56 protein-coding genes (2 of these 56 running past the window's edge) are annotated in these 55,312 nt (G+C 70.8%); 41 read left to right on the top strand and 15 right to left on the bottom strand.

The genetic code is table 11. The features are described 5' to 3' along the window. The 6 genes from WBG79_RS20185 to WBG79_RS20160 all read left to right on the top strand — a co-directional run. Positions 1-1,099, top strand: partial view of an ABC transporter substrate-binding protein gene (locus tag WBG79_RS20185; RefSeq protein ID WP_337359022.1) — the 3' portion only. 854 nt of this gene lie to the left of the window's left edge; the window shows 1,099 of its 1,953 coding nt (coding positions 855-1,953); its start codon lies off the left edge, out of view; it ends in the stop codon at positions 1,097-1,099. Between the two features lie 199 nt (positions 1,100-1,298). Then, positions 1,299-2,285: an ABC transporter permease gene (locus tag WBG79_RS20180; protein ID WP_337359021.1), complete on the top strand. Its 987-nt coding sequence runs from the start codon at positions 1,299-1,301 to the stop codon at positions 2,283-2,285. Then, positions 2,282-3,433, top strand: coding sequence for an ABC transporter permease (locus tag WBG79_RS20175; protein ID WP_337359020.1), 1,152 nt, complete (start codon positions 2,282-2,284; stop codon positions 3,431-3,433). The genes WBG79_RS20180 and WBG79_RS20175 overlap by 4 nt, the downstream gene beginning before the upstream one ends. A gap of 7 nt (positions 3,434-3,440) precedes the next feature. Then, positions 3,441-4,475, top strand: coding sequence for an ABC transporter ATP-binding protein (locus tag WBG79_RS20170; RefSeq protein ID WP_337359019.1), 1,035 nt, complete (start codon positions 3,441-3,443; stop codon positions 4,473-4,475). Next, complete coding sequence (locus tag WBG79_RS20165) at positions 4,465-5,499, top strand: ABC transporter ATP-binding protein (RefSeq protein WP_337359018.1); 1,035 nt, start codon at positions 4,465-4,467, stop codon at positions 5,497-5,499. The genes WBG79_RS20170 and WBG79_RS20165 overlap by 11 nt, the downstream gene beginning before the upstream one ends. Positions 5,500-5,598: 99 nt before the next feature. After that, the gene (locus WBG79_RS20160; RefSeq protein WP_337359017.1) at positions 5,599-6,753 is read left to right on the top strand and encodes a mandelate racemase/muconate lactonizing enzyme family protein; all 1,155 of its coding nucleotides are present in this window, start codon (positions 5,599-5,601) and stop codon (positions 6,751-6,753) included. A gap of 12 nt (positions 6,754-6,765) precedes the next feature. On the opposite strand, the gene WBG79_RS20155 is transcribed toward WBG79_RS20160, so the two are convergent. After that, the gene (locus tag WBG79_RS20155; protein WP_337359016.1) at positions 6,766-8,217 is read right to left on the bottom strand and encodes an MFS transporter; all 1,452 of its coding nucleotides are present in this window, start codon (positions 8,215-8,217) and stop codon (positions 6,766-6,768) included. Positions 8,218-8,497: 280 nt separating this feature from the next. Here WBG79_RS20155 and WBG79_RS20150 point away from each other — a divergent pair, with 280 nt between their 5' ends. Beyond that, entirely contained in the window at positions 8,498-9,412 is a 915-nt protein-coding gene (locus tag WBG79_RS20150; protein ID WP_337359015.1) for an NAD-dependent epimerase/dehydratase family protein, read from the top strand. A 99-nt stretch (positions 9,413-9,511) separates the two neighbouring features. Here the strand turns inward: WBG79_RS20150 and WBG79_RS20145 are convergent, their stop codons facing one another. Both WBG79_RS20145 and WBG79_RS20140 read right to left on the bottom strand, forming a co-directional pair. Beyond that, the gene (locus tag WBG79_RS20145; protein ID WP_337359014.1) at positions 9,512-10,126 is read right to left on the bottom strand and encodes a calcium-binding protein; all 615 of its coding nucleotides are present in this window, start codon (positions 10,124-10,126) and stop codon (positions 9,512-9,514) included. A gap of 698 nt (positions 10,127-10,824) precedes the next feature. Continuing rightward, positions 10,825-11,505, bottom strand: a complete 681-nt coding sequence (locus WBG79_RS20140) for a TetR/AcrR family transcriptional regulator (RefSeq protein WP_337359013.1) — start codon at positions 11,503-11,505, stop codon at positions 10,825-10,827. A 66-nt stretch (positions 11,506-11,571) separates the two neighbouring features. Between WBG79_RS20140 and WBG79_RS20135 the strand changes: the two genes are divergently transcribed. The 5 genes from WBG79_RS20135 (at position 11,572) to WBG79_RS20115 (ending at position 17,324) form a co-directional block, all read left to right on the top strand. After that, positions 11,572-12,756, top strand: coding sequence for an MFS transporter (locus WBG79_RS20135; RefSeq protein ID WP_337359012.1), 1,185 nt, complete (start codon positions 11,572-11,574; stop codon positions 12,754-12,756). A 96-nt stretch (positions 12,757-12,852) separates the two neighbouring features. Then, a complete protein-coding gene (locus tag WBG79_RS20130) occupies positions 12,853-13,665 on the top strand; it encodes a class I SAM-dependent methyltransferase (protein WP_337359011.1) in 813 nt (270 codons plus the stop codon). Positions 13,666-13,840: 175 nt separating this feature from the next. Next, positions 13,841-15,514, top strand: a complete 1,674-nt coding sequence (kaiC, locus tag WBG79_RS20125) for a circadian clock protein KaiC (RefSeq protein ID WP_337359010.1) — start codon at positions 13,841-13,843, stop codon at positions 15,512-15,514. 2 nt (positions 15,515-15,516) lie between these two features. Next, a complete protein-coding gene (locus WBG79_RS20120; protein WP_337359009.1) occupies positions 15,517-15,831 on the top strand; it encodes a circadian clock KaiB family protein in 315 nt (104 codons plus the stop codon). Next, positions 15,828-17,324, top strand: a complete 1,497-nt coding sequence (locus WBG79_RS20115; protein ID WP_337359008.1) for an HWE histidine kinase domain-containing protein — start codon at positions 15,828-15,830, stop codon at positions 17,322-17,324. The genes WBG79_RS20120 and WBG79_RS20115 overlap by 4 nt, the downstream gene beginning before the upstream one ends. 22 nt (positions 17,325-17,346) lie before the next feature. Here WBG79_RS20115 and WBG79_RS20110 read toward each other — a convergent pair whose 3' ends face one another. Both WBG79_RS20110 and WBG79_RS20105 read right to left on the bottom strand, forming a co-directional pair. Further along, positions 17,347-18,819, bottom strand: coding sequence for an ATP-binding protein (locus WBG79_RS20110; RefSeq protein ID WP_337359007.1), 1,473 nt, complete (start codon positions 18,817-18,819; stop codon positions 17,347-17,349). Then, positions 18,816-19,538, bottom strand: a complete 723-nt coding sequence (locus tag WBG79_RS20105) for a response regulator (RefSeq protein WP_337359006.1) — start codon at positions 19,536-19,538, stop codon at positions 18,816-18,818. The genes WBG79_RS20110 and WBG79_RS20105 overlap by 4 nt, the downstream gene beginning before the upstream one ends. 302 nt (positions 19,539-19,840) lie before the next feature. Here WBG79_RS20105 and WBG79_RS20100 point away from each other — a divergent pair, with 302 nt between their 5' ends. Continuing rightward, positions 19,841-20,758 (top strand): PepSY-associated TM helix domain-containing protein, encoded by a 918-nt coding sequence (locus tag WBG79_RS20100; RefSeq protein ID WP_337359005.1) that lies wholly within the window; start codon positions 19,841-19,843, stop codon positions 20,756-20,758. A 138-nt stretch (positions 20,759-20,896) separates the two neighbouring features. Here the strand turns inward: WBG79_RS20100 and WBG79_RS20095 are convergent, their stop codons facing one another. From WBG79_RS20095 to WBG79_RS20065, 7 genes are read right to left on the bottom strand one after another with little or no spacing between them, the layout of a single operon-like run. After that, positions 20,897-21,838: a metal ABC transporter solute-binding protein, Zn/Mn family gene (locus tag WBG79_RS20095; protein WP_337359004.1), complete on the bottom strand. Its 942-nt coding sequence runs from the start codon at positions 21,836-21,838 to the stop codon at positions 20,897-20,899. Continuing rightward, positions 21,835-22,746 carry a metal ABC transporter permease gene (locus WBG79_RS20090; RefSeq protein WP_337359003.1) on the bottom strand — a complete coding sequence of 304 codons (912 nt, stop codon included), beginning with the start codon at positions 22,744-22,746 and terminating at the stop codon, positions 21,835-21,837. The genes WBG79_RS20095 and WBG79_RS20090 overlap by 4 nt, the downstream gene beginning before the upstream one ends. Then, positions 22,743-23,429 carry a metal ABC transporter ATP-binding protein gene (locus WBG79_RS20085; RefSeq protein ID WP_337359002.1) on the bottom strand — a complete coding sequence of 229 codons (687 nt, stop codon included), beginning with the start codon at positions 23,427-23,429 and terminating at the stop codon, positions 22,743-22,745. The genes WBG79_RS20090 and WBG79_RS20085 overlap by 4 nt, the downstream gene beginning before the upstream one ends. Next, on the bottom strand, positions 23,426-24,343 hold the full coding sequence (locus WBG79_RS20080) for a metal ABC transporter solute-binding protein, Zn/Mn family (RefSeq protein ID WP_337359001.1): 918 nt from the start codon (positions 24,341-24,343) through the stop codon (positions 23,426-23,428). The genes WBG79_RS20085 and WBG79_RS20080 overlap by 4 nt, the downstream gene beginning before the upstream one ends. A gap of 3 nt (positions 24,344-24,346) precedes the next feature. Beyond that, positions 24,347-24,964, bottom strand: a complete 618-nt coding sequence (locus WBG79_RS20075; RefSeq protein ID WP_337359000.1) for a DUF6162 family protein — start codon at positions 24,962-24,964, stop codon at positions 24,347-24,349. Position 24,965: 1 nt separating this feature from the next. Beyond that, positions 24,966-25,799: a DUF4198 domain-containing protein gene (locus tag WBG79_RS20070; protein ID WP_337358999.1), complete on the bottom strand. Its 834-nt coding sequence runs from the start codon at positions 25,797-25,799 to the stop codon at positions 24,966-24,968. 53 nt (positions 25,800-25,852) lie between these two features. After that, entirely contained in the window at positions 25,853-26,164 is a 312-nt protein-coding gene (locus tag WBG79_RS20065) for a hypothetical protein (protein ID WP_337358998.1), read from the bottom strand. Positions 26,165-26,451: 287 nt separating this feature from the next. Between WBG79_RS20065 and WBG79_RS20060 the strand changes: the two genes are divergently transcribed. The 19 genes from WBG79_RS20060 to WBG79_RS19970 all read left to right on the top strand — a co-directional run bounded on the left by WBG79_RS20060 (position 26,452) and on the right by WBG79_RS19970 (position 42,108). Next, positions 26,452-27,030, top strand: a complete 579-nt coding sequence (locus tag WBG79_RS20060) for a hypothetical protein (protein ID WP_337358997.1) — start codon at positions 26,452-26,454, stop codon at positions 27,028-27,030. 41 nt (positions 27,031-27,071) lie between these two features. Next, entirely contained in the window at positions 27,072-27,917 is an 846-nt protein-coding gene (locus WBG79_RS20055) for a ferric reductase-like transmembrane domain-containing protein (protein WP_337358996.1), read from the top strand. 189 nt (positions 27,918-28,106) lie between these two features. Further along, positions 28,107-28,682, top strand: coding sequence for a DUF6305 family protein (locus WBG79_RS20050; RefSeq protein WP_337358995.1), 576 nt, complete (start codon positions 28,107-28,109; stop codon positions 28,680-28,682). A gap of 79 nt (positions 28,683-28,761) precedes the next feature. Beyond that, positions 28,762-29,937 carry a poly-gamma-glutamate synthase PgsB gene (pgsB, locus tag WBG79_RS20045; protein ID WP_337358994.1) on the top strand — a complete coding sequence of 392 codons (1,176 nt, stop codon included), beginning with the start codon at positions 28,762-28,764 and terminating at the stop codon, positions 29,935-29,937. Further along, complete coding sequence (gene pgsC, locus WBG79_RS20040; protein WP_337358993.1) at positions 29,931-30,365, top strand: poly-gamma-glutamate biosynthesis protein PgsC; 435 nt, start codon at positions 29,931-29,933, stop codon at positions 30,363-30,365. Before pgsB ends, pgsC begins: the two co-directional genes overlap by 7 nt. Then, the gene (pgsW, locus tag WBG79_RS20035; RefSeq protein WP_337358992.1) at positions 30,362-31,399 is read left to right on the top strand and encodes a poly-gamma-glutamate system protein; all 1,038 of its coding nucleotides are present in this window, start codon (positions 30,362-30,364) and stop codon (positions 31,397-31,399) included. The genes pgsC and pgsW overlap by 4 nt, the downstream gene beginning before the upstream one ends. 250 nt (positions 31,400-31,649) lie before the next feature. Continuing rightward, entirely contained in the window at positions 31,650-32,897 is a 1,248-nt protein-coding gene (locus WBG79_RS20030) for a hypothetical protein (protein ID WP_337358991.1), read from the top strand. Between the two features lie 67 nt (positions 32,898-32,964). Continuing rightward, entirely contained in the window at positions 32,965-35,175 is a 2,211-nt protein-coding gene (locus WBG79_RS20025; protein ID WP_337358990.1) for a DUF6351 family protein, read from the top strand. 59 nt (positions 35,176-35,234) lie between these two features. Next, positions 35,235-35,762 (top strand): cytochrome c, encoded by a 528-nt coding sequence (locus WBG79_RS20020; protein WP_337358989.1) that lies wholly within the window; start codon positions 35,235-35,237, stop codon positions 35,760-35,762. Between the two features lie 174 nt (positions 35,763-35,936). Continuing rightward, complete coding sequence (locus WBG79_RS20015) at positions 35,937-36,869, top strand: hypothetical protein (protein ID WP_337358988.1); 933 nt, start codon at positions 35,937-35,939, stop codon at positions 36,867-36,869. 63 nt (positions 36,870-36,932) lie between these two features. Next, positions 36,933-37,367, top strand: coding sequence for a DUF6152 family protein (locus tag WBG79_RS20010; protein WP_337358987.1), 435 nt, complete (start codon positions 36,933-36,935; stop codon positions 37,365-37,367). A gap of 40 nt (positions 37,368-37,407) precedes the next feature. Continuing rightward, positions 37,408-38,274 carry a hypothetical protein gene (locus tag WBG79_RS20005; protein WP_337358986.1) on the top strand — a complete coding sequence of 289 codons (867 nt, stop codon included), beginning with the start codon at positions 37,408-37,410 and terminating at the stop codon, positions 38,272-38,274. An 88-nt stretch (positions 38,275-38,362) separates the two neighbouring features. Then, entirely contained in the window at positions 38,363-38,518 is a 156-nt protein-coding gene (locus tag WBG79_RS20000) for a hypothetical protein (RefSeq protein ID WP_337358985.1), read from the top strand. After that, positions 38,518-39,696: a hypothetical protein gene (locus WBG79_RS19995; RefSeq protein ID WP_337358984.1), complete on the top strand. Its 1,179-nt coding sequence runs from the start codon at positions 38,518-38,520 to the stop codon at positions 39,694-39,696. Before WBG79_RS20000 ends, WBG79_RS19995 begins: the two co-directional genes overlap by 1 nt. A 3-nt stretch (positions 39,697-39,699) precedes the next feature. Then, a complete protein-coding gene (locus tag WBG79_RS19990; RefSeq protein WP_337358983.1) occupies positions 39,700-40,224 on the top strand; it encodes a hypothetical protein in 525 nt (174 codons plus the stop codon). A gap of 43 nt (positions 40,225-40,267) precedes the next feature. Continuing rightward, complete coding sequence (locus tag WBG79_RS19985) at positions 40,268-40,768, top strand: DUF6644 family protein (RefSeq protein WP_337358982.1); 501 nt, start codon at positions 40,268-40,270, stop codon at positions 40,766-40,768. Between the two features lies 1 nt (position 40,769). After that, positions 40,770-41,210 carry a c-type cytochrome gene (locus tag WBG79_RS19980; RefSeq protein WP_337358981.1) on the top strand — a complete coding sequence of 147 codons (441 nt, stop codon included), beginning with the start codon at positions 40,770-40,772 and terminating at the stop codon, positions 41,208-41,210. Between the two features lie 23 nt (positions 41,211-41,233). Next, on the top strand, positions 41,234-41,488 hold the full coding sequence (locus WBG79_RS19975) for a hypothetical protein (protein ID WP_337358980.1): 255 nt from the start codon (positions 41,234-41,236) through the stop codon (positions 41,486-41,488). A 41-nt stretch (positions 41,489-41,529) separates the two neighbouring features. Next, on the top strand, positions 41,530-42,108 hold the full coding sequence (locus WBG79_RS19970; protein ID WP_337358979.1) for a YbhB/YbcL family Raf kinase inhibitor-like protein: 579 nt from the start codon (positions 41,530-41,532) through the stop codon (positions 42,106-42,108). Positions 42,109-42,118: 10 nt separating this feature from the next. Here the strand turns inward: WBG79_RS19970 and WBG79_RS19965 are convergent, their stop codons facing one another. Together WBG79_RS19965 and WBG79_RS19960 are read right to left on the bottom strand one after the other, a co-directional pair. After that, positions 42,119-42,757 carry a response regulator transcription factor gene (locus WBG79_RS19965; RefSeq protein ID WP_337358978.1) on the bottom strand — a complete coding sequence of 213 codons (639 nt, stop codon included), beginning with the start codon at positions 42,755-42,757 and terminating at the stop codon, positions 42,119-42,121. Further along, positions 42,754-43,998, bottom strand: coding sequence for a sensor histidine kinase (locus tag WBG79_RS19960; protein WP_337358977.1), 1,245 nt, complete (start codon positions 43,996-43,998; stop codon positions 42,754-42,756). The genes WBG79_RS19965 and WBG79_RS19960 overlap by 4 nt, the downstream gene beginning before the upstream one ends. Before the next feature lie 304 nt (positions 43,999-44,302). Between WBG79_RS19960 and WBG79_RS19955 the strand changes: the two genes are divergently transcribed. From WBG79_RS19955 to WBG79_RS19945, 3 genes are read left to right on the top strand one after another with little or no spacing between them, the layout of a single operon-like run. Next, the gene (locus WBG79_RS19955) at positions 44,303-45,544 is read left to right on the top strand and encodes an ABC transporter substrate-binding protein (RefSeq protein ID WP_337358976.1); all 1,242 of its coding nucleotides are present in this window, start codon (positions 44,303-44,305) and stop codon (positions 45,542-45,544) included. A gap of 23 nt (positions 45,545-45,567) precedes the next feature. Beyond that, positions 45,568-46,476, top strand: a complete 909-nt coding sequence (locus tag WBG79_RS19950; RefSeq protein WP_337358975.1) for a carbohydrate ABC transporter permease — start codon at positions 45,568-45,570, stop codon at positions 46,474-46,476. Further along, positions 46,473-47,393 carry a carbohydrate ABC transporter permease gene (locus WBG79_RS19945; RefSeq protein ID WP_337358974.1) on the top strand — a complete coding sequence of 307 codons (921 nt, stop codon included), beginning with the start codon at positions 46,473-46,475 and terminating at the stop codon, positions 47,391-47,393. The genes WBG79_RS19950 and WBG79_RS19945 overlap by 4 nt, the downstream gene beginning before the upstream one ends. 33 nt (positions 47,394-47,426) lie before the next feature. Here the strand turns inward: WBG79_RS19945 and WBG79_RS19940 are convergent, their stop codons facing one another. After that, positions 47,427-48,611 (bottom strand): mandelate racemase/muconate lactonizing enzyme family protein, encoded by a 1,185-nt coding sequence (locus WBG79_RS19940; protein WP_337358973.1) that lies wholly within the window; start codon positions 48,609-48,611, stop codon positions 47,427-47,429. Positions 48,612-48,904: 293 nt separating this feature from the next. On the opposite strand from WBG79_RS19940, the gene WBG79_RS19935 reads away from it, so the two are divergent. The 6 genes from WBG79_RS19935 to WBG79_RS19910 all read left to right on the top strand — a co-directional run. Further along, positions 48,905-50,623: an SMP-30/gluconolactonase/LRE family protein gene (locus tag WBG79_RS19935; RefSeq protein ID WP_337358972.1), complete on the top strand. Its 1,719-nt coding sequence runs from the start codon at positions 48,905-48,907 to the stop codon at positions 50,621-50,623. Positions 50,624-50,632: 9 nt separating this feature from the next. Further along, positions 50,633-51,724 carry an ABC transporter ATP-binding protein gene (locus WBG79_RS19930; protein ID WP_337358971.1) on the top strand — a complete coding sequence of 364 codons (1,092 nt, stop codon included), beginning with the start codon at positions 50,633-50,635 and terminating at the stop codon, positions 51,722-51,724. Continuing rightward, positions 51,721-52,494: an SDR family NAD(P)-dependent oxidoreductase gene (locus tag WBG79_RS19925; protein ID WP_337358970.1), complete on the top strand. Its 774-nt coding sequence runs from the start codon at positions 51,721-51,723 to the stop codon at positions 52,492-52,494. The genes WBG79_RS19930 and WBG79_RS19925 overlap by 4 nt, the downstream gene beginning before the upstream one ends. A gap of 81 nt (positions 52,495-52,575) precedes the next feature. Further along, positions 52,576-53,859: an ABC transporter substrate-binding protein gene (locus WBG79_RS19920; RefSeq protein WP_337358969.1), complete on the top strand. Its 1,284-nt coding sequence runs from the start codon at positions 52,576-52,578 to the stop codon at positions 53,857-53,859. Positions 53,860-54,046: 187 nt separating this feature from the next. After that, the gene (locus WBG79_RS19915; RefSeq protein WP_337358968.1) at positions 54,047-54,973 is read left to right on the top strand and encodes a carbohydrate ABC transporter permease; all 927 of its coding nucleotides are present in this window, start codon (positions 54,047-54,049) and stop codon (positions 54,971-54,973) included. Further along, on the top strand, positions 54,973-55,312 hold the 5' end (the start) of the coding sequence (locus tag WBG79_RS19910) for a carbohydrate ABC transporter permease (protein ID WP_337358967.1). 497 nt of this gene lie beyond the right edge of the window; only the first 340 of its 837 coding nucleotides appear in the window; its start codon is at positions 54,973-54,975; its stop codon lies off the right edge, out of view. Before WBG79_RS19915 ends, WBG79_RS19910 begins: the two co-directional genes overlap by 1 nt.

The raw sequence follows: 55,312 nt of genomic DNA, 5'->3' as shown, positions 1-55,312 counted from the left end.
GGCCGTGGTGCGCAACCCCTACTACTGGAAGGTCGACACGGCCGGCAACCAGCTCCCCTACATCGACCGGATTACCTGGCAGAAGATCGACGACGTGCAGCTGATGCTGCTCAAGGCGACCACCGGCGAGTTCGACTTCTCGTTCCGGCACATCAACAACTCTACCTTCAAGTCGGTGCTCTATGACAACCAGAAGCAGGGCAAATACCGCTTCTTCGACGTCAAGGACCTGCCGGCGAACGACGCGGTCATCCTCCTGAACCTGAACGTCAACGACCCGGTGAAGCGCAAGGTCTTCCAGAACAAGGACTTCCGGATCGCGCTCAGCCACGCGATCAACCGGCAGGAGATCATCGACCTCATCTATGTGGGCCGGGGCACGCCCTCGCAGGTGGCGGTCCACAAGGGGCACGAGCTCTACAACGAGCGGCTCTCCAAGCAGTATGTCGAGTACGATCCCAAGAAATCGAACGAGATCCTGGACAAGATCGGGCTCGACAAGAAGGATTCAGAGGGCTACCGGCTCGGGCCGGACGGCAAGCGCTTCTCGATCGTCTTCATGGTGGCCGACGTGTTCGGATCGAGCTACCCGGACGTGATGCTGCAGGTCCAGAAATACGCCAAGGCGGTCGGGATCGACATCCAGCTCCGCAACGTCGACCGGGCGCGCCTCAACACCATGTGGTACGCCAACGAGCACGAGGCCTACATCTGGAACTGCGTCGGCGGGCTCTCCGAGGCCTACACGGACGTGCGCTGCTACATGCCGTTCCAGAAGGCGGACATCTTCTTCGCCATGAAGTGGTCGGAATGGTACTCCGACCCGAAGACCGGCGAGGAGCCGCCCCCCGAGGTCAAGGCCTCCATGGCGCTCTACGACAAGGTCAAGAGCGCCTCAACCAAGGAGGCTCAGCTCACGGCCATGAAGGCCTTCCTGGAGACCGCGGCCGACAACTTCTACACGATCGGGATCACACATCCGGACCCGAAATACGGCATCGTCGGCACCTCCGTGAAGAACGTCTTCGAGCCCCTGCCGATCACCGGCAACCTCTGGCACCCGGCACCGACGCTCACTCAGTTCTACTTCGATCGGTGAGCGCGGCGGGCGCCGTCTTCCTGCTCCGACCGTGGATGGCGAGGAGGCGGAGGGTGAAGGGCGCTCGACCCCGCCTCTCCGCTTCGCTTCGACCGGGGATGCGGGGGAGGGGGGACGGGCCTGATGGTCGGGGGTAGCGGTCCTCGCGGATGCAGGGGGCCCGAAGTTCCCTTCCGGCTTCTCCAGTGACGAGACGCGCGTGACCAGCTTCATCCTCCGCCGCCTGCTCTACATGATCCCGACGCTCTTCGCGGTGTCGGTGGTGGCGTTCTTCATCATCCAGCTGCCGCCGGGGGACTATCTCTCGACGCTGATGGCGGACTGGGCGGCACAGGGCGGGGCGGTGGAGTCCGGGACGCTCGATGCCCTGCGGCGACGGTTCGGGCTCGACCAGCCCTTCTATGTGCAATACTGGCTGTGGATCTCCGGCATCCTGACGCGCGGGGACTTCGGCATCTCGTTCGAGCTGGGCAAGCCGGTCACCGAGGTCATCTGGGGGCGGCTCGGCTACACCTTCCTGATCTCGGGGTTGACGCTGATCGCGATCTGGTCCGTGGCGATCCCGATCGGCATCTACTCGGCGGTCCGGCAGTATTCGGTCGGCGACTACGTGGCGACCTTCATCGGCTTCGCCGGCCTGGCGATCCCGAACTTCCTGTTGGCGCTGGTGCTGATGTACCTGCTCGTCGCGGTGTTCGGGCAGAGCGTCGGCGGGCTCTTCTCGCCCGACATGGTGGACGAGCCCTGGGGCTGGGCGAAGGTCGTCGACCTCCTGGGCCACGTCTGGCTGCCGGTCCTGGTGGTGGGCGCCTCCGGGCTCGCCTCGCTGATCCGGATCCTCCGGGCGAACCTGCTCGACGAACTCTACAAGCCCTATGTGGTCACCGCGCGGGCGAAGGGGATGAGCGAGTTCCGGCTGCTCCTCAAATACCCGGTCCGGGTCGCCCTCAATCCGCTCATCTCGACGCTCGGCTGGATCCTGCCGACGCTGGTCTCCGGCGAGATCATCGTGTCGGTGGTGCTCAGCCTGCCGACCTCCGGGCCGATGCTGCTCAGGGCGCTGATGAGCCAGGACATGTACCTCGCCGGCTCGCTGATCCTCATGGTCTCGACCCTGACCATGATCGGCACCCTGCTCTCCGACATCCTCCTCGCCGTCGTCGACCCGCGGATCCGCTACCAATGACTGCGCTCGACGCCCCCGAACCTGCGAACCCAACGGAGCTGCCGGCCGAGAAGACCGTGCTGGTCGCCGGCCAGTGGCGGCTCTTCTGGTGGAAGTTCAAGCGGCACCGGCTGGCGCTGGCGAGCCTCGTCGTGGTCGTCTGCCTCTACCTGGTGGCGCTGACGGCCGAGTTCCTGGCGCCCTTCGCGCCGGACCAGTCGAATGCGCGCTACACCTATGCGCCGCGCCAGCCGATCCACCTGTTCCAGGCGACCGAGAGCGGGGGCTGGCGCTTCGCCCCCCACGTGGAGGGCTTCACGGTGAAGCTCGATCCGGTCGCGGTCCGACGCACCTTCGTGCCGGATCCGACGAAGCCGATCCAGATCGGCTTCCTGGTCCCTTCCGAGCCCTACCGCCTCGCTGGCCTCGTCCCGCTCTCGACCAAGCTCGTGGGGCCGCTCGACACGAGCCAGCCGATGTATCTCCTGGGCGCCGACCGGCTCGGCCGCGACATCCTCAGCCGTGTGATCCACGGCGCGCGGATCTCGCTGTCGATCGGGCTCGTCGGGGTCGGGATCAGCCTCTTCCTCGGCATCCTGCTCGGCGGCATCTCGGGGCATTTCGGCGGTCTCACCGACACGCTGATCCAGCGGCTGATCGAATTCCTGCGCTCGATCCCCACGATCCCGCTCTGGATGGGGCTCGCGGCCGCGGTGCCGCTGACCTGGCCGCCGCTGCGGACCTACTTCGTCATCACCCTGATCGTCTCGCTGATCGGCTGGACGAGCCTCGCCCGCGAGGTGCGCGGCAAGTTCCTGTCGCTGCGAAACGAGGATTTCGTCACGGCCGCGCGGCTCGACGGCATGAGCGAGATCGGCATCATCTTCCATCACCTGGTGCCCTCGTTCCTGTCGCACATCATCGCCACCATGACGCTGGCGATCCCGGCGATGATCCTGGCCGAGACCTCCCTCTCCTTCCTGGGCATCGGGCTCCAGCCGCCGATCGTCTCCTGGGGCGTGCTGCTGCAGGAGGCGCAGAACGTCCGGGCGGTCAGCCAGGCGCCCTGGCTCCTGTTCGTGCCCGGGACGGCGGTCGTCCTGTCGGTGCTCGCCCTCAACTTCCTCGGCGACGGCCTGCGCGACGCGGCCGATCCCTATGCGCGGTGAGGGCCGGATGGCGGGTGACACGCTCCTGGAGATCCGGGGCCTCAAGACCCACTTCGCCACCGCCGAGGGGCTGGTGAAGGCGGTCGACGGGGTGGATCTGACGGTCCGGCGCGGGCGGACGCTCTGCGTGCTCGGCGAGTCCGGCTGCGGCAAGTCGATCACGGCGCGGTCCGTGCTGCAGATCGTCGACCGTCCGGGCCGGATCGTGGCGGGGCAGATCCTCCTGCACGGGGCGGACGGGACCGCGGTCGACATCGCGGCACTGCCGCCGGCGGGCCGGGAGATCCGGGCGATCCGGGGCGCCCGGATCGCGATGATCTTCCAGGAGCCGATGACGTCACTCTCGCCGGTCCACACGATCGGCAACCAGATCGTCGAGACCATCCTGCTGCACCAGCCGGTCGAGCGGGCGGAAGCGGAGGCTCGGGCGATCGCGATGCTGAAGCGCGTCGGCATCCCGAACGCGGCGGACCGGCTCTCGGCCTATCCGTTCCAGCTCTCCGGCGGCATGCGGCAGCGGGCCATGATCGCGCTGGCGCTGTCCTGCGAGCCGGAGCTCCTGATCGCGGACGAGCCGACGACGGCGCTCGACGTGACCACCCAGGCGACGATCCTCGACCTGATGCGCGACCTGCAGGCCGAGTTCGGCATGGCCATGATGTTCATCACCCACGACCTCGGGGTGGTGGCCGAGATCGCCGACGACGTGGCGGTCATGTATCTCGGCGAGGTGGTCGAGCAGGCGCCGGTGGACGCGCTCTTCCACGCGCCGCGGCACCCCTACACGCGCGCGCTCCTCGGCTCGGTGCCGCGCCTCGGCGGACGGCGGGCGGACGGGCTGCGGGGGCGGCTCGTGTCGATCCGGGGCATGGTCCCGCATCCCTTCGCGCGGCCGGACGGCTGCCCGTTCAACACGCGCTGCGACGTGGTCATCCCCGGGCTGTGCCGGCAGGCGCATCCGGGGCTGACGGCGGTCGGGCCGGAGCATGCGGCGCGGTGCCACCACGTGGCGCGCGAGGAGGGAGGCGTCCATGTCGCCTGACGGCGCCGCGGCGGGTCCGCCGCTCCTCGACGTGCGCGGGCTCAAGGTGCACTTCCCGATCCGGGCCGGCTTCTTCCGGCGGCCGACCGGGACGGTCAAGGCGGTCGACGGGGTCGACCTGCAGGTGCGGGCGGGGGAGACCCTGAGCCTCGTCGGCGAGTCCGGCTGCGGGAAGACGACCACGGGCCGGGCGGTGCTGCGCATCTACGAGCCGACCGAGGGGGCGATCCTGTACCGGTCCGGCAGCGGCGACGCCATCGACATCGCGGGCCTGCCCCGGTCGCGGCTCAAGGACTATCGGCGCGACGTGCGGATGATCTTCCAGGACCCGCACTCCTCGCTGAACCCGCGGCTCACGGTGCTGGAGATCGTCGGCCAGCCGCTCAAGATCCACGGCATCGCCAAGGGGGCGGCGCTGGAGGACCGGGTGGCGGAGCTGCTCAGGAAGGTCGGGCTCCGGCCGGAATACCTGCGGCGCTACCCCCATGCCTTCTCGGGCGGCGAGCGGCAGCGGATCGGCATCGCCCGGGCGCTCGCGCTCTCGCCGCGGCTGGTGGTCGCCGACGAGGCGGTCTCGGCGCTCGACGTGTCCGTCCAGGCGCAGACGCTCAACCTGCTGCAGGACCTGCAGGACGAGTTCCGGCTCACCTACCTCTTCATCGCCCACGACCTGTCGGTGGTCGAGCACATCTCCGACCGGGTCGCGGTCATGTATGTCGGGCGGATCGTCGAGCAGGCGCCGACCGGCGATCTCTTCGCCCGGCCGCGGCACCCCTACACCGAGGCGCTGCTCTCGGCGGTGCCCGTCCCGGACCCGCGGCTCCGGCGCGGGGCCAACCGGATCCGGCTCGCCGGCGAGGTCGCCGACCCGGCGCGGCCGCCGCCGGGCTGCCCCTTCCATCCGCGCTGCCGCTATGCGACCGCGGAATGCGCCGCCGTCGTGCCCCGGCTGGAGGACAAGGGCGGCGGGCACCTGGTCGCCTGCCACCACGCCGACAGGCTCAGCCTGCGGGGCGTCGCATGAGCGCCGGGCCGCACGCCGCTTTCCCTATCAACGCGCCCACCTGCCGGTCGCCCGGCTGGAGGACGGAACCCTCTGGCACTGGTGAGAGGACTTGACCCCATGAAGATCACCGCCATCCGTCCCCTCGTCGCCTGGGTCGGCACCCGCAACCAGCTGATCGTCAAGGTCGAGACTGACGAGGGCATCCACGGCTGGGGCGAATCCGGCCTGTCCGGCCGCGAAAAGGCGGTCGCCGGCGCGGTCGAGCACTATGCGCAGTTCCTGAAGGGGCGGGACCCGATGCGGGCCGGCGCGCTCTGGCAGGAGATGTACCGCTCCCAGTATTTCGAGGGCGGCCGGGTGCTGACCGCGGCCATCTCGGCGATCGATATCGCGCTCCACGACATCAAGGGCAAGGCGCTCGGGGTCCCGGTCTACCAGCTGCTCGGCGGCAAGCAGCGCGACCTGATCCCGACCTTCGCGACGACCTCCGCGTCGCCCGGCCCGGAGATGATCGACCAATGCCGGCTGCTGATCGAGCACGGCTGGACCTGCATCCGCTTCCTGGGGGTGGGGCATGATTCCACGCATCTGTTCGAGCCGCGCGAGTCGATCGGGCCGACCGCGAAGTGGCTGACGCGGGCGCGGGAGGAGCTTGGGCTCGACGTCGTGCTGGGCATCGACTACCACCACCGCCTCTCCGTCGCGGAAGCGGCGAGCTTCTGCCAGAAGATGCCGCCCGCGACCCTCGACTTCCTGGAGGAGCCGATCCGCGACGAGACGCCGGAGGCCTACGAGGCGCTCCGGCGGCTGACCGACGTGCCCTTCGCGATCGGCGAGGAGTTCTCGTCGAAGTGGCAGTTCCTGCCCTACATCGAGCGGGACATCCACCAGTTCAACCGCATCGACCTCTGCAATGTCGGCGGCTTCACGGAGGCCATGAAGGTCGCGGGCTGGAGCGAGGCGCACTATGTCGACCTGATGCCGCACAACCCGCTCGGGCCGATCTGCACGGCCGCGACCGTCCATATGGCGGCGGCGGTCGCCAACTTCTCCTGGCTCGAATGCCGCACGACCCCGACCGAGACCCATCTCGGCTTCGACAGCCGCGAGTTCTTCCCCGTCCAGGTTGAGATGCGGGGGCCGCACTACGTGGTTCCGGACCGCCCCGGCCTCGGCATCGAGGTCGACGAGGAGCGGTTCATGCGCGACGCCTTCCGGTTCTGGGAGGCCCCGCATCTGTTCCGGCGCGACGGCTCCTTCACAAACTGGTAGCCGGCGCGCCGGTCATCGGCCGTGGCCGGAGACCTCCGCGCCGGCATGGCGCGGCATTACGACGAAGCGCAAGGAGGCCAGGATGCCGAGGGCGGCGACCACCAGGAACGCGGCCCGGAAGTCGGCGAGGGTCGCGAGGGTCTCCGTCCCGGTGGCGGCGGGATCGTAGATCTCGGAACTGCGCAAGATTCCGGCGATGCGCACGACGGCGACCGCCAGGGCGATGCCGATCAGCATCGAGAGCTGCTGGAGGATGGCGGCGAGGGTGGAGGCCGCGCTCCGCCGCGGGCCCTCCACATCCGCGAAGGCGAGGGTGTTCAGCGCGGTGAACTGGAGCGAGCGGGTGGCTCCGGCGGCGAACAGGAGCAGGGCCACGAGCCACTGGGGCGTGCCGGCTCCGACGGCGGCGAAGAGGCCGATGGAGATTGCCGACAGGATCCCGTTGACGACCAGGATCGTCCGGAAGCCGAACCAGCGCAGCATCGGGGTGGTGACGCTCTTCATGGCGAGGTTGCCGAGGAAATAGACGAACACCATGGCGCCCGCCTCCACCGCGCCGGCGCCGAAGCCGACCTGGAAGAGGAGAGGCAGGAGGAACGGGGTGGCGTTGATGGCGAGGCGGCAGAAGGTGCCGGCCGTCAACGTGGAGACGGCGAAGGTCTCGACGCGGAAGACCGACAGGTCCAGAAGCGGTTGAGGGGTACGGAGCAGGTGCCGGATCGCCGCCGCGCCGAGAAGCGTGCCGGCCAGCGCCAGCCCGAGGCTGAGGGCCTCCGGTCCGTGGCGGCCGACGAAGAGTTCGAGGCCGACGAGCATCAGGCTCAGCCCGCCGGCCGAGGCGAGGAAGCCGACCGTGTCGAAGCGGCCCACCGGCTCGGGGCGGTCCGCCGGGACGAAGGCGGCGATGAGGCCGATCCCGACGAGGCCGAGGGGAAGGTTGACGAAGAAGTTCCACTGCCAGCCGACGTGAACGGTGATCCAACTGCCGAGCACCGGGCCGATGACGGGCGCGAACAGCGCCGGCCAGGTGATCGTGGCGATCGCATGCACGAGGTCCTGCTTGGCGGCGCTGCGCAGGACGATCAGCCGGCCGACCGGGGCCAGCAGCGCGGCGCCGGCGCCCTGGAGCGCCCGGGCGGCCAGGAATGCGGCGAGACTGTTGGAGAGGCCGCAGGCGACCGAGGCGGCCGTGAAGGCGGCGAGCGCCGCCAGGAAGACGCGCCGCGCCCCGAAGCGGTCGGCCAGCCAGCCGGCCGGCGGCATCAGCACGGCCGCGGTCAGCATGTAGACCGTAAAGCCGCTGCTCATCGCCACGGCATCGGTGCCGAAACTTTCGGCCATCTGCGGAAGCGAGGTCGCGATGATGGTGCCGTCGAGCATCTGGATGAAGAAGGCGACCGCCACCGTCGCGGACACGAGACGCGACCGCTGGGGCAGGGCGAAATCCTCGGCGGGCGCCGTCATGGGCATGATCCGGTCCGGAACGCGACTTTCGGGCGACAGCGGACCGACCGGCGCGCCCGGAATGCATGATACGCGATCCTGCATCGGCGTCGACGAAGCAAATCTGTTGCCAGATCTGCATGGACCGCGGCGCCGGCCGGGCAACAGTCGCGCGGAGTACGATTCCGTTCATCAGTTCAATACCGGACGCAGGGTATCTAGGCTTCGATCTGGGGCCAACTCCGGCCTGCCGGCCGGGCACGAGCAGGACCTTCTCATGCAACCCCTTGCCGAACCGGGCATGCCCCGGCGTGTGATCATGACCGGCGCGACGGGCTATGTCGGTGGCCGCCTGGCCGCGCGTCTGGTCGCGTCGGGCCTGGCGGTCTGCGCCGTGATGCGGGCGGGCTCCGATCCCGCGCGCCTGACGGGGTGCCTTCCCGGCCTCGCCGTGGCGTCGGCCGACACGCCGGCGGCGCTCGCGGAGGCGATTTCCCGATTTCGTCCGGAGGTGCTGCTGCACGTGGCGGCGGCCGGACCGTTCCCGCCCGGACCGGAGAGCGCGCAGCGGATCGTGGAGGCGAACATCGGATTCGCGATCGCGGTCGTCGAGGCGTCGTTGGCGGCCGGCTGCGAGGCCCTGGTCTATACGGGGACGCAGTGGCAGCATCGCACGGGTACGGCGGACTACGCCCCCGTCGACCTCTACGCGGCGTCCAAGCAGGCCTTCCACGACCTCATGCGCGCCTACACGGATCACCGCGGGCTGAAGGCGATCCAACTCGAGCTCTGCGACGTCTACGGCCCTTCCGATCCGCGGCGCCGGATCATCGACCTGCTCATCGAGGCGGCCCTGTCCGGCGGGCCCGTCGACCTGACGGAGGGGACGCAGGAGATCGACCCGGTGCATGTCGACGACGTGGTCAGCGCCTATGTGGCCGCTGCGGCCTCGGCGATCACGTCCGGGACGGCGCCAGCGGCCACCTATTCGGTGTGCGGCGGCCGGCCGATGAGCGTGCGCGCACTCGCCCGACTGGTCGAAGAGGTCACCGGGCGACGAATCGACGCCCGGTGGGGGGCGCGGACCTATGCGCCCGGAAGCCTGGTCAGGCCCTATATCCACGACCGACCCTTGCCGGGCTGGTCGCCGAAGGTGCGTCTGGAGGACGGCATCGCCGGCATGGTCGCCGCAGTGCGGCAGGGGGCCTGGGCCTGAGGAGAGCTGCCCCGCGGCGCGGGCCGGGACGGGCATCCCCAAAAGAAGAAGCCGCCGCGAGCGGGCCGCGGCGGCGTTCGATGCCTCGGACGGACGGCTTCAGGCCTGAACGTCGAACACGATGTACTTTTTGAGATCGGCAAGCCCGGTGATGGTCCAGTCGCCGATGCCCGACAGCACGATCGAGCCGCCGTCGAAGTTGATCTTCATGTCCTTGTTGGTGTCGCCGGCGGTGAAGAGGCCGTACTCCACGGTGAGTTGGCCCGAGGCGACCAACTGGTCGTACTGGTCCGCCGTCATCCCATTGAAGCGAAGATAGTCGCTCATTTCGCGGGTATAGCGGTAGTCGAAGTCGAGGATCGTGTCGTCGCCGTTGGCCAGGTTCGGGTTGGTCGGGTTGTACAACTGCCCGTAGCCGTAGACCGTGGGGGCCGTGGTGCCGCCCTCGGCGCTGGTCTGGCCGCCCAGGACCTTGAAGTTGAAGGCGAAGACGTCGCGGCCTTCGCGACCCATGAGGGCATCGTTGCCGGCGCCGCCGTAGATCGTGTCGACCCCGTTGCCGCCGTCGATGTAGTCGTTGCCGTTGCCGCCGTACACGAGGTCGGCGCCGCCGCCGGCATAAACCGTGTCGTTACCGCCGTTCGCGTAAATGACGTCGGCCCCGGAGGTGCCGTTGATGGTCTCTGAGGCGGTACCGCCTGTTAAAGTCGCCATTCTCAAACCCCGTTGCTGGATCTTATGGAAGCGCCTGAATGACCTCCCCACCCCGTTAAAGCTATATTAAATAAGATTGACCTACGCAACAGGAATTCTGGTCGGCCCCTCATGGTGGAGGGGTTTGCTTTTGCATTGTTAACCTTGATTGACCTTTCGGGACGGGCATGATTTCGGGCTGCTTCTCGCAGGGCTTGGGGACCCCGTGCCCAGTATGCGCCAAATTGTGAACGTATGACTATCTCACCGTGACGGCCCTATTTCGATCTCTCCTCGTAGTAACGTTAGGTCATTCCACCTCGATGCAACTTCAGGCCGCTCCGGGTGGATCGCAAATCCTGAATCCAGTTCGATGACGTGGCGCATGCCGAGACCCAGGACCCTTGTCGCCTGGCCAAATGTTTTCGTCTCCGCTCCATACGATCGCGTCGAACGCAGGGTGTGCTTCAATTACCCGAAAGAGGGCGCGGGAATTCCATTCCGATCCTGTTGCGTTCGTCTTCCGCTGGACAGCACTTCTTTGCAGCCCGGCCCTGCCGTCCATCAGGGTCGGTGTGGTCGGAAGTGCGAAGTCGGGGAATCGACCGGCTCCAGGTACCGCTGCACGGCGGGCCCGGGCGCGGAGGTTCCCGGGGAGGGATTCGGGAGGACGGGTCCGCTCGCGTCGTGACCCGCGGGCAGGCTTCGCGGGGAGCGGGTCAGGGACCGTGGGTGCGCAGGAACAGGCGGGCGGCGCGGGCCGCGCGGGCCTCGATCTCGGCGGGGGCCGGGCGTTCGGCGGCGCCGAGAAGGAGGCGGTGGCGGAGGTTGCCGATGAGGAGCGCGACGAAGTCCTCGGCGGCGGCCATCGGGTCGCCGGGGGCGAGACGGCCGTCCCGCATGAGGCCTTCGATGTAGCGCGCGGCGAGCGCCACGGTCCGGTTCGGGCCCAGTTCGCAGTGGAGCACGGCGAGGTCGGGGAACTGCTCGGCCTGGCTCATGAGCAGGCGGTTCAGGCGGATCGCCTTCTCGGAGACCACATGGCCGAGGGTGACGCGGCCGAAGGCGGCGAGCGCCTCCTCGGGCGGGCGGGCCGGGTCGAGCTCGTCCGCCATGGGGCGCTTCATCCATTCGCCCATGGCGCGGAAGAGCCCCTCTTTGCTGCCGAAGTGGCTGTAGATGGTCTGTTTGGAGACGCCGGCCGTCTGGGCGATGCGGTCGAGGTTCGCGGCGAAGCCGTCGGACAGGAAAACCGCCTCGGCGGCCGCCAGGATCGCGAGACGCTTCGCCTCGCCGCGGCGCCGGTCGGATGCGACCGGGGCGGGCGTCGCCTGTGCGGAGCCCGGGCTCCTGCCGGAGTCCGTCAGGAGGGCGTGCGAGTCTGGGTCGTCGTCTCGCATGCGGTCTTGTGTAATCATACTGGACGGTCTAGTTTTATTTCGAACCCTGGATCCCGGAGTCATATCATGACAGCCGCCCCGAATGCGCCCCTCCCGGTTCCGCTGGCCGGGGCGACTTTCGCCTCCATGCTCGGCCTCGGCATGATGGTGCCGGCCCTGCCGATCCTCACCGGCGGGGAGCCGGTCGCCGCCGCGGGGCTGGTCTCGGCCTTCGGGATCGCCCGAGTGGCGGCCGCGGTGCCGGCCGGCATCCTGGCCGACCGGGCCGGGCTGCGCGCGACGGGCGCGCTGGGCCTCGCGCTCCTGGTCGCCGGCTCGGTGGTCGGGGTCATGCCGCTCGGCTATCCGGGACTGGTCGCGACCACGCTCTTGCAGGGGGCGGGATCGTCCGTCTTCTCGACGGTCGCCATGACGGGGCTCGTGCTGGCGCTCGGCCCCGAGCGCCGCGGCACGGCCATGACCTGGTTCCAGGCCGCCATCCTGCTCGCCTTCTCGATCGGGCCGGTCATCGGCGGGCTGGTCATCGGGCTCCTCGGGCCGCGCTCGCCCTATGCCATCCAGGCCGTGCTCGGGATCCTGGCGGCGCTGGTCCTCCCGACCCTGCCGCTGCGGCCGGTCCAGAGCGGTGCGCCCGCCCGGTCCGCCGGGGCGTCGCCGTCCGGGCGGCTGTGGACGGCGGGCCTCGTCGCGGGGGCCGCCATCGGCTTCTCGGCCTTCCTGGCGCGCACGGTCACGGGCTGGACGCTGGTGCCGGCGGTGGCGGCGAGCCAGCACGCGATGTCGCCCGACCGGCTCGGACTCCTGATCGGCCTCGCCACCCTGGCCAATTTCGTGCTGCTCCCGGCCAACGCGCGCATCGTCGACGGGCTCGGCCCGACCCCCTCCATCGTGGCGACTACCCTGGCGGCGCTGGCGGGCCTCCTGCTCATGGCCATCGTGCCGGCCGAATGGGCGCTCTGGCTCGGCACGACCCTCGTCATGGCGGCCTCGGGCCTGGCGCTCCCGGCCGCGGGCGCGGTCGTGCTCGAGGGCGTCGCGGCGGGCGCGACCGGCCGGACCATGGGCCTCTTCCGCATGGCGGGCGATGTCGGGCTCGCGGTCGGGCCCGTGGTGGTCACCGGCCTGACGCGCGCCTTCTCGCTCGCCACCCCGGCCGGCTTCACGGTGACGGCCGGCATCGTGCTCGGCGCCGGACTGGTGTTCGCGGCGGCCCGGTCCGGGGCGGCGGCGCGCGGGCCCCTGCGGACCTGAGGCCGTCCCCCGCCCCTGTCGCGCGGTCGTGACCGTGGCACCCGCCCGGCCCGTGCTAGGCTGTCGGCCGTTCGGGGGCCAGGACGGGAGAAGGCCATGACGGACAAGGATCGCGTCTTCGCCGGTTCGATCCCGGAGATCTACGACGCCGCGCTCGTGCCGCTCATCTTCGAGGCCTACGCGGCCGACATGGCCCGGCGGGTGGCCGCGCTGGAGCCGGGCGCGGTCCTGGAGATCGCCGCCGGCAGCGGAGCCGTGCCGCGGGCGCTGGCCCCGCTCCTCGGCCCGGATGCCCGCTACATGGTCACCGACCTCAATCCGGCCATGCTCGACCGGGCGCGGGCGCGCCAGCCCGAGGATCCGCGCATCGAGTTCCGGCCGGCGGATGCGATGGGGCTGCCCTTCGGGGACGACCTGTTCGACGTGGTGGCCTGCCAGTTCGGCGCCATGTTCTTTCCCGACCGGCCGGCGGCCTACCGGGAGGTGCGGCGGGTGCTCAAGCCCGGCGGCACCTTTCTCCTGAGCGTCTGGGACCGCATCGGCGAGAACGTCTTCGCCGATGTGGTGACGGCTGCGGTCGGCGAACTCTTCCCCGACGATCCGCCGCTTTTTCTAGCGCGGACGCCGCACGGCTATGGCGATCGGGACCGGATCGCCGCTGACCTGCGGGCGGCGGGCTTCGGCTCCGTCGAGATCGAGACCCGGGCCGAGACGAGCGAGGCGACACAGGCGCGCGACGTCGCCCGGGCCTATTGCGAGGGCACGCCGCTCAGCGCCGAGATCGAGACCCGGGGCCCCGGACGGCTCGGCGAGGCGACCGACCATGCGGCGCGGCGCTTGGCGGAACGGTTCGGGCCGGGGCCCATCAGCGGCAAGATCCAGGCGCAGGTCGCGACGGCCCGGCCCTGACGCCTTCCATGACGTGGGCCGGGCACGGCCGATGCCGCCGGACCACGCGGGGCCGCGCGCGGCTACCGTGCGGGTGCGTGCTATTGCGAAGATCTACGCATATATGAGAATGAATTCGTTCGGCCACCCCGGGGGCCATGGCCCCGTCCGTGGGGCCGGAGGGATATCACATCGCATGCCGGCAGGTATCCACAAGTCCCGGACCGGCATCGCCGGCTTCGACGAACTCACGCTCGGCGGGGTGCCGACCGGCCGCCCCACTCTGGTCTGCGGCTCGGCGGGCTGCGGCAAGACGCTGTTCGCCGCGACGTTCCTGGTCCATGGCGCCCGCGAGTTCAACGAGCCGGGTGTCTTCGTCAGCTTCGAGGAACGGCCGGTCGACATCGTCGACAATGTCGCCTCGCTGGACTTCGGCCTCGATCGGCTGATCGAGGAGGAGAAGGTCCTGATCGAGCACATCGCGGTCGACCCCTCCGAACTCGCCGAGATCGGCGACTACGATCTGGAAGGCCTGTTTCTGCGGCTGGAACTGGCCATCGACACGATCGGGGCGAAGCGCGTGGTCCTCGACACGATCGAGAGCCTGTTCAGCGCCTTCTCGAACCCGGCCATCCTGCGCGCCGAGATCCGACGCCTATTCGACTGGCTGAAGACCCGCGGCCTGACGACGATCATCACGGGCGAGCGCGGCGAGGGGACGCTGACGCGGCAGGGCCTGGAGGAATACGTCTCGGATTGCGTCGTGCTGCTCGACCATAGGGTGGAAAACCAGATCTCGACGCGGCGGCTGCGCATCGTCAAGTACCGCGGGACCAGCCACGGGACCAACGAGTACCCCTTCATCATCGACACCGAAGGGTTCAGCGTGCTGCCGGTGTCGGCCGCCGGGCTCGACCACAAGGTCCACGACGAGCGGATCTCGACAGGCGTCGCGGACCTCGACGCGATGCTGCGCGGCGGCGGGTTCCACCGGGGCTCCAGCGTGCTCCTGTCCGGCGTGGCCGGGTCGGGCAAGTCGTCGCTGGCGGCGAGCTTCGTCGACGCGGCCTGCCGGCGGGGCGAGCGGGCGCTCTACTTCTCCTTCGAGGAATCCTTCTCGCAGGTCGAGCGCAACATGCGGTCGATCGGGATCGACCTCCGTCCCTGGGTGGAGCGGGACCTCCTCAGGTTCGTCGCCACGCGACCGACCTTCTACAGCCTGGAGATGCACCTCGCCGTCGTGCTCCGCGACGTGATCCGCTTCTCGCCCCGGCTCGTCGTCCTCGACCCGATTTCGGCCTTCACGGAGTCGGGCGACCGCACGGAGGTGCAGTCCATGCTCCTGCGGATCGTGGACTTCCTGAAATCCCGGGGCATCACGGCCGTCTTCACCAACCTCATGCAGGGCGGCGACACGCTGATCCGCACGGAGGCGGGCCTCTCCTCGCTGATGGACGCCTGGATCCTGCTGCTGAACCGTGAGCTCAACGGCGAGTTCAACCGCGAACTCTACCTTCTCAAGGCCCGCGGCATGGATCATTCCAACCAGGTTCGCGAGTTCGTCATGAGCGACGAGGGGATCCGGCTCCTGCCGCCGTATGTCGGCGACGGGCGGGCGCTGACGGGTACGTCGCGCCGGATCGAGGAGAATCGGCAACGGCGGGCCGAGGCGGAACGGCGGGCCCTCTCCGCCAAGACGCTCGGCCTCATCGAGCAGCGGCGGCGCAAGGTGCGCGCGCAGATCGAGGCCCTGCAGGCCGAGCTCGACGCGGACGAGATCGAGTTGAATTCGATGCTCGGGCAGGAAGAGGCCTATCTCGCGCAGATCGTCGAGGACGAAGAAGAGATAAGGGCGAGCAGGCGCGGCTGACGATGGAGTCTCTCAGGGTGGTGGACATGGCAACGGATGCGGGCAAGCCGCGGAAACTGGTGCTCTATGTGGCGGGGCAGACGCCCAAGTCTCTCGCCGCGATATCGAATCTCGAAAAGATCTGCGCCGAGCACCTCCCGGGCGACTATGTGGTGGAGGTCATCGACCTGAAGACGAACCCGAAGCTCGCCCGCGAGCACTCGATCGTGGCGATCCCGACGCTCGTCCGCGAACTGCCGGTGCCGATCCGCAAGATCATCGGCGACCTGTCCGACGTCGAGAAGGTGCTGGTGAACCTCCGGGTCGAAGGCAAATGAGCGCCGTCGCGGCCGCGGAGGCCGCCGAACTCGTCTCCGACCTGCGGCGGCGGCTCGAGGAGGCGGAGGATACCCTCCGGGCCATCCGGGAGGGCGAGGTCGACGCGCTCGTGGTCCGCGGCGAGGCCGAAGACAACGTCTACATGATCGGCGACAGCACCGAGGCCTACCGCAACTTCATGGAGGCCATGGTGCCGGGAGCCGCGGCAACGGACGGCGCGGGCCGGATCCTCTACGCCAACTCCGCGCTCTGCGGTCTTCTCCATGCGTCACTGCCGGCGCTGCAGGGGCGGCGTCTCGCGGACCTCTTCGGGCCCGGCGCGGCGCGGGCCGTCGAGGAGGTGGTGATCGGATCGGCGGACGGGCGGGCGAGCGCCCCGGTGACGCTCGGGTCCGGCGAGGAGGAGATCGTCTACCAGGTCGCGGCGACGCCCGTCCGGCTCGGCACCATCATGGGCCGCGCCGTCACGTTTTCGGACCTTACCGAGCGGGTCCGGGCGGAGCGGGCGGAGCGCGCCGAGCGGGCGGCGCTCGCCATCCTGTCCTCCGCCAACGAGGCGGTCATCGTCTGCGACCGGACGGGCGTGATCACCCATGCCAACGCGGCCTCGGCGGAGGCGCTCGGGGCGGATCTCGTCGGTCGGCCCTTCGAGGAGGCGATCCCGCTCGCCTTCGGGGTGTCCGGCGAGGTGCGTTCGGCGCGCGACCTCATCGAGCGGGCGCTCGGCGGCGAGTCCATCCGAGGGTCGGAGGTCTTCGCCCCCGAGGCGCTCGGCCCCAAGGACTTCCTGGTCAGCGCGGCGCCGCTGAGGATCTCGGCCGGCGAGACCGCGGGATGCGTCCTGACGCTCTTCGACCTGTCCCAGCGCAAGGCGGCCGAGAAGCACCAGCAGTTCCTCATGCAGGAGCTGGACCACCGGGTGAAGAACACGCTGGCGATCGTGGTCTCGATCAGCAAGCGCACGGCCTCCAGCAAGGACAACCTGGTCGACTTCCAGGAGGCCTTCACGGCGCGCATCGAGGCGCTCGCGGCGACCCACACGCTGCTCGCCCAGAAGGGCTGGACCAGCCTGTCGCTGCCGGAGATCCTGCGGGCGGAACTGGCGCCCTACGCGGACGAGCGGGCGACCCGGATCGAGGTCGAGGACATCGTGCTGTCCCTGAAGCCGCGGACCGCCATCGCGCTCGGCCTTATCATCCACGAACTGGCCACCAACGCGGTCAAGTACGGGGCGCTCTCCCGGCCGGACGGGCGGGTCGCAATCCGCGAGATCGGCTGGTCGGGCGGGGACGGCGCCTTCGCGATCGAGTGGGTGGAGACCGGCGGGCCGGAGGTGGTGGCGCCCCGCCGTTCCGGCTTCGGCCGAACGGTGATCGCGCGGAGCCTCGGCTATTCGACGGCCGGGCGGACCCAACTCGAGTTCCTGCCCATGGGCGTGCGCTGCCGGATCGACATCCCGGCCGAGGACATCGTGCGCGAAGAGCCGGCGTAGGTCCCGCCGCGTCCGGCCCCGGTCACGAACCGCGCCCTTCGCCGGCCCCGGACGGGGAGGGAAGGCGGACCACGGCCGCGAGGCCGCCCGCGGGGCGGTTGGCGAGGGTCAGGCTGCCGCCATGGGCGCGCACGATGCTGCGCGCGATGGCGAGGCCGAGGCCGATGCCGCCGGTCTCCGGGTTGCGCGAGGCGTCGAGGCGCACGAAGGGCTGGAAGGCGTCCTCGATGCGGTCCTCCGGCAGGCCCGGGCCGTCATCCTCGACCGTGACCGAGACGGCCCCGTCGGGCGCGCGCTCCAGGCGGATGCGGGCGGTCTTGCCGTAGCGCAGGGCATTGTCGACCAGGTTGCGCAGCGCCCGCCTCAGCGCCACCGGCCGGCAGGCGAGCGGCGCGGGGCCGGGCGCGTCGAGGCTCACCGGCGCGCCGGCGAGGCGGAATGGTTCGACGACCTCGGCGAGGAGGCTGGCCATGTCGATCGTCTGGGTCTCCTCGGCGGCGGCCTCGGCGCGCGTGAAGGCGAGGGTCGCCTCGCAGATGGCGGCCAGTTCCTCGATGGTCTTCACGAGGTCGTCGCGGACCGCCTCGTCCTCGACGAACTCCGCCTTGAGGCGCAGGGTCGTCAGCGGGGTCCTGAGGTCGTGGCTGATGCCAGCGAGGAGCCTCAGCCGGTCCTGCAGGAACTGGCCGAGGCGGGCCTGCATGGTGTTGAAGGCCTCGATGGCGGCCTGCACCTCGCGCGGCCCGCGCGGGTCCAGCGGCGCGACGGCCTCGCCGCGGCCGAGCCTGTCGGAGGCGTCCGCGAGGGTCCGGAGCGAGCGGGTCTGCACCGCGACGGCGACGACCACTACCCCGGCCACGGCGAGCGAAGAGAGGACGAAGGACAGGAAGGTGGCCCAGGTCCAGCGCGCGGGCACGTCGACGGTGGTGCGGACGGTCAGGCCCCGGCCGTCGCCGAGCGGCACCGACAGGGCGACGGCGGCGACCCGCGCCCGCCCGGGAACGCCCGGCGGCTCGGCGGGGGGACGTGCGGCGCCGGACGCCTCATCGCCCGGAGGCCGGCGGCGGACGGGGCCGAGGCCCTCGCAGGGGTTGCGGCTCGCCCCCACGGGCTCGATGGAGACCTGCGGGTCGCCGGCGCCGACCCCGTGCAGCATGGCGCCGAGGGTGCGGGCGAGTTCGCTTTCGGCGGCCGACATGGGCTCGCCCGGGGGCGCGGGGCCGGACGTCAGGCGGGCGCAGGACTGGCGCGACCCGAAGGCCTCGGCGAGCGCCTCGCCGTCCGCCGGCGGATAGCGGCGGAGGAGCCGGGCGAGGGCGACCGTCTCGCGGAGCGCCTGGCCGCGGGCGAGTTCGGCGACGAGCACGTCCTGCTGCCCCCACATGGCGAGCGCGAAGGCCGCCTGGGCGGCCGCGAGGGCGACGGTGAGGAGCAGCACCAGCCGGCCGGCGAGGCCGCGCGGCCAGAGGCGCTGCGGGACGGTGCGGGCGGTCACTCCAGCACCTCTACCGGGGCGGCGAACATGTAGCCGTCGCCCCAGACCGTCTTCACCAGGGCGGGATGCTGCGGGTCCTTCTCGATGCGGCGGCGGAGCCGGCTGACCAGGTTGTCGATGCTGCGGTCGAAGACCTGGGCGCTTCGGCCGGCCGTGATATCGAGAAGCTGGTCGCGGGTCAGCACCATGCCGGGCCGGGCCACGAAGGCGTGGAGCAGGCGGAACTCGGCCGTGCCGAGCGGGACGGGCGTTCCCGCCGCGTCGAAGAGGGCGTTGCGGGCGGGGTCGAGGGTGAAGCCCTCGAAGCGGTACTGCCGTCGCTCGGTCTCCGGGGTGGGCTTGGAGGCGGCCTGGGTGCGCCTCAGGATCGCGCGGATGCGGGCGAGGAGTTCGCGCGGGCTGAAGGGCTTCGTCACGTAGTCGTCGGCGCCGAGCTCGAGGCCGACGATGCGGTCGGTCTCCTCGGCCACCGCCGTCAGGAGGACGATCGGCACGTCGCTCGTCTGACGGAGCTGGCGGCAGAGCGACAGGCCGTCCTCGCCGGGCATCATGATGTCGAGCACGATCACGTCGACGGCGCCGGCCCTCAGCACCTGGCGCATCTCCGCGCCGCCCGCGGCGACGCTGACGCGCAGGCCGTTCTTCACGAAGAAGCGGGCGAGGAGCTCGCGGATCTCGCGATGGTCGTCGACAACCAGGACATGGGGGGTGCGCTCCATCGATGCCTCCGGGGACGCGCCGCCGCTCCTCCCGACCGATCCGCCGGGGATTGTCGGATCGGGACGCGGGACGGGAAAGCCTCGGCGCGGTCATCAATTGTAACGAGATGTATCGGGTGCGGCGCCCCTCCGCCGGTCGGTGACAGGCCGATACAAAAGATCGCGGCGGCAGCGTTGAGCCGAGGGGCGGCGGGGGATAGGTCTGGGGCATGACGTCCCGGCCGCAGGGCGGACCGGCCCGGACGAGCCCCCGCAAGGACACGCTCCGGTCCCGTGCCGGGAGGCCGACCTTGGAGACATCGATGAAACCCGTGTTTCTCAGACTGCACCGCTGGATCTCGCTCACCTTCGCGCTGCCTCTCCTCGCCGTCATCCTGACCGGCCTGGTGCTCTCCTTCGAGCCGATCGCGCAGGTCTCGGCGGTGAAGCCGGGGTCGCTCACGCTGCCGGCGGTCGAGGCGCTGCTCGCCAAGGCGGATCCGGAGGGCAAGGCGGGCGGCCTCTCCATCGCGCCGCAGGACGGCACCCTGACGATCGGCGGCGGGCCGGGCGGTCCGGGGCGGAGCTTCGATCTTTCGACCGGGGCGCCGCGCGCCGGCGGGACCTGGGCGGGCGTCTTCAATACGGCGCGCGGCCTGCACGAGCGGCTGATCGGCGACCTCGGCTGGCTGGTCACGGCCTCGACCATCGCGATGCTGGTGATCGTCACGCTCGGCGTGCTGATGGGGCTGCCGCGCCTGCGCAACACGGTGCCGGGCTGGCACAAGGGCACCGCCTGGTTCCTGCTGCCGCTGGTCGTCCTCAGCCCGCTGACCGGCCTGGCGCTCGCCTTCGGGATCACGCTCTCGGCGCCGCTCGCGCCGGCGGGAGGCGGGCCCGTGCCGCTCGTCCAGGCGCTCCGGATGGTGGCGGCCGACCATGACCTCTCGACCCTCAACTCGATCCGCCGCCGCGGCCCGGTCATGATGGCGCGCGTCTGGGAGGGCGGGGAGCTCGCCGCCTACGCGGTGACGAGCAGCGGGCTGGTGCGGCTGCCGCGCAACTGGCCGCGCCTCATCCACGAGGGGAACGGCGCCGGTGTCTGGAGCGGCGGGCTCAACGTGATCACCTCCGTCGCCCTGACGGGCCTGCTCGGCACCGGCGTGTGGATCTGGGCCCGCCGCAGCCTGCGCCGGCGCCCAGGCGCGCTGCAGGCCGCCCGCGCCGCCGGAAACCCTTGAGAGGTGGACGTCCATGCCTCGGGTCCTCGGCCGCGTCCCGACCCCGAACGGCGCCCGCGCCGCGCAGCATCTCTGCCGGCACCGGAGCCACGAGCGGGAGGCCCGTCTTCAGGACGATGGGCGGAGGCGTGAGGGCGGTCAGTTCCCCAGGGCGGCCGCGAGGCGGTCGAGGTTGCTCCGGAGGACGCGCTCCAGGTCGCCGGCCGCGGACGCCGCCGGCGGGGCGGCCTCGAGATCGTCGAGAACGACGAGGCGGGCACCGCCGGCCGCGATGGCCTGGCGGATCGGCGCGGCCGGCTCCCAGTGATGCAGGACGACCCGCAGGTCGCGCTCCTTCAGGAAGGCCGCAAGGCCGTCGAGATCCGCCTTCGTCCAGCGGACGTCGTCCTCCAGCAGGTAGCCCTCGACGTCGAGGCCGAACTCGTTGGTCAGGTAGACGAAGCGGTCCGTGAGGGCGAGGACGCGGGGGTCCGGCAGGGCGGCGAAGCGGGCTTCGTACTCGGCCTTGAGGGCCTGGAGACGCTGGACGAAGGCGGCGCGGTTCGCCTCGATGGCGGCGGCGTCGGCCGGGGCGAGCCGCCTCATGTCGCCGGCCACGATCTCGGCCATGCGGATGCAATTGGCGAGGCTGAACCAGACCTGCGGGGCCGGTCCGGCCGCCGGCGGATCGCGCCGCCAGGGCATGCTGGACGACGGGCGGGCGACCACGGCGACGCTGAGGCCCGGGCCGTCCAGCGCGCGCGCGGCATCGATCCGCACCACCCGGATGTTGCGCGCCCGTGCCTCGCGGTAGAGAGGGTCCTCGGGCCATACGGAGTCCACCGTCACCACGGCGGCGGCGGCCGCCAGGCGGCGGTCGCGCGCCGGGTCGGGGCGGGCAAGCGTCCGGGCCAGGCGCGCCATGCCGGGCAGCGGTTCGGCGGCCGGCTCGACGGTGAGGCCCGTGCCGGCGGCGAGCGCGGCGGCGACGCCCTGGATCGGCCTGATGCCGGCGAGCACGGTCTCGCCCGCGCGCGCCGTGCCGGGGAGGAGCAGGGCGGCGAGGAGCGCGACCCCGAGCGTCGCGCGGCGCGGGCTCATCCCGAGACCCTCGCGCCGCGGTAGAGGCCGAGCGAGTTCCGGAGGACCGCCGTCACCAGGAAGAAGGCGGCCGCGACCAGGATGATGGCGCCGCCGGAGGGCACCGGGATGTTGTACTGCATGGGGGCCACGATGCCGATCAGGCAGGCGGAGGTGGAGAAGAGCACCGACCATCCCACGAAGCCGGCGAGCGAGCGGCTGATGTTGCGCGCGGCCGCGGCGGGAACGATCAGCAGGGCCTCGACCAGGATGGCGCCGACGATCTTCACGCAGGCGACCGTCACGATGGTGATGAGGAGCACGAAGCCGTACTCGAGGGTTCTCACCCAGGTCCCGCGCACCTCCGCGAGGCTCGGGCTGAAGCTCGCCAGCAGCATGCCGTTGTAGGCCGGAGCCCCGAGCAGGACCGTGACGAGGGCGACCGCCAGGAGGATGTTCAGGTCCGCGTAGTTCACCGTCAGGATTGAGCCGAACATGATGTTCTCGAGGACATGCGTGTTCATGCGTGCCGAAACGAAGAGGAGCAGCGAGGCCCCGACCGCCAGCGAGATGGACAGGAACACCCCGATCAGGACGTCGCTCGTCAGGCTGGTGCGGGTCTGGGTGTAGCGGAGCACGAGCCCGAACATGATGCAAAACGAGAACATGGAGATGTAGGGCGAAGTATTTGATTCGCCGATCAGAACGCCGATGCTCACGCCGGTCAGCGCGGCGTTGCCGATGGCCTGGCTGAAGAAGGCCATGCGCTTGACCACCACCATGGTGCCGAGGACGCCGAGCAGGGGGCCGATGACCAGGGCGGCCAGGATCGCGTTGGCGACGAATTGGAGGAAGACCGCGTTCGGCAGGATCCCGAGCTTGGCGAGGGCCTCGAGGCCGGCCCGGAGCGCATCGTAGGCCGGGGTCATGCGACTTCTCCCGCGAGGGTGCCGAGGACGCGTGCGGCCGGTCCCGTCGCGACGACGCGGCCGCGGATGTGGGTCACGGTGTCGGCGATGCGGCGCACCTGCTCCCAATCGTGGTCGACCCAGACGACCGTCGTGCCCTGCTGGCGCAGATCCGCCACGATGGCTTCGACCAGCCGGGCGCCGGCGTCGTCCATGTTCGAGGTCGGCTCGTCCATGACGAGGAGGTCGGGCGCGGGCACGAGCGCCTGGGCGAAGAGGAGCCGCTGACGCTCGCCGCCGGACAGGAAGCCGAAGAGCTGGCGCTCCTTGCCGGCGAGGCCGAGCCGGGCGAGGGCGGCATCCTGGGCGGCGCGCAGCCGGCCGGAGCGACCCAGGAAGGCCGGCCTCCGCTGGTTCATCAGGGCCATGACGTCGCTCACCGTCAGCGGCAGCGAGCGGTCGAGGTCCAGGGATTGGGGCGCGTAGCCGATGGTGAATTCGGACGATCCGTCGAAGGCGATGGTGCCCGTGTAGGGGACCTGGCCGAGGATCGCGCGCACCAGCGTGGTCTTGCCGCCGCCGTTCGGGCCGACGATGCAGTGGACCGTGCCGGGCGCGACCGAGAGGGACACGCCGGCAAGCTGTTCGAGCCCCCCCAGCCGGACCGTCAGGTCGCGGATCATGACCGCCGGGCCGCGGCTCACGACGCCACCGCCCGGATCGCGCGCTCGACCGTGGCGAGGTTCTCCGCCATCTCGACCTCGAACTTGTCGGCCGTGAAGGGGCCGTCGGTGATGTGGGACAGGGTGAAGACCTTCACGCCGGTCTCGCGCTGGACGGTCTCGGCCAGGGCGCTCTCGCCGAAGTATTTTTCGGCGAACAGCACGTTGACGTCCGCCGCGCGGATGTCGGCGAGGGTCTGGGCGAACTGGCGGGCGGTCGGGTTGACGCCGTGGCGCGGCTCGACCACTGCAGCGATCCTGAGGCCGAGTTCCTGGAAGAGGTAGTCGTAGCCGGCGTGCATGGTCGCGGCGCGGAAGCCGGCCTTGGAGAGGCCCGCCGCGCGCTGCATGAAGTCGGCCCTGAGCTTGCGGATCCTGGCCGCGTAGTCGCGCGCGGCCGACCGGTAGCGGGCCGCCGCGCCGGTGTCGATCTCGCCGAGGCGGCGGGCGATCTCGTAGACCTGCTGGATCGCCGCGGTGGTGGAGATGAAGGTGTGCGGGTTGACCACCTTCTCGGGCCCGGTATCGCCGCCGATCGGGATGAGGGCCACGGAGGCATTCGCCCAGACGAGCGGCAGGCTGTCCTTGCGCCCGGCCGCCTCGACGATCTTGAAGACCCATTCGTCGTGGCCGATGCCGTTCACGACCAGGACGTCGAGCGACATGGTGCGCTTGATGTCCTCCGGCTGCGGCTGGTAGCCGTGCGGGTTGGCCTCGGCGGGGACGATCGGGACGATGTCGGCTCCGTCGCCCACCACGTTCGCCACGAAGGAATAGTAGGGGTGGAGCGTGATGCCGATCTTGAGGCGGCGAGGCTCGGCGTGGGCGGGCGCGGGCATACCGGCGGCGGCGAGGATCGCGAGGCGGATCATATCGCGGCGGGAGAGGGACGGCATCGCTCAGTGGCCCTTCTGGTGCTGCGCCTCGTCGGCGCCGCTGTAGGCGACGACCTGGCGCCAGCCGCCCTTGGCCAGCGCCTCCGCCCGGACGGACTCCGGCACGCCGATCCCGGCCTCGGCATGGACCCAGATCTCGGTCTGGTTGGTGTAGGCGGCGCCGATGTGGCGGTGGCGGAAGACGAGGAGGTAGGCCGACTGGCCTGCCGCCGTGCCGCCCCTGCCGAGATAGCTCGTGTCGCCGCCTCGGTTGAAGTCGGCGGCGTCGAGCTGGGTCCAGACGACCCGGCCGTGCTCCTCCCAGAACTCGTCCTTGGTGAAGGGCGGGATCTGCAGCTTGTCGAGTTCCTCGGGCTTCGCCCAGTCGCCGAAGTCGTAGTTGAGCGATCCGATCTCCTCGGCGGCGACGGAGAGCGCCGAATGGATGGCCTGGTCGTCGGGGCCGAGGCCCGTCAGCGCACTCACCTGCCAGCCGAGCAGCGGCTGGTGCCGGTCGCCGCCCGTTCCGGCCACCCATGCGAAGGCCGCGGTCGCCGCGACCGAGAGCACCAGGGCGACCGCGACCAGGACGGTCTCCAGCCTGTCGGCGCGGCGGGCATTCGGGGCGAAGGTGGTCGCCATGTCACTTCACGTCCGCGGCCTGGATCCACAGGACGGCGTCCTGCGACAGCTTCTTGCCCTTGTGGGTGGTGGTCGGTCCGACCGCCAGGGCCGCGATGCCCCACCAGCCGGCCCGCGTGATCCCGACCGTGAAGGTGCCGCTCGCGTCGGAGCGGAGACTGACGGTCTCGAAGGCGGGGTGCGGGATCCTGACCTTCGGGTCGCCCGCCCAACCCCGGCCCGCGGCGTCGACGTCGCGGTTCAGGTACTGGACTTCGATCTCCGCGAAGGGGACCGGGTTGCCGTTGGCGAGCACCACGCCCCGGAACACGCCGCCGGTCCAGACCGCATAGGGCTTGTCGAGCGGGCGGATCTCGGCCGGCAGCTTCAGCGGCTTGTCCCAGTTGCCCGGCACGCCGCCGACGTTGACGACCGTCTTGGTGAACTGCTGGATGTACTTGTCCTCGGTCGCCTCGTAGTAGGGCTGCGGCTCGACGACGAGGACATAGTCGCCCATGGAGCGCGTCTCGGTCTTCGGCAGCGTCGCCTTGAAGGCGGCGGCCGGCTTCTCGTCGGTGCCCACGAACTCCGTCGGCTCCAGGTACTTGAGGAGGTCGATCTTCTCCTCCTTGGCGGCGGCCCCGCGCTGGCGGAGCATGTAGAAGGCCGCCGGCTTGTCCAGCGTCATCATCGGTGCGCCCGGGAACGGGTGCGCGAAGGCGAGCACCAGGTCCACGGAGCCGCCGGGCATGCGCGCGGCGCTGTCGACATGGAGCATGAGGAAATGCGCGGAGGCCGGCGCCGCTCCGGCAAGCCCCAGCGCGGCGGCGAGAACGACCCCCTTCCATCGTCCCATGACGTCCCCTCCCGTCCTTTCGGCCGCGCTTCCTCGGGTCGCGGTCCGGTCCCTCATTTCTTCAGATCCTCTCCGTCGAAGGCGGCGCGATGCGACGGATCGCCGATGAACTCGACCATGAAGGGCACGGCCGGCTTCTTGAAGGTGTAGCTGCCGGAGGCGTCGAAGACGGATTCGACGATCAGCCGGCTGTTCGCCTCGCGGACCTGCACCACCTGGCCGGCCGAGGAGGCGCCGTCGCTGTAGCCGGCCTCGCAGGTCACCGTGCCGTCGTCGTTGTCGTAGCAGCTGAGGAGGGGCGCGTGCGCGAGGGCGGGCAGGACCGCCAGGCCCGTCCAGGCCGCGCCGGTCAAGGCCAGCGCCACGGCTCGTCCCGCCCGCGGCTGGCAGCGCCTCGACAGTCCCCTTCGCCGCATCGGTCCCTCTCCCGGAGCGGATCGGGTCGTCCGGCCCAGGCGGGCGGACCGCCCGGCCGGGATCGGCGGGGCGCTCCGGCGGGCGGGCAGGACGACGCCGTCAGGGGGCAGCTTAGCGACCGGACCGACCGCCGATACCTGCAAGTGCAGGTGTCGCGAGGGGCTCCTCCTCTGCCAGTCTCGGCGACCAGGCCCGGCCGAGGCGCCGCGGCCCGGACCGTCCGAGCAAGGTCATCATGTCGAGACCGCCACGCCGATCCGTCCCGATCCTCCCGCCCGCGCGCCGTCGGGGCCGTCGGGTCGGCTTCGCCACGCTTCTCCTGCTTCTCGGCTTCCTCGGAGCCGGGGGCGATCCGGCGGCTGCCGGCGAGGTTGCGGCCGGGACCGGCGCGACCGCAGAGGCGCAACCGTTCCGGAGCGACGTCGTCGAGATCCGCCTCCGGTCCCCGGATGCCGGGCCGGACGGCTACGAGCTCGAATACAAGGTCCGGATGCGGGTCGGCGCCACCCTGGTCTACGCCCTCGAGGTGACCGGGATCGCGGACCCGGAGGAGTTCTACGCCGAGTTCCACGGGGAGACCGAGCCCGGCCCGGGCGCCCCCACGGTGACCGTGATCGACTACCGGAAGGAGACGGGTCTCGCCTCCTACGGCGCCCTCACGGCGCCCGTGACGGGGATCCACGGCTGGTACCTGCAGAACCAGTCCGGCGGCACGGCCGTGGTGCGCATCCGGCTCGCCGGCTTCTACGATCTGATCCCGCCCGGCCAGGACGGCAACCTCGCCGGCATCCTGCCGGCCGGATCGCCGCCGTGACGGCGCGGACGGCCGGGGGCCGTCTCACGAGGGAGATCCCGATGCTGGCACCCTGGCGCGACCGACGCGGGGCCTTCTCGGCGATCCGGGCGGGGGCGCTCGTGCTCGCCGCGGTGCCGGCGGCCTTCATGCTGGCCGACTGGCGGAGCGGGGCCTTCGGGCCGATCCCGGTGATCGGCTTCACCTACTGGTCGGGCGTGTGGGCGACGGTGCTGCTCCTGCTGACGCTAGCGGTCTCCCCGGCGCGGGCCATCCTGGGGCTCGGCCGGCTGATCGAGGCGCGGCGGATCCTGGGCGTCTCCGCGCTCCTCTATTCCCTCCTGCACGTGGTCGCCTTCGCGATGTTGTTCCGGTGGGACGCCGGCGAACTCGCCGCCCAGATGCGGCGCCCGACGATCCTGGTGGCCAGCGGGTCGCTCGCCCTGCTGCTGGCGCTCGGCCTCACCTCCACGGACGCGGCCGTGGCGCGGCTCGGGGCGGAGCGCTGGCATCGGCTGCACCGGCTGAACTATGCGGCGAGCGGGCTGGCGGTCGCCCACTTCCTGCTCTCGCCGGGCGTCTTCGGCGCGCAGTACTGGACGGCCGGTCTGTTCCTCTGGCTGATGGCATGGCGGGCGCTGCGGGGGGCGGGACGGGGCCGCTCCGCGATGGCACTGGGGCTCTTGGCGATCGGCGCCGGGGCGGCGGCGTTCGGGCTCGAGATCCTCTGGCTGTGGGCGTACCAGGACATGCCGCCGGCCGAGACCCTGCCGATTCTGCTGACCTTCGACGACGAGCTGTCAGCCTGGTGGGTGATCGCCCTCGCCGGGGCGGCGGCGGCCATCGCGGCCGCACTGCCCGCCTTCAGGCGGAGCCAAGCCCCGGGCTCGCGCGCGGCGCCGATGTAGGGGGCGCCGCCTGCCGGCCCCAATCGCCGGGGAACACCTCCATTTGCAGGTATTGCGGCGGCGGGAACCGACGTTCAATGCGGGTGACCCGCGGATCCGTCCGGTGCCGCGGCGGGCCCCGGGGCGTGCGCCCCTGGCCGCCGCCGTACCGGACCCCGCGCCGAGACCGAAGCACCCGAGGGAACGCACATGACCCGGAAGCCTGATCGTCGGCAATTCCTCGTCGCGGCCGCGCTCGTCGGCGGAGCCGTCCTGACGTGGGCCGCCCCGTCCGTCGCCCAGGACAAGGCACAGCCGCCGGCCCTGGTGACCAGCATCGGACAGAGCCTCGACGCCTTCCAGGTCCAGCTGGCCGTGAAGCGCAGCGGGATCCCGTACAAGTACGATCCGCACATCGAGGCGAACCAGCTCGGCGAGGCCAAGACCCTCATGCTGGCGGTCGGGGCCAGCCTCAAGGGGTTCGGCGACGCGGGCATCAGCATCAGCGACGAGCTCGCCCGGACCAGCCACCTGCTGGACGCGGCGAAGGCCAAGGGCCTCTATGTCGTCGTTCTGCACATCGGCGGCGAGGATCGCCGGGACGCCCTCTCCAACCAGTTGATCGAGCTGGCGGCGCCGCGCGCCAACTATCTCATCATCCGCAACGACAGCGACGGCGACGGGCTCTTTACGAAGATTTCGAAGGCCGGCAACATCCCGATGGTCGTGATCGAGAGCGCGGCGACTCTCAAGCAGCCGCTCGAGAAGCTGTTCTCCGGCGGTTGACGGACGGGGTGCCGGCGCGGGCAGGGGCGCCCGGCCCTCTCGAGGCACGGGACGCGCGCGGGCGGGGCATACGGGGCGCATGCTGTCGATCCTGACCGACCCGGTTCTCGCCGAGCGCCTGCCGGCGCCGCGGCTCGCGCTCCTGGCCGTCCTCTGCTTCCTGGCAGCGGCCCTTTGGCTGGCGGTCGCCGGCTTCCTCCTCAGGCGGAACCGGGCCCGCATTCCCGTCGTCATCCACGTCGCGGGCACGCGCGGCAAGTCGACGACCGTCCGGCTGATCGCGGCCGGCCTGCGCGCCGGAGGGCTGCGGGTCGTCGGCAAGGCGACCGGGTCCGAGCCGCGGCTCCTGACGCCGGACGGCCGCGAGGAGCCGTTCCGGCGGCGGGGACCGGCCTCGATCCGCGAGCAAGCGCGGCTTCTCGCAAGGGCGGCGCGGGAGGGCGCTGACGCGCTCGTGGTCGAGTGCATGGCGATCCGGCCGGACCTTCTGTGGGCGTCCGAAGCCCGGCTCCTCAAGGCCACGACGCTCGTGGTCACCAACGCCCGGCCGGACCATTTCGAGGAGCTCGGCGAGGCGCCCGGCGCGATGGCGGAGGCGCTCGCCTGGCTGATCCCGCAGGGCGGGACCGTGGTGGCGGCCCGGGAGGCGGCGACGGACGGCTTCCGGGCCCGTGCGGCTTCGCTCGGGGCGCGGCTGGTGACGGTCGAGACGGACGGGCTCGCGCCCGATGCGGCCAACCGGGCGCTCGCGCTCGCCGCCTGCCGGATCCACGGGGTCGGGGAGGAGGCGGCGGCCGCCGGTATGGCCTTCGCCTTGCCCGATCCCGGGCACTTCGCCGCCTGGGAGGCACAGATCGAGGGCAAGACGATCCGCTTCGCCAACGCCTTCGCGTGCAACGACGTGGTCTCGCTCGAGGCGCTCTGGGCGGAGCGGCCCCCGGAGGGGCGGCCCGTGGTGGTGCTCAACGCCCGCCGCGACCGGCCGCTGCGCAGCCGGCACTTCGTCCGCTTCCTGGCCGCGCGCCGGCCGCTGCCGCTGCTCTTCGTGGCCGGCGACGGCCTCGCGGCGGTGCTGGCGCGGCGGGCCGGCTTCGGGGCCGGGGACGTCGTCGGCCTGCCGCCCGACCCCCGGCGCGCGCTCGCGGCGCTCGCCGCGGCGGTGCCGCCCGGAACCACCGTCTGGGGGGTCGGCAACTATGCCGGCCTCGGCCGCGAGCTCGCCGCCCTTCTGGGCCCGGAGCCGCCGGCATGCTGACGGCGGCCCTCGTCATCGGGGTGCCGGTGAGCCTTCTCGTTACGGAAGTCATCGGGCTGACCGCCGGGGGCATCATCGTGCCGGGCTACGTGGCGCTGCTGCTCGACCGCCCGGCCGCGCTGCTCGGCTTCTTCCTCGTGAGCCTCGCGTGCTTCGGCCTGGTGCGGCTCCTGCAGAGGCACCTGGTGCTCTTCGGGTCGCGAGCCTTCGCGGTGACGGTGCTCGCCGGACTGGCGCTGTCGCTGACGGCGGACTGGCTGGTCGAGGTCGCCGGACCGGGGCCGATCGAGTGGGCGGGCCTCGGCTACATCGTCCCCGGCCTCGTGGCGCACCAGTTCGACCGCCAGGGCATCCTGCCGACGCTGGCCGCGCTGGCGATCGCGGCGGCGGCGACGCGAATCATCCTCGTCCTGGCGGTGCGCCTGTGAGCGGGCCGCCCGCCGTCCCGGCGCCGCAGGTCGCCGGCCGGTGGGGCGGCGTCCGGCTGGCCCTCGCCGCGGTCCTCTGCCTGGGGCTGTGGCAGGTGGTGGAGCGGGTATCGGGCGGCGGGCTGCATCCGCGCCTCCCGGAGATGCTCGCCGCGGCCGAGACGATGCGGGAGGCGACCCGGGCGATCGCGGCGGAAAAGTCCGCGCGCGGCCTGATGCAGCCGCCCGAGGTGGATCCCAACCGCACGGGGCTGATCGGGCCGGAGTTGACCGGGCTCACCACCACCATGGGCGACCTCGCGTCCAAGCGGACCGTGACCAACCCGGACTTCGCCGCCGCGCTCCTGCGCATGGTCGACGGGCTCGGCCTGCCGCGCGGGGCGCCGGCCGTGGTGGTGCTCTCGGGCTCCTTCGTGGGGGCGGACATCGCCAGCATGGCGGCGCTGGAGGCGATCGGGATCCGCCCGGTCGTCGTCGTCTCGCTGAGCGCCTCGATGTACGGCGCCACGGACCCTGGCTTCACGCTGCTCGACATGCTCGGCACCCTGCGGCGACGGGGGATCCTGGCGACGCGTCCGTCGCTCGCGGTCTTCGGCGGCGAGGCCGGGGTGGCGCACGGAATGGAGCCGGAGGTGGTCGCGGCGCTCAGGGCGTCGGCGGCGCGGGAAGGGGTGGAGCTCATCGAGGAGCCGCCGTTTCCGGCGCTCGCGGAGCGGCTGGCCGACAGAATCCGGACCCTGCTCGGCGGCCGAGCGCCGGCTCTCCTCGTCAACGTGGGCGGCGCGCTCGTGGCGCTCGGCACCTGCCCGCAGTCCTTCGAGCTGCCGCCCGGGCTCTCGCGGCGGCCGCTCGGCTGCAGCGCAGGGGCGCCTGGTCTCGTGCAGCGGCTCGCCGGGGACGGCGGCGTGCCGGTGCTGCACGTCATCAACATCCGGCGGATGGCGCTCGACTCCGGTCTCCCGTTCGACCCGCGCCCCCTGCCGGTGCCGGGCCGCAACCCCGCCGTCTACGGGCGAAGCCGCGCGGTGGAGTGAAATCGCGGGTCGCACCTGCATTTGCAGGTACACGGCGGTCTCACTCGGGCGTTAGCTCGTCGATGTTCCGGATGCGGACCGGCCTCGAGGGAGAAGGGCCCGGAGCCCGCAAGGACAGCAACAGTCACGGGGAAGTCGTCGTCGCACAGGGCCGGTGCTGCGCTACGCGCGCGCTCGCCGTACGTCGAAAACTTGAAGAAAAAGTGCGCCTGGGGGAGGCTCGACGTTGGAACTACAGCCCGGGATACTCTTGGCGATCGCCGTCGCCATCTTCGCGGCGGCGCATCTCTGGCAGCGCTGGCCGCTGCCGATCGCCTTCATCGCGGCCGCCGTGGCGACCGCGCTCCTCGGCGGCTACGGGATCCCGTTCCGGCATCTCGTCGAAGGCGGGTTCGGCTTCATCAACCTCGTGCTGGCGCTCTTCGCCGGCGCCTTCTTCGGCCACATGATGCGCCTCAGCGGCGCCACGGAGGCCGCGGCCGAGGGGCTCGTGCGCCTGTCCGGCGGCCGCCCGGTGCCGCTTCTCTTCATGATCGGGGCGCCGCTCTACGCGGTCGGCATGTTCGTCGGGCTCGCCGGCGTCGCGGTGCTGTCGGCGGGCGTCTTCGCGGTGCCTGCCATGCGTCGCGTCGGCTTCGACGATTCGACGACCGCGGCCTTCATCGCCGTGATGGCGGCGGCCGGCATGATCGCGCCGCCCATCAACGTGCCGGCCATGCTGGTCGCGGACGGCACCAACATGCCGTGGACCAACGTGGCGGCGGCGCTGCTCACCATCTCGCTGCCCTTCGCGCTCGCCGGCATCCTGTGGTTCGCCCGGCAAGAGCGCCCCGGCGCGCGGCCCGCCGCGCTTTCCGGACCGGCGGGCTACGGCGACATGCTGAAGGGGCTCGCGCCGCTCGCCGTGATCATCCTGATCTGGGTCGGGGTCCGGCTCGCGGGCACCCGCGTCATCGATCCGGCCGCGCCGCTCGTGCTGGTGATCGGCGGTCTCGTCATGCTGCCGGCGCTGCCGAAGGGCGCGCTCGGCGGGGCGATCGGGTCCACCTTCACGGGCACGCCGCTGCTCCTCGCCGCCGTGCTGGTGTCGATCGGGGTGCTGGTCCAGGTGATGACCCTGACGGGCATCCGGGGCTGGGTGGTGGTCGGCACGATGTCGCTGCAGCCGCCGTGGAACTATCCGAGCCTGCTCTTCGGCATGCCGATCGTCGGCGGGGCGCTGACCGCGATGGTGACGAGCGACGTGATCGGCGTTCCGGCGGCCTTCAGCTTCATCAAGCAGGACATGATCCTCAACGTCGCGGCGATTTCGGGCATCGCGGCGCTCGCCGAGTTCGTGGCACCGACCGCCATCTCGGCGGCGCTCGCCTGCTACGTGGTCGGCGGCTCGAGCGTCGGGCAGGTCTTCCGGCGTGCCTGGCCGCCGCTCGCGGTGCTGGCAGCCGCGGCGGTCCTTGTCCTGCTCTTCGCGCCGAAGCTGACCGGCATCATCACCTGACGGGGCGGCGTCGCCCGGTCTCGAACAAGAAGCAAGACGGCAAGAACGGTTTCGTAGGGAGATGGAAATGCGCTCAAGAGGTATCACGCTGGCGGCTTCGCTGGCTGTGCTCACGGCGGCCGTCACCGGCATGGCCGCCGCACAGACGAAGGGCCTGAAGGTCGAGGTCGTCTCCTCGCGGCCCGAACTGGTGACGGGGGGCGACGCGCTCGTCCGCATCTCCGGCGATGCCGCCGCGCCGAAGGTCTCGGTCAACGGCCGCGACGTCTCGTCGGCGTTCCGGGCGGACGCCAAGGGCGGCGGCTTCGTCGGGGTCGTCGGCGACCTCAAGGACGGGGCGAACCAGCTCACCGCCACCTCGGCGGCCGGGGAGGCGAGCCTGACGCTCACCAACTATCCCGTCAACGGCGCGCTCTTCGCCGGTCCGCAGCAGCAGCCCTTCGTCTGCGAGAACGAGACCTTCGGGCTCGAGCCGGCCAAGGACGAGAGCTGCGCGGCGCCCGCCAAGGTCGAGTACTTCCTGCGCACCAAGGGCGGCGAGTGGAAGCCCTACGACCCGAAGTCGCCGAAGCCCAACGACGTCGGGACCACCAAGACGACGGACGGCCGCGAGGTGCCGCTCATCGTCCGGCAGGAGCGGGGGGTGATCAACCGCTCGGCCTACCTGATCAACATCCTGCACGATCCCTCGGCCGGCCCGCTGCCGGCGCCGGGCGCGCCCTCGGAGGCGTCGGGCTGGAACGGCAAGCTCGTCTACAGCTTCGGCGGCGGTGTCCAGGCCAACTACCACATGGGCCGTGGCCTGGGCATGATGACCGGCACGGACAACAAGTACTTCATCGAGGACCTGGGCGGCGGCCTGTTCGACTACTTCGTCACGCGTGGCTACGCGGTGGCAGCCGGGTCGCTCAACGTCATGGGGACCAACAACGACGACGTGAAGTCGGCCGAGACCATGTCCAAGGTGAAGGAGCACTTCATCGAGGAGTTCGGTCCGCCGCTCTTCACCATCGGGCACGGCGCGTCGGGCGGCTCCATGCAGCAGCACCTGATCGCGAACAACTATCCGGGCCTGCTCGACGGCATCATGCCGGCGCGCAACTACCCGGACACGATGAGCTTCCTGCAGCCGCTCTACGACTGCGAACTGATCGCCAACGCCATCAAGAACTCGCAGCACAAGTTCAGTCGCGACCAGATGGGCGCCCTCGCGGGCAAGTACTGGGGCTATTGTGTCAGCAACGGCACGCGCTACCCGAACGCGCGGATCGACAACTGCGACGCGACCGTCAAGGACCTGATCGCCAGCGACCCGAAGGTCAAGGCGATGAACGTGCGCTGCACCTATCAGGACAACCTGGTCAACATCTTTGGGCGCGATTCGAAGACGGGCTTCGCCCGCAATCCCTTCGACAACGTCGGCGTCCAGTACGGGCTCGTCCCCTTCAACGAAGGCAAGATCAGTTTCGAGCAGTTCGCCGACATCAACCAGCGGATCGGCGGGCTCGACATCAACGGCAAGATCATGGCCGACCGCATGACGGGCGACACGGAGGCGCTGCGCCGCGCCTACGAGACCGGCCGCGTGACCGGCACGGGGGCGCTCGCGACCGTGCCGATGGTCGACATCCGCTCCTACGTGGACGGCGACCCGCTCGGCCTCGGGGATCCGGGCGTGGACGTGCACGACGGCTACCACAGCGCGGTCATGCGCGCCCGGCTGGAGAAGTACCAGGCGTCGGCCGCCAACCACGTCATGCTGACCACGGCCAGCCTCGGACGGGTCCAGCTCGACACGCGCACCGGCGGCTCGCCGCTGATCCGGGTCTCGGGCGAAGGGCTCGCGGCCATCGACACCTGGCTGACCGCGGTCGTCAACGACAAGTCGGACGAGCCGCTCGCCCGCAAGGTGGCCAAGCACCGGCCGGCAGGGCTCGTCGACGCCTGCTACCCGACCAAGCAGGGCGCGCTGGTCGGCGAGATCGAGAAGATCACGGACCGGAAGACCTGCGACACTCTCTTCCGCTTCGCCGGCGATGCCCGGCTGGCGGCGGGGGCTCCGGCGACCGACGACGTCTTCAAGTGTGCGCTGAAGCCGGTCGATCCGAAGGACTACAAGGTCTCGCTGTCGGCCGAACAGCTCGACCAGTTGAGGAAGATCTTCCCGGACGGCGTCTGCGACTACACCAAGCCCGGCGTCGGGCAGGTGAAGACCGGCGGCACCTGGGCCTTCTTCAGCGCCGACGGGCAGTACCGCTTCCTCGACAAGGTGCAGTGACGCGGGTCCGCCGCGGGCCGGGCTCCCGGTCCGCGGCACCCCTTGCAGGAGAAGGGCCGATGCTCGGGACGGATCGGGGAGGGAGGCGGGGCCGGATCGCCGTCGTCGCACTCGTCGCCCTCGTCACGGCGGTGGCGCCCGGTGCGAGCGCCGAGGCGCCGCTCACACCGGAGCGCCGGGACGACATCGTGCAGGCGCGGCAGCTGCTGATGGATGCGGTCGAGGAGCGGGTGACGGCGCTCGACGGCCTGGCGGCCGGCGGGACCGGTCCGCTCAAGGACCTGACCGAACGCGCCTACCTGATCAGCACGCTGATCGCGGCCTTCCCGCACCTCTTCCCGGACGGGACCAGGCCGGACCAGATCGGCCCCGACGGCACGGCGACGAATGCACTGCCGTCGGTGTGGGCCCGGTACGACGCCTTCTACGACCTCGCCCGGACGGCGTCGGCGGCCGCCCTGGAGGCCTCGCAGGCGAAGGATCAGGCGGGGGTGGCGAAGGGGGCGCGCGCCCTCCGCCAGGCCTGCGACGGCTGCCATGCGGGATTCATGGGGTCGACCGGGCAGCCGAGCGTGCCGCAGAAGTGAAAAGTCAGCTCTTCGTCCCATAAAGATGACGCTGAGTTGACATATGTGGAAATGTGAGTAGAGAATAAAAAAATACCAGTTAAAGAGCGAACGTTCGGGTCTTCGGACATGATCGTCTCTTCGGCGAGACATGCCGGTGGGAACGAGCCATAGGGTAGGAACGCCATGAACAGGATGAACACTCTGATATTCGCGCTTGCCGCCTCGGCGGCCGGGGCGCTCGTCTCGCCCGCGGCCTGGGCCCAGAGCCCCTGTCCGCAGTGCGGCTCGCAAGTCGCCATCAAGGACATCCCCCGCATCCTCGGCGAGGCGGGCACCGCGATGGGGCTCGTCCGGTCGCAGCAGCTGCTGATCGGGCAGGTCAACAACTACGAGATCCTCGGCAAGGGGACGATGGTGGACCTGGAGGCGCCCACGCTCGGCCAGCCGGTCGAGGTCACGCGCTACGTCGCCAACGTGCAGCAGCAGCAGTGGGCCTCGCGGGTCGACTTCGAGGGTCCGTCGGTGCCGCGCAAGATCCGGGTCGTGAAGGGCAAGCGGGCCTGGGACGAGAGCTGGTACGACGAGAAGACGAGGACCGGCGTGGTCCAGAAGCTCAGGACCGCCCCGGCCGACGCGGCGGCCACGCTGCGCGGCCAGCTCGTCTGGTTCGAGCCGCACTCCTTCTTCACCCAGGTCGCCTTCGCGGCGGGCAAGCGGTGCCTGACGGAGACGGTCAAGCCCTGCACCACCGCCCACTCGGTAACCCAGGAGGGCGGCAAGACGGTGATGACCGTCGAGATCAACGGCGTAACCTACAAGGGGGCGCTCGATGAGAAGAAGCGCATCGGCTCGGTCGAGGCGACCGTCTCGCTGCCCGGCGGGCCGAAGCTCCTGCAGGCGACCTACACCGGCTGGCGGACGGGCGCCCGCGACACCAACGACCCCAAGGACCTGAGCGCCGAAGGCGACCAGGCGCTCGACAAGTTCCACAACGGCGTCTTCTGGCCGGAGCGGATCACCTACACGATCGAGGGCCGGACCGTGCTCGACATTACGGTCCAGGGCGGCTGGGGCAATCCCTACACGGTCTATCCGGAGCCCGAACTCATCGCCAAGGCGCAGTGACACGGGGCGCCCGGCGGGCCCGGCCCGACCGGCGCGTCCGAACAAGACAGGGAGCAATCACCCATGGGAACGATCCGCACACTCGCCGCCGCCCTGGCGCTCGCCGCCGGGCTCGGCACCGCCGCCGTCGCTCACCACGCCGTGCAGGCCCAGTTCGACGTCTCCAAGAACGTCATCATCACCGGCAAGCTCATCAAGGTCGAATGGCAGAACCCGCATGCGTGGTTCCATTTCGAGGTGACCAAGGCCGACGGCACGACGGAGATCTGGTCGACCGAGACCGTGGGGCCGAACGGCCTGCGCCGCCTCGGCCTCAGCGACCGCCGGCTCTTCGTGATCGGCGAGACCTACAAGGTCGACCTCTGCCCGGACCGCTCCGGCGCGACGCTCGGCTTCACCAACGCCTTCTGGTTCCCGGACGGGAAGTTCGTGAAGGTCGGCTTCCCGGAGAGCCCGACCGGCGAGATCCCGGCGGATGCGCCGAAGATCGGCCAGTAGCCGCCCGACCCCGAGCCGGAACCCAACAAGGGAGACCAGCATGACCTTCAGAGCAAGTCTCGGGACGGCGCTCCTCGGCGGAGCCCTCCTGGCGGCCACCGCGCTCGCGGCCCAGGCCCAGACGCGTCCCAATTTCAACGGCATCTACGGCGGTGCCGGCGTCGCCGACCTCAAGGCCGCCACCTGCGGCGAGAAGGTCGACGGCTTCGCCCAGTCGAACAACGACCGCTACAAGTCCGGCGCCGTCGGCGGCGTCGCCGAGGGCAACAAGGGCGCGGCCGGCTGGATCACCTTCGAGCAGGACTGCGGACCGCAGCATCGCGGGCGGGTGAGCAAGCCGCTCTACAAGCCGCAGTACTGGGAAAAGGTGCGGATGCACGACAACTACGCCAATGCGGGCGGCAAGTACGAGGAGTACGCCGATCCGCAGTGGAAGAACTACCCGCTGGGCGTCCCGCGGATCGGTCCGCCGAACCAGATCGTCCAGGTCGGCGACAACATGTTCTTCCTCTACGAGAACCAGAACACCTTCCGGTCGATCCCGACGGACTGCCGCGAGCACGATCCCGTCCTGAAGTACGACCAGTCGCCGAACGGCCTCGCGGTCGGGTGCTGGGAGGGCGACACGCTGGTCATCACCACGATGGGCTTCACGGACGTCACCTGGCTGGACTGGCCCGGCTACATCCACAGCAACGAGATGGTGGTCATCGAGAAGCTGAAGCTGGACGGCGAGACGCTCCTGTACGACGTGACGGTGCAGGACCCGGTCTACTTCATGCAGGACTGGGTCTGGGACACGGCGAAGCTCGCCCGCAACAAGAACCCGAAGGCGCAGCTGATGCAGGACGTACCCTACATCGACCGCTCCCTCGGCAAGCTGACGGACCCGAACTACCGCGGCTGACGCCGCATCCCGGGGGTGGCGGGCCGTGCCGGCCGCCCCCGTCACCCCGCCTTTCCGATCCCGACCGACCACGCATGAGCGAGGCACGATGGAACTCGGCCTTATGTACACCTACCGCCTGCTAGCGCTCGTCATCGCGGCGACCATGCTGGTGGTGATCTGGCGGCGGCGCGACTGGCGCGAACAGCTCTACGCCGCGCTCGTCTTCATTCCCTTCGTGCTGCGCGGGCTGGGGGTGAAGTGATGCTGGACCGCGCCCCCCAACAGCGGCCGCCCGGTCTTGCCGGCACCCTCCGCGAGCGGGCAGGGCCGCTCGTCTTCACGACGCTGGCGGTGGCCATCGCGGCCGCCGCCGGGTCGGTGTTCGAGGCCATGCGGGAGCCGGAGCCGATCGTGGCTGGGCCCGGTGTGACCAGGCACTACATGCTCGGCGAGCGGGCCGCCGACCTGACCGGCGGGCCGGGGGACACGCCGGTCTTCGAACTCGTCGGCAAGGAGCCGGGCGCGACCGTGATGGTGCTCGGCGGCACCCACCCGCAGGAGATCGGCGGCATGCTGGCCGCCGTCCTGATGGTCGAGAACGTCACGGTGAAAAAGGGTCGGCTCCTGATCGTCCCGCAGGCCAACCGCTCCGGCTTCGGCCACACGGACCCGATGGAGGCGCACCTCCACAGCTTCGAGATCGACACGCCCGGCGGGCCGCGCTGGTTCCGGGTCGGCATGCGGCTCACCAACCCGGCCGACCAGTGGCCGGACCCGGACATCTTCGTGCATGCGCCGAGCGGGGAGGGGATGGTCGGCCACGAGGTCCGCAACCTCAACCGGGTGCATCCGGGCCGGGCGAACCGCTGGCTGACCTCCCGGGTCAGCGCGGCGCTCACCGGGCTCGCGAGCGAGAGCGATATCGTGTTCGACCTGCACGAGGCGCAGCCGGAATATCCGGTCATCAACATGATGGTGGTGCACGAGCGGGCCTTCGAGACGGCGGCGACGGCCGTCGCGGCCCTGCAGGCGCGACGCATCCCGATGGGGCTCGCGGCCTCGCCGAAGAACCTGCACGGGCTCAGCCACCGCGAGTTCGGCGACTTCACCAAGGCGGAGGCCATGCTGGCGGAGACCGCCAACCCGGCCATGGGGCGCTTCCGCGGACGGACCGGCACGGACCTGGTCGTGGAGGGGCGCGACAGCGGCTACGAGAAGGCGGCGCTGCTCAACCGCCTCTTCGTGAAATTCGACCACAACGGCTGGCCGCTCCGGGTGCGCGTCGCCCGGCATATCGCCACCGTCGAGGAGGTGGTCAACGCCTGGAACGAGCTGCATCCGGACAACACGATCGAGCTCGAGAACATCCCGCCCTACAAGGACGTCAGCCAGAAGGGGCTCGGGATGTTCCTGAGGCCACCGCCGGCGGCACGGAGCTGAACCATGTGGAACACCCTGCGCAACTTCGAGGCCGGGGACTTCTCGTCCTGGCTGCGCGAAGGGAACTTCATCGCCGAGCCCTTCGCGACCTACTACGTGCTGCTCGGCCTGCATGCCATCGGCATGGCGATGGTGGTCGGCATCTCGTTCATGCTGGCGTCCCGGGTGCTCGGCTTCCAGCTCGTCGTGTCGCTCGTCGAGGCGCGCCGCCTGCTCGGCCTGGCCTGGTGGGGCTTCTGGCTCAACCTGATCTCCGGCCTGCTGCTCATCCTGGCGCAGCCGCGGCGGGAGATGATGACCCCGCTCTTCTGGGGGAAGATGCTGATGATCGTCGTCGCGGTCTGGGGCCTCAGGGCGCTCGGACGCGGGCTCGAGTCCGCGCGGCCGGCCGGGCGGGGGGCCGCCGACGTCGTCGAGTTGGTGCCCCATGCCGTCCGCGTCGCGGCCGCCGTCGTGAGCCTCGCCTGGATCCTCGCCATCGTGTCCGGCCGGCTCGTCGGATACACCCAGCCGCCCCCGCCGCTCTGAGCCCGCCGCCCGCGCCCGCACCCCGCATCGAGGACACTCGCGCATGCTGCTCGACCCGCACCAGCTCGAATGGTTCAAGCAGGCCTGGCCGGGGCCGATCGTCCGGTCGACCAGCTGGCTCTTCTCCTTCGGCGAGATCCTGCATTTCATCGGGCTCTGCCTGCTGCTCGGCTCGCTCCTCTTCATCGACCTGCGCCTGATGGGTTTCTACCGGGGCGCGTCGGTGCGCTCGGTCCTGGCTTTCCTGCCGTGGACGCTGTTCGGCTTCCTGCTCAACGCCTTCAGCGGCTGGATCTTCTTCACCTCGAACCCGGCCTCCTACATCGAGAACCCGGCCTTCCTGCTGAAGATGCTCCTGATCGTGCTGGCGGGCCTGAACGCGGCCGCGTTCACGCTGATCGAGCACAGGGCGATGCTGAAGGTCGGGCCGGGCCAGGACACGCCGGCGCTCACCAAGATGCTGGCCGGGTCCTCGCTCCTGCTCTGGTTCGCCGTGCTGCTCCTCGGCCGCTGGCTGCCGATCTTCACGGTCGGGACGAACTGAGATGGGCGGTCGCTTCACCCCGTCCCGCGCCGTACCGGGCTTTCTTGCGCTCACGGCGGCGTTCGCCGCAGCGGCGGCGCTCGCCGCGACGCCGGCCCTCGCCGACGTCGGCCAGGGCGACCCGGAGGCCGGGCGCGTGGTCTTCGAGCAGTGCGCCAAGTGCCACGCGCTCGGCGACAAGCCGGCCGAGGTCAATGCCGGGCCGCCCCTCGACGGCGTGATCGGCCGCCGGGCCGCCTCGGTGCAGGGGTTCACCTATTCGCCGCAGCTGCGCAGTTCCCGGATCACCTGGGACGAGGCCTACCTGGCGCGATTCATCAAGTCGCCGAAGAGCCTCATCCCCGGCACGCGCATGCAGTTCGGCGGTCTCGGCACCGACCAGGAGGTCGCCGACGTGATCGCGTTCCTGGCGCGTGCCGCCGCCCAACCCAAGCCGCAGTAGCGGGTCCCGCGAGGTCGCCAGCCATGATCGCCATCGGATCGATCCTCATCGCAGCCGGCTCGGTCGCCATCCTGCTGTTCCTCTATCTGACGCTCAAGGTGCAGCCTCGGCTCTTCCCGGGCGAGGTCGTCAGCCCGAACGACACGGTCTCGGCCCGCGTGCCGCGGTCGCATCTCGCCTTCGGGCTCGCGCTCGCCGGCCTGCTGATCGCGGGCGTCGGCGTGTTCAGCCTGGGCAGCGCCATGGTGGCGACCACGCTCGGCTACGGCCACGGCTGACAGCCCTGATCTCTCCCGCGCAACCACGGAAGGAACGCCCCATGTTCGAAGCCCTCCCGATCCGTTCGGCCGCGCTCGCCGGTGCCATGGTGCTCGCGGGCGTCGAGGCCCGCGCCCAGGGCACCGGCCCCTTCACGGTGACGTCGACGAAGCTCAAGGACGGACAGCCGATCGACCCGCGCTACGCCGGGCCGACCACCGCGCAGGCGGCCTGCGGCGGGGAGAACGTCTCGCTGCCGCTCGACTGGGCCAATCCGCCGGCCAACACCAAAAGCTTCGCCGTCGTGGTGTTCGACTTCGAGGGCGGTCGGGGCCCGGGCGTGGTGCACTGGATCGCCTACGGGATCGCGCCGGAGACCACGTCGCTCGCCGAGGGCGCCGGCAACACGCCGTCGTCCGACTGGGTCGGCGGGTCCAGTTCGCGGCAACTGCCGACCTACTTCGGCGGCTGCGGCCCGGCGACGGACGCGCCGCACCACTACATCTACAGCGTCTACGCCCTCGACGTGGCGAAGGACGAACTGCCGGCCGGGCTGACCCGCGACCAGTTCCTCGAGAAGGTCAAGGGCAAGGTTCTCGGCCTCTCCAGCGTGATCGGGACCTATCGCCGGCCGAAGTGAGGCCGAGGCGTCAGATCAGCCGGAGCCGGCGGGCGTTGGCGAGGGCCATCACCCGGTTGTTGGCCTGCAGCTTCTCCAGGATCGACTGGGTGTAGCTGCGGATCGTGTTGGGTTTCAGCGCCAGTTCGGCGGCCATCTCGCGGGTGCTGAGGCCGCGGGCGAGCAGGCGCAGCACCTCGAGCTCCCGCTCGGACAGGCGCTGGTATCCGCCCTCGATGTAGTCCTCGTCGCGCGCGTCCCGCCGTTCCCGCCCGGTCAGGCGCGGGTCGACCACCCGTGCGCCGCCGAGGATCGAGCGGAGCGCCCTGACGAGGTCGAGCGTCGAGGCGTCCTTGAGCAGGACGCCGGAGGCGCCGCGCTTCAGGCACTCCCGGATCGCCTCGCCGTCGTCGTAGGCGGTGAGGATCACGATGCGGGCCCCGGGCGCCTGCTCCTTCAAGAGTCCGATCAGGTCCGTCGCCAGGTCGTCCTTGAGGCGGAGATCGAGCAGGATGAGGTCCGGGCGGGTCGTCTCGGCCTTCTGCAGGGCCTGCCGGGCGTCCTGGGCCGTCCCCACGACCTCGAACTCGGGTGCGTCGCCGATCATGTCCGCCACGCCCCTTAGCACGATCGGATGATCGTCGACCACGACCACGCGCGCCGGCGTCATGCGCGGCTCCGGGTGTCGAGCGTCGCGCTCACGACCGTGCCTCCGCCCTGCAGGCGGCGGGTGGTCAGGCGCCCGCCCAGCCGGTCGAGGCGGCGCCGGAGGGAGGAGAGGCCCATGCCGGCTCCCGTCCAGCCCTTGGACGCGGCCGCCCGGGACGCACCGGGCAGGCCGATGCCGTCGTCCTGGACGACGACCGACGTCCGCTCGGGGTCGAAATGGAGGGTGAGGACCACTGTGCGCGCCTCGGCGTGCTTCTCGACATTGTGCAGGGCTTCCCGGGCCACCGCCACGAGGGTGCCGAAGACGTCCGGCGGCAGGGCACGGCGGGCCCCCGACACGACGACGTCGGAGGGGATGCCGCTTCGGGCACTGAACATGCCGGCGAGGATCCGAAGTTCGGTCTCGAGCTCGAGATCCTTCTGCGGCTGTCCGATGGTGCGCAGGATCTCGCGCAGGTGAGCGCCGGCGCGCGAGGCCTCCGCTTCGATGGCCCTGAGGGTGCCGGCGAGTTCCGGGGCGATCTGCTCCGCGCGGGAGGCGGAGCGCTTGGCGGAGGCGCCGATCCCGAACAGGATTTGGCCGATGGTGTCGTGCAGGTCGACGGCGATCCGCTCCCGCTCGGCAGCGATCTCGGTGGCGGCCCTCTCGCGGGCCTGGCGGGCGGCGGCCAGGGCCGGCGCGACCATGCGGGCGAAGCGCGCCAGCAGGACACGGCTGTGTGCGGGGTCCGGCTTGGCGACCCGGTTTCCCGCGAGGAGCAGGCCGACGAGCCCGCCGTTCAGCTCGATCGGCAGGCCGATATACTCCTCCAGCTGCTCGGGCTCGACGCGGTTCGCGAGGTGAGCGGCGTAGCGTCCTCCGAGGACCAGGTCGGCCCGGCGGCCGGATTCCGGGTTGAAGGCGTAGATCGCCTCCGGCGCCGCGTGGGGCTCGAACAGGAGCGGCAGCCGCAGGGACATGATCGTGCCCATGAAGCCCTGCCCGAAGTCGATGTCGACGCGAAGCCGGGCGAACCATTCGCTGATCGCACCGGCGTTGCCGAGCATCGCGACGGTCCGGTCGGACCCCGGCGCGGCCAGGCCGACGACGTCGACCCCGGAAAGGGCCCGGGCCTTCTCGGCCGCACGCGTGGCGACGACCACGGGATCGAGGATTCCCGCGAGGCCGTCGATCCCCGCGATCAGTTCCTCGAGCTCCGCCTGGGTGAGCCTCCTTGCGTGACCGTCCGCATCCGTCGCCATGGCGTCGCTTCGGGATCCCTTCGACGTCCCAGGCTCCCCGGGAGCCGGCCCAGCCGATTGTAGGAGCGTGCGGGCACGGCCGCAACGCGGCGGCTGCGGAGGAATGACGGAGACGCATGCCTCGTCACCGCTGCGACAGGCAAGCCGTTCCTTGACGCTGGGCTCCGCAAGGCGGAAGTTATCCGACCAAGACAAGAGCATCGACTCCGATCGACGGGCGCGTGCTGGATTCCTCAAGAGTCCGGGACCGTACCGACTTGGAGATCCGTGCCGGCCGAGAAGACATCCGGGAGGAAAATTGTCGATGCAAGGCGCTGGAAAGCTGGCGTTCACAGCCGCGTTCCTGCTTTCGATCTCGCGTGTCCCCGCGGCAGACGGGCTGAAGATCGAAGTGATCCACAACATGTCGGCCCAGTCCCAGCAGCCGGCCGTGCAGGTCCTCGTCGACGCCCTGAAGGAACGGGGCGTCCGCTGGGTGGACAACGCCTTCGCGACGGGGCCCGCCGCCCGGGCCGCCATGGTCCACAGGGCCGCGACCGGCGAGCCCGCGGCGGTCATGTTCGTCCATTCCAAGCTCCTGTTCCGGGAACTGACCGAACGCGGCCTGACGGCGTCGGTCGGTCCGCCGGGCTGGCGGGACTGGAAGGACAAGGTGGCCCCGGAGATCTGGGAGGAGATGACCGGCGCGGACGGGCGGGTGATCTTCACGCCCATCATCCTCGGCATCCACAACGTCGCTTTCCTGAACAAGGCCATCCTGAAGCGCGCGGGGGCGGAGACGCCTCAGACCTGGGATGAGTTCTTCGTCGTCCTTCAGCGCATCCGCGGGCTCGGCGGCGTGGTTCCGCTCGCCTTCACGGATGCGCCGGTGCAGCTCTTCCAGACCTTCCACAACCTCGTGGCGGGATTGGGAGGACGGCCGCTCTACCAGTCGATCTTCGTCGAGCACGACCCCCGCGCCTTCGACCGGCCGGAGTTCAGAAGGGTGGCCGAGGCTTTGCGCCGGCTGAAGCCCTTCACGGATCCGGGGCGCACCTCGCGGGTCTGGCAGGACGCCGCCATGATGGTGGCCTCGGGGCGCGCCGGCGCGCTGGTGTACGGCACCTTCGCGCTGCAGCCCTTCATCACCGCCGGCAAGCTGCCCGGCGAGGACGTGGAATGCGCCAACCTCGGCGGCGTCGCGATCCTCGGCCCGAACGGGTTCATGTACGGCCGGCCGGAGAGCGAGGCGCAGCGCGAGGCGCAGAACCGCTTCGCGGCGACCGTCATGGACCCGGAGGTCCAGGCCCTGTTCGTCGAAGCCTACGGCGGGTTTCCGACGCGGCGGGACGCCGACCGATCGACGCTCAACGGTTGCATGGAGAGCGCCGGCGAGGGCCTCGCCGACCCGGCGCGGACCGTCAAGGACCCGTCGCTGACCATGGACCCGCGCCGGATCGGGGCGGTCCAGGACGCGGTGGTCGAGTTCTGGGCCAACGAAGACGAGAGCATCGAGGCCTTCGCGGGCAAGCTCAAGGCCGCCGTCGCCGCCAGGGACGGTCGCTGAGTGTCCGGGACGGGCGGACCCCGATGACGACCGGCGCCGGGCGGCGTGGCGTGCGCTCGCGCTGGATCGCGCAGGCGGCGATCCTGCCCGGCATGCTGCTGCTGTTCGGCGGGCTGGTCGGCAGCGCGGCCTATTCGCTGGTCATCTCGTTCACCGACACGGGGCTGATGCCGAGCTTCACCTTCGTGGGGCTCGAGCAATACCGGGAGCTCTTCGGCAACACGCGCTGGCTCAGGGCGACCGGCAACGTCGCCGCCTACGGCATCATCTCGGTCGTCGCCACGACGGCGCTGGGGACGTCGCTGGCGGTGGCGCTCGACCGCGGGGTCCGTCACGAGGGCATCGTGCGGGCGCTGGTCCTCTATCCGTTCGCGACCTCCTTCATCGTCACCGGCGTGGTCTGGCGCTGGGCGCTCGACCCGACCTTCGGCATCGATTCCCTGCTGCGTTCGGCCGGCCTGCCCGCCACCGGGATCCGCTGGCTCTCGGATCCGCACACGGTGATCTACGCGCTGGCGCTCGCGGGCGTCTGGCACAGCGCCGGGGTGGTGATGCTGATCGTGCTCGCGGGCCTGCGCAGCATCGACCCGGACATCTGGCGGGCGGCGCGCGTCGACGGCATTCCGTCGTGGCGCGTCTACGTCTCCATCGTGTTCCCGTCGCTCGGCCCGTTCTGGGTGACCAGCATGATGATCCTCTCCGTCGGTGTCGTGAAGCTCCACGACCTCGTCGTCTCGATGACCAACGGGGGGCCGGGCTTCGCGTCCGACGTGCCCGCGCGCTTCATCATGGACTATCTCTTCGAGCGCCAGAGCGCCGGGCTGGCGAGCGCCGGCGTCGTCGTGATGCTGTCCACCGTGGCGATCGTGGTCTCGCCCCTCCTCTTCATGCGCAGCCTGAAGTCCGCCGGGCGCCGGCGGTTCGGCCGATGACGGCCCCCGTCGTCGGCCGGTGGATCGTCGTCGCGGAGCCGACCGGGCGCAGGCCCCGACGCCTCGGGACCGGCCGCCTCCTGATCACCGCGTGGCTGGTGGTCTGCCTCGTGTTCTTCGCGACGCCGCTCTACCTGATGATCTCGACCTCGCTGAAGCCGATGGACGAGGTCCGGCTCGGCACCATGTTCCACTGGCCGTCGGCGCCGAGCGTCGTGCCCTGGGCGGATGCCTGGCTGCGCGCCTGCACGGGCGCCGTCTGCCGGGGCCTGCAACCGGGATTCGTCAACTCGGTCAAGCTCGCTGTACCGAGTGTCCTCGCCATGGTGGCGGTCGGGGTGCTGAACGGCTACGCGCTCGCCTTCTGGCGACCCTGGGGATCGGCGCTCATGCTCAACGTGACCTACGTGGTCGCCTTCATCCCCTACCAAGTGATCGTCTACCCGCTCGTCCGCCTGGTCACGGCCGCCAAGTTGTCCAACTCCGTGACGGCGGCCGTGCTGGTCCACGTGATCTACCACATGCCCTTGATGACGCTCCTGTTCTTCAACTATTTCCGCACGGTCTCGACGGAGCTCTTCAATGCCGCCCGGGTCGACGGTGCCGGGTTCTGGCGACTGCTCGTCAGCATCGTCCTGCCGGTGTCGCTGCCCGCGATGGGCGTCGCGGCGATCCTCGCCGTGACGGTCGTGTGGAACGACTACCAGATCGCGCTCACCTTCGCGGGGCGAGCCAACCTGCCCATGACGGTGCAGCTGGCGCATCTGGTCGAGTCCGAATCCGGCTCGAAATTCTACAACATCCAGATGGCCGCCACCCTGCTGACCAGCCTGGTCCCGCTGCTCGTTTATTTCTTGAGCGGTCGCTGGTTCGTCGCGGGTCTGGCGGGCGGGGAGACCGATCGCCGGGGGCCCTGACGCCCTCGTCGACCGGCGTTCCGGCGCGGCGGCTCAGTAGAGCGGCTTGACGGGGAACCAGTCCGGGCGGGCGGGGTCCAGGTAGGCGCCGGAGATGCCGTCGACCCGGTAGCGCTCGAGGAGGCCGACGTCCGGGTCGACGCCGAGGCCGGGTGCCTGCGGCACCGGGAAGGCGCCGCGGTCGAGCCGGGGGCCGTTCGGGGCGATGTCGCCGGCGAGGTAGGTCTGCTCGGTGTCGATGGCGAGGGTCATGTTGGGAAGCGCGGCGGCGAGGTGCACGTAGGCGGCCTGCGACAGGGCCAGTTCGCCGCCGGAATGGAGCGTCACCGGAATGCCGACCGCCTCGCAGATCGCCGCCTGCTTGACCACCTGCCAGCATCCGCCGGCCTCGTGCGGGTCGAGCAGGACGACGTCGGCGGCGCCGAGGCGCACGATGTTGCCAACGTCCGACAGGGTATAGGCGCTCTCGTCGAGGGCGATCGGGACGGGGGTCGCGCGGCGCAGGTCGGCGTGGCCCTGCAGGTCGTCCAGCTCGAGCGGCTGCTCCACGTAGGCGAGGTTGTAGGGCGCGAGGCGGGCGAGCTGGCGCTTCGCCGTGCCGGGCGTCCAGGCGCCGTTGACGTCGGCACGCACGTCGCGCTCGCCGACGACGGAGCGGACCGCGTCGACGAGCGGCACGTCGCTCTCCATCGAGACGCCGATCTTGATCTTGAAGGTGGAGAAGCCGGCGTCGAGGAAGCGCTTCGCGGCGTCGCGGACGTCGGACGGGCGGGAGACGAAGATGTAGCCGGAGGCCTCGACCCGATCGCGCCAGAGCCCGCCCCAGAGGGCGTGGAGGGGCAGGCCGGCGCGGCGGCCGAGCGCGTCCCACATGGCCATCTCGAGTGCCGCGATCGCCATCACGGCGGCCCGCTTGTGGTGGTAGTAGCCGGCGCCGAGGACCTTGCGGTGCAGCCTCTCGGCATCCGCCACGTTCATCCCCGCGGCGAGCGGTGCGACGGCGCGGGCGAAGACGGCCGGAACGGCGTCGAGAAGCGAGATCGTCTCGCCCCAGCCCACGCCGCCGTCGCGCGTCTCCAGACGGACGACGAGGCGCGTGGTGCCCGACCGCGCCCCCGACCCCCAGTGGATCGTCTCGGCGAAGGGCATGCGGACGAGCCAGTGGTCGATCCGGGCGATCTCGGCAGCGGGGTCACGGGGCGTGGATGTCATGTCCATCATATGAATTCCGGCGCGGGGGTGGAGTCAAGACGGAGGGGCCGGTCCAAGGGGTTCCTTTGGCCCGGACCTTTCGACCCGCATTCCCGGACCGCGCCGCAGATCCGCGGACCGGCGCGGGCGGCACGACGGAGGGCCGCGGCCGGCGGAGGGCGCTGGATCCCGGCTCTCCGCTTCGCTCCGGCCGGGAATGCGGGAGGGTGTGGGAGTTCCGGCTGCGGTGCCGGGCGCTCGCGCTTGACGTGGAACATGCGTCCACATATTGGTACTCCACAAAGGAGACGGAGGCGGCGGTGAAGCGGCTGGCGGTGGTGGATCCGGGGGGCGAGGACGCGGCGGGGCGGGAGATTCCCGGCGCGCAGGCCCTGCGGCGCGGCCTGTCCCTGCTCGACATCGTGGCCGACGAGGCGGGGCTGCGCTTCTCCGAGATCGCGGAGCGGGCCGGGCTCACCCGGGCCACGGCCCATCGCATGCTGTCGACCCTGGTGGAGGCGGGCCTGCTCCGGGTCGACGAGCGCGACCAGAGCTATCACCTGGGCTTCCGCCTCTTCGAGATGGCGCACCGGGTGTGGGATCAGTTCGACCTCCGCAGCGCCGCCGAGCCGGAGCTGGAGCGCCTGCGCGACCTCGCCGGGGAGACCGTCCGGCTCGCCATCCTGGACCGGGACGAGATCCTCTACGTGGACCAGCGCGAGGCGCACCAGGCGGTGCGGCTCGGCAACGGGGTCGGCGGCCGGGCAGCGGCCCATGCGAGCGGGGCCGGCAAGGCGATCCTGGCGCATCTGGAGCCGCTGATCCGCGAGCAGCTCCTCAACCGTCTCGCGCTCCGGCGCTTCACCCCCAACACCATCACGGACCGCGCCGACCTCGCCCAGCACCTCGACCTCACCAAGGCGCGCGGCTACGCGGTCTCGTTCGAGGAGCAGAACGACGGGGTCAGCTCGGTCGCCGCCGCGATCCTCGACCACAAGGCCAGGGCCATCGGCGCGGTGGCCATCGTCGGGCCGGCCTACCGGCTCGGCCTCGACCGCCTGCATGCGCTCGGGCGCGACGTCATGGCGGCGGCGCGGCGCATCTCGGGCAATGCCGGACAGGTGGCGATGTCCATCACGACCAGTCCCCGTCCGCTCGGCCCCGACCGCGGCGACGTCGCCTCCGTGGTGCCCACCACCGCCTTCCTGGGCGAGGGGCCGACCTGGCTGCCGGCGGAGCGGCGGATCGCCTTCGTGGACATCCTGGCGCCGGCCGTGATCGTCGCCGACCCGGCCGACGGGTCGTTCCAGGCGCACCCGATGCCCGAGCTCGTCAGCGCGGTCGTGCCGCGGCGGCGCGGGGGCTGGCTGGTCGCCATGCAGACGGGCCTCAAGGCGGTCGACCCGGACTTCGGCAAGGTGACCACCATCGCGGCGCCGGAGGCCGGCAAGCCGGGCAACCGCTTCAACGACGGCAAGTGCGACCGGCGCGGCCGCTTCTGGGCCGGCACCCTCGCCATCGACACGACACCCGGCCACGGCAGCCTCTACCGGCTCGACGCGGACGGGCGCTGCACCCGGATGGACGAGGGCTTCCACGTCTCCAACGGGCTCGGCTGGAGTCCCGACGACCGGCGCTTCTACTTCACCGATACCGGCGCCGGCCGCATCCACGTCTACGACTTCGACCTGGAGACGGGGACGATCGCCAACCGGCGCCTGTTCGCCGAGGTCGCCCCGGGGACCGGCGTGCCGGACGGACTCGCGGTCGACGCGGAGGGCTTCGTCTGGTCGGCTCATTGGGACGGCTGGTGCATCACGCGCTACGACCCGGACGGCAGGGTCGACCGGGTGATCAACCTGCCGGTCCCGCGGCCGACGAGCTGCTGCTTCGGCGGGCCGGACCTCTCGACGCTCTACGTCACCAGTGCGCGCATCCGGCTCAACGCCCAGCAGCTCGCCGAGGCGCCGCTGTCCGGCAGCGTCTTCGCCGTGCAGGCCGGCGTGCGCGGTCTCCCCGAAACCCCCTTCGCCGGCTGAGGGCCGCCCATGTCGTCCATCGCGCTGTCCGGCGTCACCAAGAGCTTCGGCACGACGCCCGTGCTGCACGGCATCGACCTCGCGATCGGCAACGGCGAGTTCGTCGTTTTCGTCGGTCCCTCGGGTTGCGGGAAGTCGACCCTGCTCAGGCTCATCTGCGGGCTCGACGAGGTGACGGCCGGCACCATCGCGTTCGAGGGCGAGGTGGTGAACGACGTGCCGCCGGCCAAGCGCGGCATCGCCATGGTGTTCCAGAGCTACGCGCTCTATCCGCACATGACGGTCGCGGAGAACATGGGCTACGCCCTCAAGCTCGCCGGCACCGACAAGGCCGAGATCGCCCGGCGGGTCGGCGAGGCTGCGGCCGTGCTGAGGCTCGATCGTCTGCTCGACCGCAAGCCGCGCCAGCTCTCCGGCGGCCAGCGTCAGCGGGTCGCCATCGGCCGGGCGATCGTGCGCAAGCCGCGCATCTTTCTCTTCGACGAGCCCTTGTCGAACCTCGACGCGGCGCTCCGGGTCGACATGCGCGGCGAGATCGCGGCGCTGAAGCAACGGCTCGGAACCACCATGGTGTACGTCACCCACGATCAGGTCGAGGCGATGACGCTCGCCGACAAGATCGTGGTGCTCAACGCGGGGCGCATCGAGCAGGTGGGCACGCCGCTCGACCTCTATCGGGCGCCCGCCAACCTGTTCGTGGCGGGCTTCATCGGCTCGCCGCGCATGAACCTGATCCCGGCCACGATCGCGGGCGGCGCGCCGGTCCTGCCGGGCCGGATCGTGCTGCCGGTCGACACCGGAATGCCGGCGGGCGCGACGGCGTCCGTGGGGGTCAGGGCGGAGCACCTGACGATCCTGGAGCAGCCGACCGGCACGAGCCTCGCCGGCGTCACCCGGCTCGTCGAGCATCTCGGATCGGACCTCTACGCCCACGTGGCGGTGGAGGGTGTCGAGACGCCGGTCATCGTGCGCAAGGCGGGCGACGGCACGCTGTCGACCGGCCAGCGGGTGCATGTCGGCCTCGACCCGGCGCAGGTCCATCTCTTCGACGCCGAGGGCCGCCGCGTGGCGCCCCGGCTCCAGCGGGCGAGTGCGGCATGACGGGCGGGGCGCGCTATCCGGACCTCGACGGTCGGCCCGTGCTGGTCACGGGCGCGGGCTCGGGCATCGGCTCGGTCGTCGCGGCGCATTTCGCCGGGCAGGGCGCGCGGGTCGCCGGCATCGACGTCAACGGCGAGACGCTCGCGCGGACCCGCGCCGAGATCGAGGCGCAGACCGGCCGCCGGATCGCTACCGCGGTCGTCGATTTGCGCGACATCGGGGCCATGGAGGCCGCCATCCAGGCGCTCGCGGCGGAGACGGGGGCGTTCCGCGTCCTCGTCAACAATGCCGGGGACGACGCGCGGCTGCCCTGGGACCAGGTCACGCCGGACTACTGGGACGACCGCTTCGCCGTGAACGTCCGCCACCAGTTCTTCGCCGCTAAGGCGGTGGCGCCGGGCATGGCGGCGGCGGGCGGCGGGTCGATCGTCAACCTGGGCTCGATCTCGTGGATGATGGGCGCCGCGGGGCTGATCGCCTACACGACGGGCAAGTCGGCCATCATGGGGCTGACCAAGTCGCTCGCCCGCGAGCTCGGGCCCCTGAAGATCCGGGTCAATTCCATCGCGCCCGGCATGATCTGGACCGAGAAGCAGATCGCGCGGGCGAAGGCCGATGACCCGGCCAAGTTCGACCGCTACCTCGACCGCCAGTGCATCAAGGAACACCTCGACGCCGGCGACGTGGCGCGGCTCGCACTGTGGCTCGCCTCCGACGAGAGCCGGCGCTGCGCGGGCCAGACCTACGTCGTCGACGGGGGCGTCGTTTGACATTCAAACCGGGGCGGCGCGGGGCCCCGGCGCAAAGAGACGTGCCAGGCCGCCCGCGGGCCTGAACCGGAGGACAATGCCATGACCACGATTTCGCGCCGGCAGTTCGGCGGGCTTCTCGCCGCGGGCGCCGCCTCGATGGCGCTCACCCGCGGAGCCGCGGCCCAGGGGGACGGCGTCAGCTTCATGAGCTTCAGTTACGCCGAGGAGCCCAACAAGCCGCTGGTGCAGAAGCTGCTCGACGGCTGCAAGGCGGCGACGGGCGTCTCGGTGGAGCCGATCGGCTCTGCCTGGGGCGACGTGCAGAAGAACATCCTGCTGCGCCAGCGCTCGCGCACGCTGCCGACCACCGCCCAGCTCTCCGAGCGGTGGCTGCCCGCCATGGCGCAGCTCCCCGAGATCGTGAACCTCGACGAGGCGATCGGCCGGGACAAGCTCCTCGCCGTCATGGACCCGAAGGTGCTGGCCATGGGGCAGGTCGGCGGGAAAACCTTCGCGATCCCGCTGATCACCGGGTCCATCGGCATGATCGCCAACAAGGAGGTGCTGGAGAAGGCGGGCGTCGGCGTGCCGCAGACGATCGACCAGTTCCGCGCCGCCTGCCTGGCCGTGCGCGACAAGGTGGCGAACTCGGTGCCCTTCGCGGCCGCCACCAAGAACCCGAATTCGATCCCGCTCGACTTCATGATCATGGTCTGGGCGCATGGCGGGCGGATCATCGACGAGACCGGCAAGGTCCTGGTCAACAGCCCGGAGGCCAAGGCGGCGCTCGGGCTCATGGCCGGCATGATGAAGGACCGGCTGATCGCGCCGGAGATCGACCGGCCGGATTCGCGCCGGCTGTTCGCGCAAGGGGCGGCGGCCTTCTACATCGACGCGCCGCAGACGCGCGCCTTCGTGCGCTCCTTCTCGGGCAAGGGCGAGGCCGCGGACGCCTTCGTGCTGCCGATGAAGACCCCGGTCCTGAAGGCCGGCGACACGCCGCGCTCGATCCAGTGGGGCCACCTGGTCTCGGCCTTCAAGAGCCCGGCCGTGTCCGGGGCCGACTCGCCGGGGGTCAAGTGGCTCGCCTACCTGCTCTCCGACGCGGCGCAGGGATCCTTCCCGCCGGCCCTCTCGGCGCTGCCGACCACCAAGTCGGCGCAGGCGATGCCGATCGTGCAGAACGATCCCTTCTTCAAGGCCTGGGCGGAGGCGACGGGCACGCCGCTCACCAACGAGATCGGCGTCTGGTCGAATGCGCCGGAGCTCTCGACGATCCTGTCGGAGGAGGTCCAGGCGGCCCTGCTCGGGCAGAAGACGGCCGACCAGGCCATCGGCTCGATGGCGAGCCGCATGGAAGCCAGCATGGCGAAGAAGGGGTGACGGCCCGGAGGCGGGCCGCCGGACAGCGCGGCGGCCCGCCCCGTTCCGACGACCCGCCGCCCCGACCGCGACCGCGCGACGGGCATGCCTGGGCGGGACGGTCGTGCCTTGACGATCCGAGCCCCCGGCACGGTCCGGGGACCCGTCGCGCCCCCGGCCTTCAGCGAACCACAGCGAGCAACCGTCCGTGACCCTCGTCGCCGGCACCTCCCTCCGCATCTCTCCCCTGGCCCGGCGGGGCGGCCTGAAGGCGGCCGAGCGCCGGACCGGGTGGCTCTTCCTCCTGCCCGCGCTGACGGCTTTCGCGATCGTCATCCTGACGCCGTTCCTCAGGGCGCTCGGCCTCGGCTTCACCCGCTACGACCTGCAGACGCCGGAACCGGTCTTCGTCGGGCTCGCCAACTTCCGGACCATCCTGGCGACCCCCGAGATCCTCGGCGCCTTCGCGACGACCGCCCTCTACGTGGTCTTCGCCACGGCGGGGTCGGTCGTGCTCGGGCTCGCCTGGGCGCTGATCCTGAACCAGCCGTTCCGGGGCCGTGCGGCGCTCCGGGCGCTCTCGCTGATCCCCTGGGTGCTGCCGTCGACGGTGACGGCCTTCGTGTGGGGCTGGATCTTCAACTCCCGCTTCGGCGTCCTCAACGCGCTCCTCCTCTCGATGGGCGCGATCCCGTATCCGACCGCGTGGCTCTCCACGCCGAGCGGGGCCATGACGGCGATCGTGATGACCAAGGTGTGGTTCTCGATCCCGCTCTTCATGTCCTTCTTCCTCGCCGGGCTGCAGAGCCTCGACAAGGAACAGATCGAGGCGGCGCGGGTGGACGGGGCGGGGAACCGGGCGATCCTCACCGACCACATCCTGCCGCACCTCAGGCCGGTGCTGCTGGTCGTCGTGGTGCTCGGGGTGATCGGCAACCTGCAGCATTTCGACACGATCTTCGCCCTGACGGGCGGCGGGCCCGTGCGGGCGACCTCGGTGCTGTCGATCGAGGTCTATCGCCGCGCCTTCGACCAGTGGGACATCGGCATGGCCTCGGCGATCGGCCTCCTGTGGGTCGCCACCATTCTGCCGGCCGCCTACTTCTACCTCCGCCATCTCCTGAGGGGCGCCTGATGCTCGACCTTTCGTCGCCGATGGCGCGCACGGTGTTCCTGGCGGTGGCCGGGGCGATCGCCCTCTACCTGTTCTTCCCGATCTACTGGCTGGTTATCTCCGCCTTCAAGGCGAATGGCGAGCTCTACCGGATCGTCCCGACTCTCTTTCCGCACGAGCCGACGCTCGACCATTTCCGCACGGCGCTGGGCCAGGGGCGGCTGCCGGAGCAGCTCCGCAACAGCCTGACGGTCTCGCTCTCGTCGGCCTCCGTCAACACGGCGCTCGCCATCTACGCCGGCTATTCCTTCGCCAAGTTCCAGTATGCCGGACGGCGCCTGGTGATGGTGATGCTGCTCT

The organism is Prosthecomicrobium sp. N25 (genome assembly GCF_037203705.1).
Classification (GTDB): Bacteria; Pseudomonadota; Alphaproteobacteria; order Rhizobiales; family Ancalomicrobiaceae; genus Prosthecodimorpha.
Note: the sequence above shows the minus strand (reverse complement) of the source record. Positions and strands in the feature narration are given on the sequence as shown.

Excerpts from the sequence above, each read along its gene's own strand:
- WBG79_RS20095 (WP_337359004.1), bottom strand. The coding sequence starts at position 21,838 with ATGAGCCCGCGCCGCGCGACGCTCGGGGTCGCGCTCCTCGCCGCCCTG.
- WBG79_RS20050 (WP_337358995.1), top strand. The coding sequence starts at position 28,107 with ATGACCCGGAAGCCTGATCGTCGGCAATTCCTCGTCGCGGCCGCGCTC.
- WBG79_RS20075 (WP_337359000.1), bottom strand. The coding sequence starts at position 24,964 with ATGGCGACCACCTTCGCCCCGAATGCCCGCCGCGCCGACAGGCTGGAG.
- WBG79_RS20000 (WP_337358985.1), top strand. The coding sequence starts at position 38,363 with ATGGAACTCGGCCTTATGTACACCTACCGCCTGCTAGCGCTCGTCATC.
- WBG79_RS19950 (WP_337358975.1), top strand. The coding sequence starts at position 45,568 with ATGACGACCGGCGCCGGGCGGCGTGGCGTGCGCTCGCGCTGGATCGCG.
- WBG79_RS20145 (WP_337359014.1), bottom strand. The coding sequence starts at position 10,126 with ATGGCGACTTTAACAGGCGGTACCGCCTCAGAGACCATCAACGGCACC.
- WBG79_RS20170 (WP_337359019.1), top strand. The coding sequence starts at position 3,441 with ATGGCGGGTGACACGCTCCTGGAGATCCGGGGCCTCAAGACCCACTTC.
- WBG79_RS20155 (WP_337359016.1), bottom strand. The coding sequence starts at position 8,217 with ATGACGGCGCCCGCCGAGGATTTCGCCCTGCCCCAGCGGTCGCGTCTC.
- WBG79_RS20140 (WP_337359013.1), bottom strand. The coding sequence starts at position 11,505 with ATGCGAGACGACGACCCAGACTCGCACGCCCTCCTGACGGACTCCGGC.
- WBG79_RS20130 (WP_337359011.1), top strand. The coding sequence starts at position 12,853 with ATGACGGACAAGGATCGCGTCTTCGCCGGTTCGATCCCGGAGATCTAC.
- WBG79_RS20055 (WP_337358996.1), top strand. The coding sequence starts at position 27,072 with ATGCTGGCACCCTGGCGCGACCGACGCGGGGCCTTCTCGGCGATCCGG.
- WBG79_RS19990 (WP_337358983.1), top strand. The coding sequence starts at position 39,700 with ATGTGGAACACCCTGCGCAACTTCGAGGCCGGGGACTTCTCGTCCTGG.
- WBG79_RS20060 (WP_337358997.1), top strand. The coding sequence starts at position 26,452 with ATGTCGAGACCGCCACGCCGATCCGTCCCGATCCTCCCGCCCGCGCGC.
- WBG79_RS20005 (WP_337358986.1), top strand. The coding sequence starts at position 37,408 with ATGACCTTCAGAGCAAGTCTCGGGACGGCGCTCCTCGGCGGAGCCCTC.
- WBG79_RS20135 (WP_337359012.1), top strand. The coding sequence starts at position 11,572 with ATGACAGCCGCCCCGAATGCGCCCCTCCCGGTTCCGCTGGCCGGGGCG.
- WBG79_RS19955 (WP_337358976.1), top strand. The coding sequence starts at position 44,303 with ATGCAAGGCGCTGGAAAGCTGGCGTTCACAGCCGCGTTCCTGCTTTCG.
- WBG79_RS19970 (WP_337358979.1), top strand. The coding sequence starts at position 41,530 with ATGTTCGAAGCCCTCCCGATCCGTTCGGCCGCGCTCGCCGGTGCCATG.
- WBG79_RS20115 (WP_337359008.1), top strand. The coding sequence starts at position 15,828 with ATGAGCGCCGTCGCGGCCGCGGAGGCCGCCGAACTCGTCTCCGACCTG.
- WBG79_RS19980 (WP_337358981.1), top strand. The coding sequence starts at position 40,770 with ATGGGCGGTCGCTTCACCCCGTCCCGCGCCGTACCGGGCTTTCTTGCG.
- WBG79_RS19930 (WP_337358971.1), top strand. The coding sequence starts at position 50,633 with ATGTCGTCCATCGCGCTGTCCGGCGTCACCAAGAGCTTCGGCACGACG.
- WBG79_RS20100 (WP_337359005.1), top strand. The coding sequence starts at position 19,841 with ATGAAACCCGTGTTTCTCAGACTGCACCGCTGGATCTCGCTCACCTTC.
- WBG79_RS20105 (WP_337359006.1), bottom strand. The coding sequence starts at position 19,538 with ATGGAGCGCACCCCCCATGTCCTGGTTGTCGACGACCATCGCGAGATC.
- WBG79_RS20015 (WP_337358988.1), top strand. The coding sequence starts at position 35,937 with ATGAACACTCTGATATTCGCGCTTGCCGCCTCGGCGGCCGGGGCGCTC.
- WBG79_RS19945 (WP_337358974.1), top strand. The coding sequence starts at position 46,473 with ATGACGGCCCCCGTCGTCGGCCGGTGGATCGTCGTCGCGGAGCCGACC.
- WBG79_RS20090 (WP_337359003.1), bottom strand. The coding sequence starts at position 22,746 with ATGACCCCGGCCTACGATGCGCTCCGGGCCGGCCTCGAGGCCCTCGCC.
- WBG79_RS19995 (WP_337358984.1), top strand. The coding sequence starts at position 38,518 with ATGCTGGACCGCGCCCCCCAACAGCGGCCGCCCGGTCTTGCCGGCACC.
- WBG79_RS20025 (WP_337358990.1), top strand. The coding sequence starts at position 32,965 with ATGCGCTCAAGAGGTATCACGCTGGCGGCTTCGCTGGCTGTGCTCACG.
- WBG79_RS19940 (WP_337358973.1), bottom strand. The coding sequence starts at position 48,611 with ATGGACATGACATCCACGCCCCGTGACCCCGCTGCCGAGATCGCCCGG.
- kaiC (WP_337359010.1), top strand. The coding sequence starts at position 13,841 with ATGCCGGCAGGTATCCACAAGTCCCGGACCGGCATCGCCGGCTTCGAC.
- WBG79_RS19965 (WP_337358978.1), bottom strand. The coding sequence starts at position 42,757 with ATGACGCCGGCGCGCGTGGTCGTGGTCGACGATCATCCGATCGTGCTA.
- WBG79_RS20120 (WP_337359009.1), top strand. The coding sequence starts at position 15,517 with ATGGAGTCTCTCAGGGTGGTGGACATGGCAACGGATGCGGGCAAGCCG.
- WBG79_RS20020 (WP_337358989.1), top strand. The coding sequence starts at position 35,235 with ATGCTCGGGACGGATCGGGGAGGGAGGCGGGGCCGGATCGCCGTCGTC.
- WBG79_RS19985 (WP_337358982.1), top strand. The coding sequence starts at position 40,268 with ATGCTGCTCGACCCGCACCAGCTCGAATGGTTCAAGCAGGCCTGGCCG.
- WBG79_RS19925 (WP_337358970.1), top strand. The coding sequence starts at position 51,721 with ATGACGGGCGGGGCGCGCTATCCGGACCTCGACGGTCGGCCCGTGCTG.
- WBG79_RS19920 (WP_337358969.1), top strand. The coding sequence starts at position 52,576 with ATGACCACGATTTCGCGCCGGCAGTTCGGCGGGCTTCTCGCCGCGGGC.
- WBG79_RS20175 (WP_337359020.1), top strand. The coding sequence starts at position 2,282 with ATGACTGCGCTCGACGCCCCCGAACCTGCGAACCCAACGGAGCTGCCG.
- WBG79_RS19975 (WP_337358980.1), top strand. The coding sequence starts at position 41,234 with ATGATCGCCATCGGATCGATCCTCATCGCAGCCGGCTCGGTCGCCATC.
- WBG79_RS20165 (WP_337359018.1), top strand. The coding sequence starts at position 4,465 with ATGTCGCCTGACGGCGCCGCGGCGGGTCCGCCGCTCCTCGACGTGCGC.
- WBG79_RS20160 (WP_337359017.1), top strand. The coding sequence starts at position 5,599 with ATGAAGATCACCGCCATCCGTCCCCTCGTCGCCTGGGTCGGCACCCGC.
- WBG79_RS20150 (WP_337359015.1), top strand. The coding sequence starts at position 8,498 with ATGCCCCGGCGTGTGATCATGACCGGCGCGACGGGCTATGTCGGTGGC.
- pgsC (WP_337358993.1), top strand. The coding sequence starts at position 29,931 with ATGCTGACGGCGGCCCTCGTCATCGGGGTGCCGGTGAGCCTTCTCGTT.
- WBG79_RS20010 (WP_337358987.1), top strand. The coding sequence starts at position 36,933 with ATGGGAACGATCCGCACACTCGCCGCCGCCCTGGCGCTCGCCGCCGGG.
- WBG79_RS19960 (WP_337358977.1), bottom strand. The coding sequence starts at position 43,998 with ATGGCGACGGATGCGGACGGTCACGCAAGGAGGCTCACCCAGGCGGAG.
- pgsB (WP_337358994.1), top strand. The coding sequence starts at position 28,762 with ATGCTGTCGATCCTGACCGACCCGGTTCTCGCCGAGCGCCTGCCGGCG.
- WBG79_RS20070 (WP_337358999.1), bottom strand. The coding sequence starts at position 25,799 with ATGGGACGATGGAAGGGGGTCGTTCTCGCCGCCGCGCTGGGGCTTGCC.
- WBG79_RS20080 (WP_337359001.1), bottom strand. The coding sequence starts at position 24,343 with ATGCCGTCCCTCTCCCGCCGCGATATGATCCGCCTCGCGATCCTCGCC.